The organism is Paenibacillus sp. LC231 (assembly GCF_001860525.1).
Lineage (GTDB): Bacteria > Bacillota > Bacilli > Paenibacillales > Paenibacillaceae > Paenibacillus_AQ.
In genome coordinates this window covers 1-57,671 of the sequence record NZ_JFOM01000011.1, presented here as the reverse complement: position 1 = coordinate 57,671, position 57,671 = coordinate 1, and the positions used below count along the sequence as shown (strand labels likewise).

Genomic DNA, 57,671 nt, shown 5'->3' with positions numbered 1-57,671 from the left:
GGAGGCGTCTTCTCTCTACAAATCTGCATGCATGATTCACAGCGATCATGGAAATGACAGTTGTCTCCAAGATCTACCGGATTGGGTACCTGACCCGGAATCGAATACAGACGTTCCTGGGTCTGATTAATGATGGGCTTAGCTTTCAAAAGCCCCTTGGTATATGGATGCTTTGGCTGCTTGAAGAGCTCAATGACCGGGGCTTCCTCAATAACTTTTCCTGCATACATAACAACAACATAGTCCGCCATCTCCGCTACGACACCCAGGTCATGCGTTATCAGCATAATGGATGTATTCAACTTCCCCTTGATGTCGCGCATCAGATCCAAAATCTGGGCCTGAATCGTAACATCAAGCGCTGTTGTTGGCTCGTCAGCAATCAGAAGCTTGGGATTACAGCTAAGTGCAATCGCGATCATAATCCGTTGGCGCATACCGCCGCTGAGCTCATGCGGATAGGAGTCGAAAATCTTCTCCGCACGCGGTATTCCTACCAGATTGATGAGGTCGATGGCACGTTGTTTAGCTTCTTTGCGGTTTACGAGCTGATGCAGCAGAATCGGTTCTACAATCTGTTCCCCGATCGTTAATACCGGATTCAGTGAGGTCATCGGTTCCTGGAAGATCATGGCGATATCATTGCCGCGAATCAGACTCATCTCGCGCTTGCTCATCTTCAGAAGATCCTTGCCTTCATATAGGATTTCTCCTCCTACTGGAGGTGTATCAATTAAACGCATAAGAGACATGGCTGTTACGCTTTTACCACAGCCCGACTCACCCACCACGCACAGTGTTTCACCCTCACGGATTTTGAAGCTTACATCGTCGACGGCTTTCACGGTGCCTGCGGAGGTTTGAAAATGCGTTTTTAAATTGCGGAATTCAACTAATTCTTTTGCCATATTCGCATCTCCTACTTCTTCATTTTCGGGTCAAGTGCGTCACGAAGCCCGTCACCGATCAAGTTGATTGCAACTACGGTAACCAGAATACACATACCTGGCGGAATCCATAGCCATGGTCTCTTCCGGAAATCAATCAAATTGTTTGCCGCAGAAATCATATTCCCCCATGATGGCGTCGGTGGAACAACACCAATCCCGAGAAAGCTTAGTGCGGATTCATAAATGATTGCTCCAGCTACACCGAGTGTTGCAGATACAATAATGATTGGAATCGTATTAGGAAGCAGATGGCGGAAGATTTTCCGGCGATCCTTAAGTCCCAAAGCATCGGTAGCTTGCATAAACTCCTGCTCGCGGAGCCCCAAGATTTGACCACGTACGAGACGGGAGATGCCGCTCCAGCCCAACACACCGATAATCAACATCAGGAAATAGATACGATCTGACGGTTCTACCTTCAAGTCTGACAAAATAGCACCCATGATGATGAGGATTGGGAGCGTAGGCATTGCCATAAAGATATCAGCCATACGCATAATCAGCGTGTCCACCCATTTACGATAAAAACCCGCTAAAGCTCCCAAGGTTGCTCCGATGATTACCGAAATGCCTGTCGCAACAAGCCCAACTAAAAGAGATATTCTGCCTGCAAGCATCATACGCAAGAGAATGTCGCGCCCCAGTTTATCGGTACCTAGCCAATACTTCGAGCTTGGAGGCAAATTCTTGTCAAGCACACTGTAATCATAAAGGGAATAAGGTGAAAATACAGGGCCAACAAAACACAACAAAAACATAAATACAATTATGAAAAGTCCGATGACAGCGAGACGGTTTCTGGAAAAACGACGAATAGCGATTCGCCATGGGGAATCCGGTCGCTTCTTCGGTACTGGTAGATTCGTTTTTAATGGTGCAGTCTCTGCGGACAAATGAATCTCCTCCTACTTTAAGCGAATTCTTGGATCTGCAGTTCCATACAGAACGTCAGACAACAGGTTGCCCAAAAGTGTCAGTACGGATATGAATACTGTGAACCCAAGCATGAACGGATAGTCCCGCATATTGATTGATTCCAGATAAACTTGACCGACCCCGGGCCAGATGAAAATTTTCTCCAAGATGATGGCTCCACCAAACAAGGATGGAAGCTCAAAACCCATGAGAGTAATGGCAGGAAGCATGGCATTACGCAGCGCATGCTTGAAAATTACCGTACGTTCCTTCAATCCCTTTGCACGGGCTGTGCGGATGTAATCCTGACGGATAACCTCCAGCATGCTTGTACGGAAATACCGCGTCAAACTACCTGTGCTCAGCATCGTAAGTACGGTAACCGGCATGAACATATGCCATGCAATATCGATCAGTTGATCCCATGTGCTTCCGTTCATTCCTGAAGTCTTCATTCCGCCAACAGGAAACCATCCTAAATCCAAGGCAAAAATCTTGATAAGTAGGAGTCCGATAAAGAAAGATGGCAGTGACATACACAAGAAGATTAATAAAGTTACGATCTTATCAAACAATGAGTATTGAAACTTCGCTGAGAAGACGCCAGCAAAAGTAGCTATAATCCAACTCAATATTAAACTGAAAATCGCAATAAAAAAGGAATTCCATACGTAATTATTCATTACGGTTGTGACAGGTTGTTTGTGCACAAGGGAATCTCCGAGATTACCCTTTAACATATTGCCGACCCATGTAAGATAACGCTCTACAGGCGGCTTATCCAAACCATAAATTTCCCGAAGCTGAGCTGCTTTCTCAGCAGTCATCGTCGGGTTGTCCACTGCAGTGATATAATCACCAGGTACCAAAGATGATATTGCAAATATGAGAATCGAGATCCCGATCAATGTCGGGATGATCTGCAGCAGCCTCCGGATAATGTACTGCTTCATAATATTCCTCCCGGCTTATAAGTGCATATGCCCAGCTCTTGCGAGCTGAGCATATGTTTCTTGATGCTATTGTTGGATTTCTGCTTTGTAAAGATCTACAATGAAATCTTTGTAAGGTGTGATCTCAACGCCGTTCAATCTGGAGTTGATTGCCCATGCATCACGTCTTTGGTAAATCGGAAGATCCGGAACGTCTTTATTCAGGATTTGATATGCTTCTGCATAAGCCGCTTTACGCTCTTCCAGATCAAAGGCGTTCAGACCTTTTTTCATCGCTGCATCATATGCAGGATTGGAATATCCGATATCATTTTGCTGTCCATCCGTAATATACACCGTGGAGTCTGGATCTGGAGTCAAGCTCCAAGCAGCAAAGAACATTTCGAAATCGCCTTTATCCTTCTTATCCATGATGGCATTGAAGTCCAACGTTTCAGCAGTAAGTTTGATGCCAAGTTCTTGGTAGTTCTGTGTCATTACCGGAATTAAAGCTTCAATTACAGGGTTGTCGGCTGTTGCAGAGAAATGAACTTCGAACTTCTTGCCGTCTTTCTCACGGATGCCGTCAGCACCTGGAGCCCAACCTGCTTCATCAAGAAGCTGCTTCGCTTTCTCGATATCAAACTCGTGAGGCTCAATGCCTTCATCCGTGTAAGCCCATGATTGGCTAGATTGTGGAATGTTGATTACGTTAGCATATTGGCCATAGATAATTTCTACAACCTCAGCGCGGTTCAAACCATAAATTAATGCTTGACGAACTTTAGGATCTTGGAACTTAGGATCTTTATGGTTCATCGCAACATAACCATAACCATTGGTCGGGAAAATGTTAATATCCAAGAAGCCCATCTCTTTCAACGCTTCTACGTTATCTTCGCTAACGGTAACCATATCCATATCGATTTCACCGGATTGGAACATAGCCAATCTAGTTTCTTCGGTAGTTGTCTTGTAAATTACGTTCTTAATTTTTGGTGCGCCCAGGAAGTAGTTCGGGTTAGCTTCCAATACAACCTCTTGTCCAGGAGAGAAGCTTTTCAGTACATATTGACCGCTACCAATTGGTTTAGCATGCAGATCTTTCATGTACTCCAGGTTGCCTTGCTTGTAACCTTTACCATAGTAGGATTCTGGTGCGAAATATACAGTACCCAGATTATCCTTGGTCATGGCATTTGCTTCGGTAACTTCGATTTCAATGGTATGGTCATCAATGACTTTAATACCGGAAATATCAGTTGCTTTGCCTTCGTTATACTCTTTTCCGCCTTTAATGTTAACGGACAGAATGTCAGATTGGCCGTCATAGCTGGAATCGTGAAGAACTTTCATTGCGAAAGCATAGTCTTTAACAGTAACCGGAGTGCCATCAGAGTATGTTACGCCTGGCTTCAATTTGAAGGTGTACTTCAATTTGTCTTCGGACACTTCAACACTCTCGGCCAAGCGGTTATTATAAGTACCGTCGCCATTCAGAGCAAAGAAAGCATCAAACACAGCATCTACAACATAACGATCATAACTAGTTTGATAGTAAAATGGGTTAAATACCCCTTTAGGTGCTGTCATACCAACAACGAGCGTGTCTTTACGTGCCAACGCATTCGCCGGATTAGCAGATGGATCTGCTGCCTCGAAGTAACCTTGGCTTTCGTCTCCAGTTTCAGCAGGCGGTTCTGTAGTATCTTTGTCGCCTTCAGCTGGTGGTGTTTGCTCCGTTTGCTCCCCTTGACTTGGCTGTTCTGCTGTTCCTCCGCTCGCACATGCAGCCAGTACCGTGATGGCCAAAAGCATGATTGCAAGCAGAAGTGACATTCTTTTCTTCATGCGAATCCTCCTCTTAAAAAATGTTGTTGCATTATAAATTATCAGGACGAATATTGAAATCATCCTTAAATAATTTCGAACAGAATTCTTGTTCTCCAGGATGTCATGGCATGATGTGAAATAAATTGAAAGTTTTACAGAAAATATACCATTGGTCAATTAGTGCCAAAGTCTCTAGCAAAATCTTCTTGCCTATAAAATTAATGTTATGATACGTGTAAATTTAGGTAACGTCAATTACTTTTTTTCATATTTCTCAAAAATCATGTTTTTAACGTCGTTTTTGAGGTTAATAATTAAGTTTATCTCCGTTGTATATCCTTAGTTTACTGAAAATGTATGTAATATCAAGATTTATTTACAATTTATAACTAAAATCACTTGTGGTTTAATAGCATATGTGTAACATTTTATTACACGAGATCTAAAATTCCATCTACTTATTCATTCGTTGGGTTCTGTAAGTTATGTATATGTTATATTATTTTACGTATAATGACGTTGTCTTCCTTGATTACAACTAGAAACTATTTTTATGTTATATATTGTCCTTACGATATGCTTCAATACGGTATTAAATGACGTGTATTTATGCTTCTGCTTTCTCATAGTTTAGCCTCCTACAGCGTTAACGCTTAAAAAAAGCAATCCAGGACTGTGGTCCGGATTGCTTTTATGTTGAATTCCATGTCAGATAAATCAACCTTGCTCTTTCATACTTGCGAACTACAGATTCTTCACCCAAGCGAGCTTTAAATCCATCTCTTCAATGCACTGCTGGTGATCATGCGTATCGTCAGCCACTAAAGGCGTCACCGGATACATTCGCATCTGCCCGCGATACGTATGAAGCAGCGGATGCACCGCATGTTTTCCTTGGATCTCCGGATCCAGCCACTTTTCCATGTTTTCCTCTGACAGAATCGCCGGCATTCGTGTTTCGAACTCTCGAATCGCTTCATTGGCCTCTGTCATTAGAACCGTGCATGTTCTCATTTCATTTCCCCTGGCATCCCGCCATGTCTCGTATAAACCAGCCATACCGAATATTTCATGATCCCCGATTACGGTCCGTACCGCATAACTCCGTTTACCAACCGTTCGCCAGTAATATAAACCGTTACAAGGGATTACACAGCGTCTTGTGTCAATCGCTTTACGGTAAGTGGGATTTTGATCAACCGTTGTAATATCAGCATTGACTGCGTCTTTACCCCAATAGGGCACTAACCCCCATCGATACTCATCAAGCACTCGTTCTCCCTGTTCTTGTATAATGACCGGCATGGTTTGGGTAGGGCTAATGTTGTACCGGCTCTTGTAGTAATACATTACCCGATTAATGCCAAAGCGTTGATTCACTTCATCGATCCCTGCGGACAGCGAGAATCGTCTACACATATAACTACCTCCTTTTTCCTTTATCGTTTGGATAATGGAGGCGGAATATGCATAATAAGACTAACAACATGGAGCTTCCACTGCTTGTACGCTTGTATCCCTGGAGTGGACATCATAAAATTGAAAGGTTTCTGCAAGTTTTATGTAATCACAATATTAAATTTTCTGTGCCACTCTGTCGTGGCAATGTTCTTCTATCATGTTTGTATACGATAGACATCATTCTCGATTGTGTAAGTATGGGAGATCTGTTTAAATCGTTCTCTTTGTTGAGGCATCTTTGGAGGGTATATTACTTTTAAAGTAAAGATCGTCCAGTGCTCATTTGATGAGCTGATACATACCTATATATAATAGAAGGAATTTTTTCAGATTGCTTCTTTTTCCGCCTTCATAACCGGTTTTTTATTTCTTACAGGGAGTACTCCACTATGAATAGAATTGTATTGCTTACAATAGACACTGTCCGCTTGAAGCAGACATGATTTCAGGGCTTTAAAACTGGAAAGCTTTACACCAGGCTTGTATTTGTCGACGGCTATTTTTCTTCCTCAGTGTACACTGTGGGGAGACACGATTCTTCCGTGGAGACATTATGTGTCCCAATATTTGGATAATCCCGTTTAATGCCGAAATGAATATTGCTTCAAAGCCCTGAGCTTTCATACTTGTGAGGTACGCTTGGTTTTACTTATATGGCCCTCGTCTCTAACAATTCTCATCACATCTCTCATTAAGCCAACCCTGGGCTCTTTCATAATAAAAAAGCGGACCAGCCTATGATTAGGCTGGTCCGCTTTGACACAAATGATTACTCAGTTGTGTATGGAAGCAATGCGATTTGACGGGAGCGTTTGATCGCAATCGTCAGGGCACGCTGATATTTAGCGCTAGTACCTGTTACACGACGAGGCAAGATTTTTCCGCGCTCGCTGATGAATTTCTTGAGCAGGTCTGTATCTTTATAGTCAATGTGAGTAATTTTGTTCACAGTGAAGAAACATACTTTACGACGCTTGTTGCGGCCGCCGCGGCGTGCCGGTCTTTTGTCGTTGTCTCCGCCTTCTCTTTGTTTAAAAGCCATGTGTTGTCAGTCCTTTCCGTATTAAAATGGCAAATCATCATCCGAAATATCGATCGGTTTTCCTTCATCGGAAAAAGGATCCTGATTGTTGTTTCGCGAGTAGTTATTGTTCCCGCGGTTTCCGCCACTGCTATTGCTGTTGCTTCCTCCGCTAAACGATGATTCCTCACGATTTCCTCCGCCACCGCTTGTTTCACGGTTTGACTCCAAGAAGCGAACATTATCGGCAATGACTTCGGTGACGTATACACGCTTACCTTCGTTATTCTCGTAATTCCGCACTTGAATGCGCCCTTCTACAGCCGTCAGACGGCCTTTACGCAGATAGTTTGCACAAGTCTCCGCAAGCTGTCTCCAGGTCACGACCGGAATGAAATCCGCTTCGCGCTCCCCGCCTTGTCCGGTAAACGGACGATCGACAGCAAGTGTAAATTGCGTTACAGCAACACCTGAAGGAGTATATCGCAGCTCGGGATCCTTAGTCAGTCGGCCAATCAAAATGACACGGTTCAACAATCCAATCCCCTCCTTAGAACGAAATCAATTACAAAGTTTATTTACGTATTAAGCAACGTCGTTCGTGATGAGATAACGAATAACTTCGTCAGAAATCTTCATGAGACGCTCAAGCTCAGCTACAACTTCAGGTGTTGCGTTGAAGTTTACCAGAACGTAGACGCCATCACGGAATTTCTTGATCTCATACGCAAGACGGCGTTTACCCATTACGTCATGCTTTGTAATTTCTCCGCCGTTGGAGATGATGCCTTGGAATTTATCGACTGCAGCTTGAACAGCTTCTTGTTCAATGTCAGGACGAATAATGTACATCACTTCATATTTGCGCATATGTTTCACCTCCTTATGGACTTCGGCCCTCAATCTCTGTTGAGAGCAAGGAGCGAGTCTAACTCGCACCATAATACTATATCAGAACGGGTGATCGGATGCAAGTTTCTTTTCGGTGCTGAATCTGTGCTCTTCCCTTTATTCCCGCGCCTTTCTCACTTTCCCTGCAATGATTTAGGGTCCAATGGCGCATGATAATACATGCAGTCCATCCATCATAATGAGGAGGAATTCCACAATGGGAGAACAGTCCGAATTTCGTGCGGGTGACAAAGCCCCAAACAACGGTATTTATATGGAAGTGGGCGTCAGAGACCACATCATGGGGATCGAAAACCCGCGTCAAATTAAAATGAGCAAAGGCGATACCTTTCCCGAAACCCAAAATGATGATCGTGTATGGTTAAACAAGCGCCGAGTGCAGCCTAAGTAATCAAAATCGCCTGAATGGATCAACTGCCTAAAAGAGCTTTGCACATGTGCCTACGGCATCTTGTGCGGTGGGAGTTGTCAGTACATTGCTTGAAAACTGTCAGCTAATCCATGAAAACTAAACGTTCGAAGTTGGGATTTTCATCCAGTGAAATTCGCATGTATACAAACCGACCTTTATGCGCACATTATAATCAGGCGGTGCATGAGAGAGGTGTGGTTCCGTTGAACGTTGCAGCAGAACGACGCATGAGGTTTCTGATCGTCACACGGATTGCAAGCTGAGGAAATGAGCCGAATGCTTGACCGTTTGGACAAGTGAAGCTGTTGACAAGGTTCGCAGAAGTGCTGATAGAATGATTCCAATTCACAAGCACCGCCTACCCAGAAAGAAGGGCCCAATCGGGCCCTTCTTTTTTCGTTCAAAGCTCGGGGCTTAGCTCAAGCTGGTTAGCAACGAAAAACACCCCCGCAGAGATCGTCTGCATGAGGGTGTTTTATTCAAGGGAGCTTTACGGCTTAAACCCTAACTTATGTATCAAGCATTCGTTTATATCCATAACAGCGGAACTTTAAACGATTGGTGGCGGAAAGGGTGGGATTCGAACCCACGCACGCCTTGCGACGCCTAGCTGATTTCGAGTCACATTTTCGTTATCGTTTCCGGTATAACTGGCGTTGTATCAACGTTCAGCTTACGGCCACATAACGGATTGATTCGGTCTCATCTACGCTTATCAGATTAGTTTCTACTATTATATAGTGTATTCTTTCCGGAGACAAGCGCGGATATCCCGAGTTTAAAAACTTGGCGGAAATTTTTAGCGAATCGGACTCCGTAATTTTTACCATTTATTGGCTCCCTGAGTTATTTTCAATTTGCGGATTCTTCGGGCGCCTGATTTCGGGTTCGTTCGCTGCCTACCGCCCCCCCCTTCGCGGGATCGATCGTTATGCATCCGTTATTCATCGCGATACCTAGCTGATTGATAATCATAACGGTGTCATCTAACGCTGCAATCCGCACGGTTACGCCATTAGTCCGATTGTGTCCAATTATGCATCGTATTCAAGCCGTTTATACACCGATTTAGCGCATAAATATGCGGTTTGACCCCCTGAAATTTTCGAGGGCACGTCCGTCCCAGGCATGCGGCGGATAAAATTCGCTAATAGTCGTGCGCAGTCGGCTACGGAAAATTTCCGAAAAGTGTAGTTTTGTAACAGGTTAATCGCGATAAAATTACCGCCGAATCATCGACTATACCTTGTAATACAGCCGTTTTTAGCCCTTTCGCAAACATTTCGGATAATCCGACTAAATTGTCCGTTTTGTTACAACCATCCGGAAACCACAAAGAACCGTTCCACTTGCGCAGGCGTATCGAGATCCCAACGCATCTTTCTGCGAGGATATCTAGCGCGGACCTTTCGCATTATGGCCTTGCGCAACTCCTTGTCGAAGTCCTCACGTTGGCGCCAACGGTATAACGTCATGCGGCTAATCCCGAGAATATGCGCTATGTCTTCGTGATTGCGCGATGGTACATCCGATAATAACTCGATCGCGGCATAATGACGCTCATTCAACGGCAGCCTACGTGAACGGCGTTTCTTCTTCTTCGCCATACTAGCGTACCTCCTTCGTAAATAAAAAAGGCGGAACCACTAGCGCAGTGTTAACGCCAATGATTCCGCATGTAATTAAATCCGGTCTAAAACGAGATAGCCTTGATTTTCCGCATACATCGCTACAGCAACGCGGTCGCCTGACTTAATCGGAGACATAACGGCCATCTCTACGATTTCACCGCCATTAATCGTAACCTCGCGCTTATAGTCGCGTAGGTGCTCGCAAACAACAACGTCATCCGCGTCCAACTCTACCGGCATGTTATCGATCTTAATCCGGATGTCCGGCAATGGCGCCAGAACGGTCGCAAATTCGATATCGACATCTCGGTTATGGCCGATCGTTTTAATGACGTGTTTTAACTGACTAAACCCTCCGCCCTCTATCAGCTCTATCGTCACAATATTGGTCCTCCTTACATCGCCATCTCATATGCAATACGTTTCGCAATCCGTTCGATATCGGCTTCTTCGCGCACATTAAACGTATTGCCGGTTATAACGACGTTGCCTGAACCGCCGCCTGCGCCATAGTTAGCGCCGCTTTCTCCACGCCAGCGTTCCGCTTCTGAGCGTGTAAGAACGGCTTCGCCCGAATGCAACCGCGCCTGGTAATTGTTATACGGAACATTGCGCAGGCCACCGTTATGAGGTTTCGAATCGTCTTCACCGAATATGAAATCCGAGACAGAATCGAGCCACCCACCTTCGGAGGTCCATCCCCCAACGGCACCGCCGAGTTTATCTATGCCTTTTTCAACTACGGCGTTCGACGCGCCTACGGTACCGCCCACAACTAATCCCGGAACGCCTGCAACCATACCACCTGCGCCGCCGTAGAAGATTGCACTCGCAGCAGGGTCATTTTTGATTGCGGCCATCAAATTGGAAACTAAGGAGGAGCCGATCTTTGTTCCTATAGTTGATGCCGCATCGATTAATGATTCAGACGCCTCTAAGGCCCCAGCAATAGTATCTACAGCTTTTGCGGATAGCTTTTCAAGCTTGGCTTTACCAGATGACTCGTACCATGCGTTAAAGTCCTCCGCAAGAGAGTCAAATATCCACTTAATTTTACTCTGGAGGTCCGGCAAATTCTGAAACTCAGGATTGTTTATGAAATTTTCGCTTAAATATTTCTTCGCCTTCGCAACCATACCTTCTATGCCTTTAACGAGCTGTGGCCCGTACGCCTCAATAAAATCCGCCGCACCATTCGCTAGATCCTTAACGAGCGGCAATAACGGCATCATACCCGCAATCTGCAACGTTTCGAGCGCGCCTTTAAACTGCTCAACCGCACCGGCCGCGTTATCCATCTTCTTACGCGCGACATCGAGCGCCGTAACCTTCGACATCTCTTCCCGGAACTCGTCTACGCCTTCTGCGCCCTCTTTATAGAGAATCGTAGCCGCACGTACAGCATCCGTTCCGAACATGAGTTTAAGCGCGTGCTGCCGCTCTTGGTTCGTCAACTTCGATAACGATTTGCGCAATGTTCCCGCGATATCGTTCAGCGATTTAATGTTACCGGCCGCATCGAAGAATTGGTTCGAGCCGTCTTCCGTCATGAGTCCTAACTCACGGAACAATCCGATTTGCTCGTCCGTTACCGGCTGTAGCGTTTGTAGCATCGTTTTCAATGACGTACCTGCGTCCGATCCCTTAAGTCCGCGGTTAGCGAATAGACCGAGCGCAACGTTGACGTCTTCGAAGTTCATGCCGAGTCCTGCCGCAACCGCCGATGACATTGAAAGTGAGTAGCGCAATTCCTCGACGCTTGTTGCGGATGCGTTCGCCGTACCTGCGAGAATATTCGCCGCTTGTGCCGCCGACATTCCGTCTTCCTGGAACGCGTTAAGCGCGGTCGACATGATTTCCGCAGCCGATGCGAGATCCAATCCGCCAGCAGTCGCGAGGTTAAGTGCCGCCTCAAGTGCGCCCGCTTGTACGGTTGCCGGCTGTATGCCCGCCTTGAGCAACTCTTCGATGCCTTGCGCAGCTTCCAGCGCGTTGTATTTCGTGTTTGCGCCCATTCTAAGAGCCAGCGCATTCATCTGCGCCATTTCTTTTTCGGTAGCACCCGTTAACGCCTCGATCGAGGACATTTGCGCCTCGAAATCCATCGCCTTACTGAGCGACTTTCCTCCGACGTATGCAGCCGTGCCAAGCGCTGCGATTCCGCCGAATAGCGCGCCTTTACCGATACTTGCGCCCATGCTGCGAAATACGTTCTTAACTTTCGAGTTGAGTCCGTCCATCGCCTTACCTGCGTTCTTAGTTGCGCGCTCGACTCCGGAAAGTTCGCGCTTAACGTCCGCCGATGCTGAACTTGCGGATTGCTGTGCCCTGGCGAGCATCTTGTTTGTGTCCGTAAACTCCGAGCTTGCTTTCTTGGCGCGGTCTATTCGTTTTTCAATGTCCCTTAGGGTTTTACTAGCGCCGTCATCACGGATGGAAATGCGGCCCATTAAATCGAAGGCCATGTTACACCACCCTCTCGCTAATCCTGGCGTGAACCTTCAAACCGTGATCCACAATCCTCCCGAACTCTGCCATTTTGCGCCTGAACTTCCGCGAATCTTTCGGCAGCTCGTCCAACTCCGTAATTACATCGCTAAACTTGCGCATGTACTGGCCGAAGTCGCGGAAATCGCGGTCCTTAGACTTGCGCAGTATGTTTGCGGTGCGAACCCATTGTTTATATTCCGCCGGGAAATCCGCCTTAAAACGGTATTCACCAGGGCGCCGCCATTCACTTATCCGTGCGACTAGGCTCGCAGTAGGCTCCAGCGCTGAGAGCGCCTTAATCTCTGATTCGTACATTTAAATTCCTCCTTAAAATGAAAAAGAGACCCCGAAGGGCCTCGCTTACATTACATCCGCATAGAAAATCAGTGACGGCGTGTCAATCGCAGGAAATCCGGCCGCAACCGCACGCATAACGGACTGAATCGGCTCAATCTTGTCATACGCGTCGAGTACGATTCCTGGCTTATAGTCGTTTTCGACCGTTGGGCCGAATAAGAAGTTTCCGATGCCTTCGCCCAGCATGACAACGCGATTAATCGGCATAAACTCGATCGTTTCCTCTTCACCACTATAGATGTCCTTAACGGTCACGCTGCGGTTAGTTACGACGCGAATTGGCGGAATCCCGTAGGCGCCGAGGACTTTCGTAAGCTCTTCCGCGTTCACACGGCCTGCGCCGTTAACAGGTCGGCCAACTTCGGAAACAATGACCGCATTTTTCAATAACAACCGTTGAATGTCTCGCGACAACCAAATTTCTGCCGGCGATTGACCGCCATTAGCGTCTTGAAACTTCTTAATCCAATCGAGAAGGTCGCCAATGACATCGTGATCAGGAATAGTCCAATCGCTTGTAACCTTGTTTGCGGCCGGTACTCCGAAATCAATGTCTATTTTTACGGCGTTTTTGTTATAAGTGAACGTTCCCTTAGTCAATGCCTCGAGCTTCATCACATCTACGCGGAGCAAAATCGCATCAATGAGGTCAACACCTTTAGTAATGAGCTTATCGATAGCAGCCCTCTTTGAGTCGTTGCTGCGTGCGGAGGCGATTGCTAGCAGTTCCTCTTCTGTCGCAATATACTTCAAACCGAGTTTAGCAACTTCCCCGGCTACTTGCGCTACAGCATCACGGTCAACAACCGGTGGCTCCGCACCATAGCCGATCATGGCAGCGATATGAGTCGACTTCTTAACGATGTCGTAAGCGAACGTGCTGCTATCGATGTTGTCGTTCGGTAGGAACCTATCTGCGATCTTCGGTGCCTTTGCGCGATCCTTTAGTACCGCATTTACTAGACCTCTTAAAGCTGGTTTCTGCATTTCTTGATACTGTGAAATTTGAGCCATTAATTAAACACTCCTTGGTTTATATTTTTAAAATAAAAAAGACAGCCGATGGCCGCCCTTTAGCGATATCTTTTAACTTTTGGTTTTTCTGTGAACTCAGACGGATCTAGCGCACCTACGCCGGAAGCACTGGCGCCATTGTTTCGTGTTTTATCTTTGACACGCTCGAACATTTCTGTTCCAATCTCGTCGAAGTCAATTCGGCGTGGTCGCATACGCGGTCCGTTGTAACCGTATGTGTTCGGAATTGTCTTCTCTTTTTTCATCGCCACGCGCACAAGTACCGGCAACTCATCGCCTAGCGTCCGTATTGATTCGAGGATCTCTTGTTCGCTGGTCCCTTTGACGTACTCCAACGCCAGGTCGACGTCACGTCCTTCGTAACCGGCCTGCCGTAGTAGATCGCGTTTGACCAGCGCCGACAATTCGTCTATGCGTGCGGTTAGCGCCGCAATATCTGCCTGCGAATATTCCATACTCTATCCCTCCATCGCGGCCATAGCCCGTTTTAGCTCCTGCTCGGCCTGGTATTTTACCTTATCCTCGGCAGTCAGATACGACCGTTTAAATGTACGGTGCGAACTCTGCATGAAGTCGAATGCGGTGAATGGGTTACGCGCGCCATACGCCTTCAATTGATCGTATTTTATCTGCGTTGACTTGTCGTATAGTTTGGCCGCGAGCCTATCGAATGCCTTGGCGTCTTTGCCGGCCTCCGTCTTAATTTCTGGTAATCGCTGCAGCACCGCGGATTTATATTCCGGTGACAATGACGGCAGCGCGGTTTCGATGAGCGATACAACCGTCTCAGCGCTGTGGCCGGCGCGCATATGCGATAGAATGCCCTCAACGTATTGCGTAGCCTCTTCGGACGGCTTCGGCATTTTAAACATATCGGTGGCCGCGATCATAGACTCCGCTTTTACCTCAACTTCGTAGTCCTTGCGCAGTTTATCAATGCGGGCCGTCAGGTTGTCGCGCGCCTCTACGATCCGGAATTTCTTCTCCAAGTCGCCGAGCGTGCCGCTAGCTTCGATCTTATCAACCAGGTCGTCATACTGAACGGTTAACCTCTCAACGGATTGTGCAAATCCATCTAGCTTCGGAAAACTTGTCGGTACGGCGGCGCCTGCTTCGATTAACCTCGTCGCTTCCTGCTCGGATACATCGTAAATGCTTTCGGCAGCCATATGGTGGCCTTCGCTATTATCAATTTCGCGTAGCATATAAACACTTTTTGTAGTCATTAGCGTTTTCTCCCTTCGATTAGAACTATTTTTTCGGCTTGCTTGCGACCCTTTGTGTCCTCGCCGATAATGAACGAGATACGTTCATTTCGTGAAAGCCATATGAGTCCCGGCTCGACCGTTTCTTTGATATGGAAGAACAATTTCTCATCGGTGCCATCAACTTCGACAAACCCATACCCTTTAGGATCATTGAATTTGAGTACAGTGCCGGTCAATCGCTTTTCCGCTAACTGCGATGCCGCTTCCGTTATTCCACTTGTGATAGCCTTACCGATGCTCTTGCCTAAATCATGTGCCTCCTTCACTAATTTGCGTTTAGGCTTCGGCGGTGCGACCGGTGATTTATAGCCCGTAGGTTCAATCATCGCGTACACCTCCGCCATTGCTTCCGTGCTTAGACCGTTCCATACTCTAGTCATTTCGCTTATTCCCCCGTTTAAATTTAGTAGGCGCCAGCAGCAGCGCTCTGAATATCATGGATTTCGTACTTATCGAATCACCGAACAAAATTGCGAAACTTTCTCCGCGCTCATTGCGCAATATCACTCGCGTTTGATAGTTTCCGACAGGTTCGACTCGATCTACGACAATCCCATTAATCATTTCGTCTCTTCCCCTTTTCGTTTAACACGACCAATCGTAGATACCGACAATCTTCCGCGGGCAGTCGGTAACATTTACAAATCGGATTCGACTGCGACTGCAGCTCGTCCATAAGTACACAAGTCCGGTCCGGCTGGTAAAATTCGCACCACGTTTTTGCAGCGCTTTTATAATCGGTCATGTTCGCCCTCACTTTCTAATCATCTGAATAGGTTTCGGCTATCGTCGGGATTTGTCGGCAGCACTGCTCGTTCAAATTCCAGGCACCGCATATCACCGGACTCAATCAACGGTAGCGCCTGCGAGTCTTCGCGAAACCATTGGCAGCGTGTCTGGCCGTTGGGTTCGAATCGGCATCCGTCGGTACCGGTGAAGGCTGCGCAATGATTGCGGGCGAGTGTTTGGATTCTTTTTAAAATTTGGTCCCCCAAGTCTTGACCCCCGTTTGATTTCGTTGTAAAATTAAATTGGGATATTTTAAACTTTTTACCGATGAGTGCAAAAATAAAAGACGCCGTATCAAAGCGCCAGTTTATCTGAATCTTTCGCTCGCTCTATCGCCTGGATGATATCCGGACCGGTTCCGAATGTCTGAGCGATCCGTACACGAAGGTTACTCGTCACGCCGCGCCGACCGTTCTCAACATCAGATATTAGCGACTGACTGATGCGCAACTTATCGGCAAACTCCGCTTGTGTCATACCGAGCATAATCCGGATTCCTCGCACCGCTATGCCGTTCATAATAGCAAACCCCCTTTTAAATTTGATTTAACGCAATTAGGTCAAAATAAACATTCGGGAACGTGTGTTCCCTTCCCACCTTACGCCGAAATGTTGACAGCCTCAAGTATTTGACGACTCTCTACGAACCTCTCAGTTAGCGGTTGATCCGCGAGGTTATATGATACGACCGGCCCCCACCAGATAGGGCAATCCCTTCCTTTCCAATTATTGCGATCGCTGTGCCATCCGTACGTACCGTCGAGATATTTATTTCCTTCTGTTCCGCGTTTATCTATGAGCTGTACCACGTGGCGAGTCCCGTGCTTGTCCTTCCGTTTCTTTGCGGCCTCCATCTGGCTTACCTTATCCGAGTTACCGTGCGCGCTCTCCGATCTTTCCTGCAGGCTCTCCATCTCCTTCGGGCTATAGAACGGGTATTCCAGTTTCATCCGACGTCGTTCGCCCTCTAGATCCGTTGTTCCATATCGTTTAACGCGCTGCCACATCTTTTGATAGACGGATCGGCATTCATCGGAACAATCTACCTTAGTCTTGCCACGGCTTTTATCTTTGAACGCATATCGGCACGTCCGGCAAACCTTAATCCGGTCGCCGTCCGCCAATGCTTCTGCATCTGCCTCGCAATAGATACGGATACCACGCTCATTCATAAACGTAATGGCGCCTTCACCTGGCGGGATATGGACGTCCTCGTCACGCGGCATGTCGTAGGGATCGCGCAATATCGTTAGGCCGAGTAGGTGGTCATCCGCAAGAATATAATCGGCCAGGCGCTCGAGACGTGAACACTCCGTTAATGTCGGGAACTTGCCGTCGCCTCCGATGTGAGTACCGTTGTAATACGCCCGGGCGGCATCCTTCTGCTTATCCGCGACCTGGATCCGTAATGATATCGGGATTCTAACGTGTCGTTTATAGTCGGCTGTCTTTCCATTCGGGTACATTTCACACGTTTTTCTCAACTGAACCCCTCCTGTTATATTTCATACTTGCTCCATGCGATTAATAACGAACGCATACGGCTGGATGGTAGATACAAGTTGACTGGCTCACCTTTCCGGATACGCGACCGCCATATCCATTGAAGCAAGTCGGACACCGCGAGTAGGTCTTGATTAATCGGTATCCCCCTATCCTGAAAGAACACACTCTCGTACGGATGCATGTACCGGTTAAACACATATGCAAGCGCCCATCGATCCGCATACTCATTCGTTGCTCTCGCGTTACAATGAAGGAACGACTTCGTATACCCCTTTCCGCTTAGCCGCGACCGATAATCCTTTTTAGTCGTCCATAAAATCTCGTGACTTGCGGCACCGCATATATTACGAAAAAAGTTGTTGAGATTCCGTTTGACTTGCGCGAAAACATCTGCACTGTAAAAGCTGAATCGACTGCTACTAAACGCATTATGCATATCGCCAACTGAGTTCATCGGCCCCCTGTGTATATCGATCAAGCGGATAACGTCTTCTCGTCTTTCGTTTTTGCGGCAATAATCCGCCAACGCATAACGACCGCCCTCCGCATTTCTAACGGACTTGTACTCGTAACTAATACCGTGCAGATCGTAATAGTACCGCTGGAGTTGTCCGTCAAATAGATACGTCATGACGATGACGCGATCGAAGGCGTTAAAAATCGCGGGCGGGAACGTCCATATAAAGAAGTTGTCCCGATGACAAAAGAGATTGCCGGCCTTGGCGAGATACTTAATATCGTTGAAGCGCGTCTCGGTGATCCCTTCGTCGGCCCATATGACGCGGTTGTCCTCGACTTTTATTCGTTCAGATTTCAGAAGCGTCTGAATGTCAGCGCGGCTAATGTTCACCGCCTCGATCACGTCCATGACTTCGTCAAGTATAAGCGTGTAACCAGCCCCGGTAAGTAGTTCGGTCATCTCCTCGTCCGCCGTCTGAAATAGCGAGTGAGTAGCCGCAATATCGTCACCCGACGCAATGCAAGCCTTGAGACTATGCATCTTCTTCCGCGCATGATTCCGGTTGTTCGGTTCGATAAATCGTCGCGAGGTGACCGCCCCTTTAATCCGCGATATCTCGTCCAGGTACGGTGTAATATAGATGAAACGTTCCTGCGCCGGCGCTTCATTGATATGCTGGATCGCCCACGATGTTTTTCCGCTTCCCATTATCGAGTCAATTACCGTTACTTGTGTCATATGACCGCCTCCTTAAATTTGGTGCTACTACTCCAAGCGACTTCTTTTCGTGTGACTTCGTTAAAGACTAGCGCGCCTTCTATAATACTGCCTACATGAGATACGTCTTGGGATCGCTCCATGGCTTACCCGCAGTGATTCGTATATCCGATAACACATTTGTTCGCGATAGAATTTGATATGACCCGTGGACGCTTTAGCGGACTCGGAACGACGGGCGATCTTTCCCGGAGTTAAGGGCTTTCGTCACTTCGTTCCTCACCTTCCGCGATAAAGGGCAATCGCGTCGGAAACGGTTATCACAAAAAAGTGCTAAACGTGTCTGAAAAGCCGCGTCATTGCTGGGTTTTCTCGCGCTATCCTATAAGGAACGTAGTAAAAAGTGATAACGGAATGGAGTAGCAACACGCGCACCTTATGATGTTAAAACCTTTTCCTTTTCTAGCTGGATTGCTTCTTCAATTTTAGACATCACTCCGTATGCCTTTATGACACTGCGCGGGATTTTCTTATCGATTAACCTTGCCGCCTTTCGGTGATTAGCCTCCGTAACTTGGTCGTAGAGTCTTAGAACAGGCTCAACCCTCGTTTGAATAAGTCTCCCTAGCCCACATAGTAAACCCTCTGTAAGAAGATCGGCACAAGCCCGAATCCTACACATTTCGTCGTAAATCCCCATCTGACTTAGCGCGATTTCTGTTGTGTCTTTACTCTCATCCACGTTGTACGCATGTCCTGCTACTCTTAACAAAGATGTTTTAATAAGAACAAGTATCTGATAGGAAAGGGCCGCCACTGTTACTGCTCCCTCCCGCATCCGACTTCGCACAAGATTCGCGAAATTATTTCCGCCTACATACACCTAGACAATCTAAATTGCGATTCCGTACGTCCTGGCGATAAATTTTCCGTGCCTTCACTCGTTGCTAAATTTTCGCGTTATACCGTAATATAGAATGCTACGGAATCGTTTCGCACACCTTGGCGAAAATTAATGCGCTCACTCTATCACCGCGATCGGCAGGACCGTACACCACATCGTTAAATTTTTCCCCGTTCACATACCTACATTTTCCGGAAAACAACTTAAAACTTTTTGAAACCAAACATATGTTCGACCGTACTACATAACAAAAGCGGACGAAGGTTGCCGCCTCCATCCGCAATTGCCTTCCCGCTCAGCCTGTTAGCGAGAATCATGCGATATCTTCCGGTGAGAGTTTGGCGCCCCTCAAATATCGCGAATGTAACTGATCACCTGAATGTTTGGCGCCATCCAAGCGATTTAACCACGCATGGAGTTCCTAACCGGTTGCCGCCGGTAGGTGCGTAGCCTTACGTTTAACCTGTCCAGGTCACATATCCGATCTCCCCTCCGCATGTGAATCATCAGCCGTTCGAGCGACTGGCCTCATCGGGGAGCGAAATCATAACGAAAATTCAACGTCCACGCCGGTATCTAGAACATCGCGGCAAAGGAACGATAACGCGCTGGTACTCTCGAGCCTGGCGCGGATCTCCGGAATAGCCTCCGGACCAGACGTAGTGGTCGTGTTGAGGCGCGATTCTGGCGATCCACAACGCACCGTCAACGGTATACATAGCAGTCAATGGCGCGGTATGTACGATGGTTGCGTCAACGAACTCGGATTCTTGCGGCGTGTAGACGAGCAGTAACGGAACACGTTCGAGAATCACGCCAGCACCTCCCGAATTATCATTGCGATAAACCACGCCAGGCCGCGAATTAGGTAACGCTGAGTCTTGCGGCTTGTCCGGCGAGTTGCTGCGCGCTGTGTACGTGATAACCCGTTGTTAAGCGTTGCTTGCATTATGAGTCACCTCCACGTAAAAGCCAAGATCCCGTAACTCTGCTTCCGTCACCTCGACGCAACCGGCGGTAAATCCGTTGCAGATGCTTGCGAATGTTTCCGGCAATGTCAACGCGAGAACACGGATAGGAACGTCGATTTCTTGCTTACGCTTGTTCTCCGGCTTCCATACGAGGATAAAACGGTCGATACGACGGGAATAGCGGTAGCCTACCGGATATGTAGCGAGATTAATGTTTACGATATGGGATGGCGAACCGTCTGCGGGAATAACTTCGATTGAATAAGATGTTGTCATAGTTGAATCCTCCTAATTGAATATTCTGAAACGTTTTGATAACATGGACGTATTAGTATAAGAAGTCAACATTTCAATATGTCAACATGTTGTGCTGATTCCAATGATACCCTGTTTTCGTCTGTATGTCAACATGTTGTGCGTATTTTCTTTGGAGGAATCTTTGTGGCTATTCGTTGTAGGCTTGGTGATATTATGAAAGAACGTGGATTGAGCAATAAAGAGGTTGTGAATCTAACAGGAGTAAGTCGTAATACAATCACATCGTTGGCCGGTAATGCGACTAAAAGAATTGACTATGATACCTTAGAGGGCTTGTGTCGGGGATTACAGGTTAAGCCTGGCGACCTTATCGAATACATAGAGGATGATACGAATGATAACGCGTGATCTATCGATGGACGTCCATTTCTTCGCGGCTGCCTTATCGGAATCGCTGGTATCTGTTTGGGAAGAAGATCCGGCAGGCGTTTACGTCGAAGCTGAACGCGGATTTATCGATCGGTATACGGCCGATTATGTACGTGTACGGAACGTTGATACCGGCTGCAGGACACACTATAGCAGGGATACTGCGATGTTTAAACGAATATAACGAAGAAAAGACCGCTAACCCGGATGATGGGCGATCGGTCTTTTTTATTTTACATACTTATTTCTGATTCAACGCTAACTGCGTTACAGTCTTAAGTAAAGACTGCACCTGTCCCTTTAATTGTGCATTTTCTTTGCGTAGTTTATGTACTTCATTACTACCGGTACCTACGGACAATTCCTCCGCTATGTTTTCTGCGTCTCTCCTCCAGCCACGGACAGTTGATTTATCCCTGTTGTATTTCTTCGCGATTTCTTCTACTGTCACTTCTCCTGCAGCCAAACGTTGCCCTTCTCTTCTTCTAGTCTCTGCGTCAATCCTCATTTTAGTCCTCCGCGTCATGATCGTAATTATTGACGTCTATTTTCGCGTGCGAATCGACGTCGCAACCGATATTAACACGCTCTAATCGGCCTGTCTCGCGGAAAAATAAGGTAATCACATAACACCGCAGTACCCTCTTCCACTCGCGCAACGCAAACGAAGCGTAAACGCAACTGGACGCAGACTGACGCAGATAGACGCCGGATCACGCACGAGGATGGCCGGAGTACTATTCCGCTCACGATGCGACTTATGCACCGCCCGCACTTCGCTTATATTGGGCCGCTCTCCACTCCGCTAGCGCCTCCGAATAAGCATCGTGAAATACTCCCACCGGAGAATAAACGCTAGGATTCGGCAATCCCGTCCGCAGATCAACGGCCTTCGTGAAATACCGATCGGCAGCCAGCGCAATGACATCCGCCTCTAGTTGACCGCTAAATCTACGCGTCAGCATCGCGTAAGTATCCTCGAAATAGTGGTCGTATAGGCTTGCGGTATCGTTTAGCGGCAGCTTGCGTAATGCTTTAGCCAGCGCGTGTAAAATAGCATCGTTGTCGCTCTTATCTATTTCTCTTTTAGAGTCATTAATACTTAAATCATTAATAACTTGTGTCGGTTTCTCCGTCTTCGGTTTTTCCACGTCCGGAATATCCGTATGTGGTAAGTCCGGATCTGGATCGTCGATAATCGGCCGCTCATAGATTACCGTTTCCATTCCGGTTATTCGGTTCGCTTCATCGCGCGTTTGCCGGCGCTCGACATATCCGCAGATCTCTAGTTCCTTTATCGCGGAATATACGGCGTCACGTCCGTCCTTTGACCGCTTCACCAGGTCGCCGATATAAACTCGCCAGTTTGACGGCTTAGACAGGAGATACGCAAGCAGCCCCTTCGCCTTCCACGTTAGACGCTCGTCCGATAAGAAGAACGGGTCCAGTATCGTATAGCCGCTGTCCCGTTTAGATACGCGGACAATGCCGCCAGATGGCTTCGTCATATCAACGGCCTCCCTTACGGCTTGTCAGGCGCGTTAACGGACTGCACCGCTTATGCTCTTCCGCCAGGCTGCCCTCGCTAATTTGGACGTACTTACGCGTTGTCGCGATGTCAGCATGTCCCATGAGCTTCTGCAGGTGGAATATCGACATCCCGTTCTCTGCGGCCATTGTCGCGAAGTTATGACGCAACACATGCGGCGATACCGTCCGTCCTAGCTTCGCCCTTTCCGCGTAATTATCGAATGACTTCTGTATCGTCTTCTCGCTCAACTGTTCGCCGTAGTTAGTAGTAAATACATATGTAGTGTTGAAGTTGCGTTCCGTTTCTGCAATAAGCTGCTTTAATAGGCGCGCCGTCTCTGTCGATAGAGGTAACGTCCTCGATTTACGATTCTTATTCTTCGATGCCGGCAATGTAATCGACTTTTTAACGAAGTCAATCTCCGGCTTTTCTAGCGCACATATTTCACCGAGTCTGAGGCCGGTATCCAGGATAAGCGTCATGATGACGGAATCCCTCCATTGCGCCCATTGTCGTTGGTCTGGCGCCTTCATAAAGCGACGCAGCTCATCGTCACTAAGCGGCATAACAGTATCGACATCCTGGCGCATTAGGGAGACGTTAGCAGCCGGATTCCGATCGATAACCTCCTCTTCATGCAGTACCGCAAAGAATGTCTTTAACACGCGGATACGGACGTTTACCGATGCTGGCGATAACCCGAGCTTCCCTTTCTCGTACTCCGCTTTAAACGGATGGCCGGCGTAGTATTCCTTATCCGTCGCGCACCATAAAACATACTCGCGTAATAGATCGGCAGTTACCTCACGGATTGTTATTTCGCCATACCTCTCCGTAACCCATTCGATAAAGTAATTCATATTCTGTATGTAACCGCTAATCGTTCGCTCCTTTAGATTGTTGGCGCGCTTAATCTTAACGACGAAATCGACGGCTTCCTGTAGCGTATAAGACGGCAAGGCTACGTTAACGATTGGTTGCCGCGTGCCTACCGTTCTACGACCGGTTCTTTTATCCATAACGAAAAAATACCCCCTACGCGATATCACGTAGAGAGTATTCCGGAATCAGTTAGGCGCTTCGTAATCAGCTAGCGCTCTAACGTATGTATTTCGAACAGCTTGCGCATCACATATCGTATTGTAAACCGCGTAATGACGGGTAAAAACGATTGGTGGCGGAAAGGGTGGGATTCGAACCCACGCACGCCTTGCGACGCCTAGCTGATTTCGAGTCAGCCCCCTTGGGCCTCTTGGGTACCTTTCCACAGCAGAATTGATTATATCATGGAAACATTGTCTGGTCAATAGCTTGTCGATCTCACTGTTCCTTGGATTTCATTGACCGCTTGGAACGCTTAGGAGAGGAGATATTACGGTGTATCTCCCGCCCCTTCCGTCTCCTGAGCCGAACGCAAAACCTTCTTCATATTCTTCTCAAACTTTACACGGGGGATCAACACGCTATGCTGACACTTGGTACATTTGATCCGAATATCCATCCCCATGCGAATAATCTCCATCTCATTATTTCCACAGGGATGAGGCTTCTTCATCTGAACGATATCCCCTAACTGAAATACCTTGCGCTCCATGGCTATCGCTCCCTTTTACTTCTATTACTTCTATTACTTCTATCTATTATATATCATTGGATAACCGATTAGATCAAGCCTGAACGCGTTCTTGTCCCATATCCCGTTCTTCAATAGCCTGTTTAATATCCGTAAATATCTGGCGCTCCACATACTCTCTTGCATTGGGGTTGCATTCGGCAACAATACGAACAACATATTCAGAAGTATTTAATGACTGAATTCCTAACACATCCGGTGTCCGCTGCACCTCTGGGCGACGGTCCATGATTCCCGTAAGGGCCGACTGAATCAGCGTAATCGTATCCTTCACCTGCTGGTCGTTCTTTACGGGTAAATCTACAATGGCTAATGAATTGGAAAGGGAGTAATTCGTGACGCTGGTAATCATTCCGTTCGGAATAATATAGGTCTCCCCATTCAATCCCTTAACTCGCGATGTGCGAAGTCCGATCATTTCAACCGTTCCCCGGTACTCACCACTCTTGATTACGTCGCCTACTGCAAATTGATCCTCGAATATAATGAAGAATCCGGTAATAACATCCTTCACTAAACTCTGTGCACCAAAACCTATGGCAAGACCAAGTACCCCGGCACCGGCTAACAGTGGTCCTAGCTTGAAGTTGAACTCTGAGAGAATGATCAAAATCATAACAAAGTTACACACAACAGAGGTTACATTTTTTAGCAACTCCCCTACCGTGACAAACCGTCTTGAGTTCACTTGAATTCGGCTCTTCTCCTGCCTAAGGAGAAACTGATCAATCATCTTATACACAACTCGTATTACGAGACGCGTCAGAATAAAAATGATAATGACGCGAATGCCGGATGACAGGATATTCATCCACATCTCTTCATTCGTTAACCATCTCCATATCTGATCTTTCAAACCCTTAGCCTCCTTAGTCAAACTACCCAAGTCTACTCCATCTTTTTCCCCAGATAAGTAACTAAAGCCCCTCATCCCTGATGTCCTCCCCTTACTCTTCGATGTTGATATACTTCTCGTTGTTATCCAACGCAAAGATGCCCCGGATCTCCACACGCTCCTGTCGGATGATCGCTTGAACATCATTTAACGCATCAGGGGGGAATTGAATCGATAATGCACAGCCAGCCGTAATCTCTTTTGGTGTAGGAAAAAGATCAATTTCGATATCCGCGTACTCCAGCAGCATTTCTGCACGCAGCGCCTGCTGGGTGGAATCAAATGCGATCAACATCGCGCCTTCCACTGCCCCGTCCCCCTCCATCATGGCTATCATTTCCTCTTATTTCTTCTCACCATCATTCCCAATGATTAAGAGTTTTATATAAACCTTTTCATAGATCAAGTATATTCATATACCTCATTCTGCCCAAGCACATTCCTTATCCTGAGAACATTCTTCTGTCCGAGTTGAATTTAAATCACATTTTAAGCGAATCCCAAAGTATAAAAACAGTCTTTCATCCATATACTGATACTACCAAATGCAGACGAAAGGAAGATTCTATGAACCGTCTATCTAAAATCACGTCTCGCCCGGAGGCTTCCAGCTTAAAAATACCACACACGGACCCTAATATCCATTCTGCTATTATACATCGCTTGCTCTTCCATCTCTCTGACGCCCGTATTCAGCATCGTCCGCTTGTCATTGTCTGCATCGGTACCGACCGGTCTACCGGCGATTGTCTGGGACCCCTTGTCGGCACCTCACTTGCACGCTACAACAGTCCTCTGTTTCATCTCTACGGTACACTGGACGAGCCTGTCCACGCCATGAATCTGAAGGATACGCTAACGGCGATATATGAAAAATTCGACAACCCTTTTGTGATCGGCATTGATGCGTGTCTGGGGCAGTCATCAAGTGTAGGCTCTATTCAAATATCCGATGGACCTCTAAAGCCCGGAGCTGGCGTACATAAAGAATTACCGCCGGTCGGCGATATCCACATAACGGGCATCGTCAATGTCGGCGGCTTTATGGAATACTTCGTATTGCAGAACACTCGCTTAAGCTTGGTCATGCGGTTGTCTGATATTATTGCAACCTGCCTATTTGCAGGCATTAAAGAGTGGAACCGTTCTACCCTTCTTGCAGCGCAAGAGTGACGGCCTCCTTTTCTTCCGGAGATAATGGATATTTGGACTGCCCATCCTTCAGTGGTTTAGCGTACACATAGGAGCTCTCCCGGTTATGCAGACCGGTCAGCACAATCCCTTCCTCTTGTTCACTGAGAATAGCCAGGGAGAAGCTCATTTCGTTCCCCCGCTCCCCAAACGCATTGTATCGTACGATACCAACCTTGGACTTCATTCCTTTCAAACTGCCGCTGATTGTATCCAGCATTTCTTGATGATGGGCATGGCCCTCTTCAATCTCATCCATCTGGATTTTCAGTTGGACCAACAGCGATTCGATATCTTCTACCCCACTGCCTGCCATCATCGCATCATAACGACGCTTCATTTTACGCAGTTTTGTCCCTTGAACAATTAAAGTTACCCATAAGATCAAGATGATCATGACCATTCCGACGACAAACCAATGAAGCTGCTCCATGATCAATTCATTTAATTCAGACATGCTTTCTTCCTTCCTCTTCTCCATCTTGATCTATTTGATTATCTATGAATTTCTGCAATCGCCTTTCGTATGAGCTCTACTTCGTCACGGCTAGTAGATATCCCCACACTTGCTCTGACTGCACCTGTCTGTTCCGTGCCTGATGCCATATGAGCAAGCGGTGTGCAATGATAACCAGCACGCACGGCAATCCCATATTCCCGGTCCAGTCGAAAAGCTAACTCAGACGCGCTGTATCGCTCTGACACAAAAGCTACGATACCTGTCCTCGCTTGACCAAGTGCAGGACCTAATATACGAAGGCCTTCTACCTCTTGCAGACCCTCAATCATATATTGGGTTAGCTCCCATTCGTGCTGGTAAATATGCTGCGGTGTCCATTCAAGCACCTTCTTCACACCCGCTTGCAGTCCCGCATATCCAATCGTGTTAGGCGTCCCTGCCTCATATCGATCCGGACGTACCGTCGGCTGTTCAATAGCCTCTGATTGACTCCCTGTGCCTCCGTGCAGTAATGGTTCCAGATCAATATCAGGCGAGATATACAACCCGCCTGTTCCTTGCGGCCCCAGAAGCCCTTTATGCCCCGGAAAAGCCAACATGCCTACATGCATCGCCTCCACATGAATATCCAGCATACCGGCACTCTGGGCAGCATCTACGAGCAGTACAGCCCCTTTTCTCTTCACCAGTTCACCGATTTCAACGAGAGGAATGATTGAACCAAGAAGGTTGGAGCTGTGACTACACACAACAAGCCTAGTATTAGAACGAAAAGCTCCCTCTATTAGTTGCACATCAAGCTGACCTTCCTCATCGACAGGAATATAGTCTACTTGTACCCCTCGGGTGCGTTTCAAATACTCTAACGGTCTGCGCACTGAATTATGTTCAATCATGGTAGCAATCACATGATCGCCTTCACGCAAATACCCTTTGATCGCTAAGTTCAACGCTTCTGTTGTATTCGATGTCAGCGCAATATCATTAGGATTCTTTACCCCAAACAAGTCTGCGAGCGTCCTCCGTGTTCCATAGAGCACACGGGAAGCTTTCACCGCCATCCGGTGACTCCCACGTCCCGGATTTGCAGCCGCCTCTTCCATCGCCTTTCTCATCGCCTCAAATACTTCAGGCGGCTTTGGCCACGAAGTGGCTGCATGATCCAGATAAACGATCGGGTCCATGATACTTCACCTTCATCTTTGCCGTATTGGTGTCTCTTAACAGGATATATCCAAATATCTTCAAGTTCGGAGTATCAAGGCCGTGGCTTCATGTTTAGTTAAATAAAGACATATCTCATTCCCCTTACAGGAACGTCGACATGTCTTTGGTTTTTAATCGCACTCATTTGCTGTTCAACCATTTGTAATTCAACCCGTCACGCATGATAGTTTCTTCTTCAACAGAACCACAGCTCTTTTATTGAAGAAGTTCCAACAACCGCTCCAGGTCCTGTTTACTATAGTAATTAAGCTCAATTTTCCCTTTATCCTTATTGTGCTTAATTTTGACCGTCGTTTTAAAACGTTCTCTCAGACCCTCTTCCAGATGATCGATATAAGGATCTCTATTCTTAACCTTAGGTTTTGCTTTATCCGTTGGTTTGCGATCCAGATTCTTAACCGCTTCCTCTAATTCACGGACACTCCACTCTTGCTCCACACACTGTTTTGCCAACTGTTTAACAAGAATGGGATCCTTAATTCCAACGATCGCCCGGGCATGTCCCATGGATAATGTTCCACGTGAAACATTGTCCTTCACTTCTTCAGGCAGAGACAGCAACCGCAAAAAGTTAGCAATGTGTGAACGAGACTTACCCACCTTCAATGACAGTTCTTCTTGGGTTAAGGAAAATTGTTCCATCAAACCTTGGTAAGCTACAGCAATCTCCATGGCGTTCAGGTTCTCCCGCTGCAGGTTCTCGATCAGGGCAATCTCCATGACTTGTTGATCGCTGAAAGATCGAACCACTGCCGGTATCGTTGCTTTGCCGCAATATTGAGACGCCCGGAATCTGCGCTCCCCGGCAATAATCTCATACCCTTTCAGCACACTGCGGACGATAATCGGTTGGATAACTCCATGCTGGCGGATCGATTCCGCCAACTCCTGGATAGCCTCATCGTTAAATGTCTTGCGCGGCTGATACGGATTCGCTCGCAATTGACTAAGCGGAATTTCCACTACCTTGTCATCATCATGAATAGACAAAGATGGAATAAGCGCATCCAGCCCTTTTCCCAATCGTTTACTCATACGAGATCACTTCCTTTGCCAGCTCCAAGTATACTTCCGCTCCCTTAGATCGAGGATCATAAGTAATGATCGACTGTCCATGAGATGGTGCTTCACTCAAACGAATATTTCTAGGTATAATCGTTCTGTACACTTTTTCCTGAAAATACTTTTTCACTTCTTCAATTACCTGAATGCCCAAGTTCGTGCGCGCATCCAGCATCGTCAATAATACACCTTCAATCTTAAGCGATGTATTCAGATGTTTCTGAACAAGGCGAACCGTATTCAGCAGCTGACTCAGACCCTCGAGTGCGTAGTATTCACATTGAATCGGGATGATCACGGAATCGGCTGCGGTCAATGAATTAATCGTTAAAATGCCAAGCGATGGAGGACAATCAATCAAAATATAATCATACTGGGGTTTGACTAATTGAAGTGATTTCTTCAATCGTACTTCACGGGATATCGTAGGAACAAGCTCAATCTCAGCACCAGCCAATTGAATGGTTGCCGGAATGATGTCCAGGCCTTCGATGTTAGTCCCACAGATGGCGTCCTTCGGGTGTACTTCATTGATGATAATATCGTAAATGCAATTTGCAACATCGGCTTTATTAATGCCAACCCCACTCGTCGTGTTACCTTGGGGGTCAATATCCACCAAAAGCACCCGTTTGCCAAGCGAAGCCAATCCAGCTCCCAGATTGACGGAAGTCGTTGTTTTACCGACACCGCCCTTTTGATTTGCTATGGCAATTATCTTTGACACTCATTTCACCTCAATGTAGGAAGACTCTTCTAAGTAGTCGCAATAGATGATATACAGCAACAGGCTGTATATGTATTAAGCGAACGATCCCGGTGTTTTCGGGATGCCCAGGATATAGCGGCGATGAAAATGAGTAATACATGTTTCTCATCTGCAACATCAAACCAAAACTCTTCGTTAAGCAACATAGACCGCTGCAGAGCATTATCTCTTGATCAACAGAAAAAGCGGTACGATGCATACCGCTTCACACCATATCTTAACGTTTAGGTATTTTTATAACGATTTCATAGTGATCTTCATGATCATTCTCCGTTGTTTTAATAGCCATCCCCGAACCTGAGACCATATCGATCGATTGGCGGATCGTGTTCAGAGCCAGGCGAACATCCTTGCTGTACGATATACGCTTCGCCTTCTTCATTGTTGTTACTTCTTTATAAAAGGCGATTCGTGCCTCTGTCTGCTTCACATTCAGTTCCTTGGTAATGATCTCGTCCAGCACTTTAAGCTGGGTTTCTTCATTATCCAATGAAAGCAGCGCACGCGCATGGCGTTCCGTCACCTTGCGTTCCATCAATGCCACCTTGACTGCTTCCGGCAGCTGCAGCAAACGAATCTTGTTTGCAATCGTGGACTGGCTTTTGCCTAGCCGCTGTGCCAAGCTCTCTTGCGTCAATTGATGAAGATCAATCAACTTCTGATAAGCCACTGCCTCTTCAATCGAAGTAAGGCCTTCACGCTGCAGATTCTCGATTAACGCAATGGAGGCAGCTTGTGAATCGTTGAACTCCCGAACAATGGCCGGAATCGTGTCCAGACCCAGCTTCTTAACCGCACGCCAGCGGCGTTCCCCTGCAATGATCTCATACATGCCATTTCGGACACGAACGACAATAGGTTGAATGACTCCATGGGTTTTAATTGTCTGAAGTAATTCATCAATCTTCTCGTCATCAAAAATCGTCCGTGGCTGGTATGGGCTGCTGACAACCTCGTTTACCGGGATTTGTTTCACTTCATCCCCTTGGTTCCGCTCTGCCGCTAAGCCAAACAATCTCGAAAATTGTTCTTTCATTCCGTATATTACCACCTAATTTCATGATAGCACGGATAAGCCTCCGAATATCCCGGAATCGGTTATTCGATTGGAAAACCACAACATGGAGTCATACACGGATAGTCCAACCATCCATTGGCGATAGAATCCACTGTGGTGCCAGGCATTTCCCTGCAAAAACAAATTTCATGCTGATCGGAGAAAAACGCCTATGGTGATCATTGCCGTATTTCTCTGATCAAACCGCTGCATGAAGCGGTTGCTTCTTGAGAGATATAACAGGAGGTTTTATCATGATGCTTACGATCGATCGATATCTCACAAGTGGTATATATCTTTTTCTATTTCGCTTAAGGCCATGATCCCATGGGATGGCATGGTACCTTCCAAAAAACAGCAGCCACAACGATCAAAGTTGTTGACTGCACGAAGCAAGGATGGAAAAGTGACCAAACCAGGATTTATACTCTTTCATCCAATTAAAGAACGGGCAAACCGGCCCTTCTGTCCAAATGGATACTACGATTCTATTCTACCACTTTTTGTCCTATAACTCTATTCTCCAATATCACCTTTTTTCCTTCATTTCTCGTTTGCTTTATACATGATTTGTGCACAGTTCCAAAGTTTTGGCGTCGAAATCATGTTATTGAGCCACATCATCTACCCAGCAGCCTTTCTTGTGATTCTAGATTCAGAATAATTGTAGGATTTGCCAATAGATTAAATCTGTTGAACAACCATTTACATCAAAATCTAAGAAGCGCGAATCTAAATTGGCTGGTAGATTCACTCGATTGATGAACATCATGGCTCACTGCTCCCTGCAAGTTCCCCTGTCCAGTGCATGAATGTGATGGATAGTTGCACACTAACTTTATTCATGAGGTTTTCATCCTTCATTATTCAAATTAGATAACATGGTTGATATCATAATAATTTGTCAATGAATATAATGCTTCCATAAAAGATACCTAACTTATAACTCACAACATGCTTCAAATGTTTCACGTGAAACATTCAAAGTTTATCAGATACATTCACAACGTGGATGTCCATTCTTGTTTAAAAGCTCAGCTTTAATCAACCCACTCCCTTTAGAGGTAACCCTCGGTTCCATTTGATAAGAAAACGTAAAAAGTGAGCGTGCCATCGAGTCGTATAAAGCTTCTTACGAGAATCCTTAAGGGTTTCCTTTCAGTCGGTAATCTGAGATGTATATTTTCTTGTTTCACCTCTCTATTAAAATAATGACAGTCGATAAGAGGGGGCTTAATCAACGAAAATACAACAAATCAATTTCTATATATTTCATATGTAAATAAAACTAATATTAACGACCTCCCTTCCCTCTCAAGGCAAATCTACAAAGTCAATAAAAAAGAGAAGGACTCCATAGAGTCCTTCTCTTGAATGGTTTGCATGTCTTCTAGCAAAGCTTGTCTCTGCAAGGGAGACCGGCGTGATTGACAGTATCTAGATCGATGGCAAAATGATTACACGATCGGCGTTTTACTGGCCGTACCCGCCTTACGGGGGTACTTGGAAGGCGTAGCTCCCTTTTTATCGATCACCACGATATGCCGGCCTGATTCCTCCACGGGTAAGGAGAATGAATGAACCTTGTTCAAAGCCCCTCTCAGCTCTTTCAAGCTGCGAGTTGCCTCCTTCACCTCTTCCGTAGGGTCACTACCCTTCATCGCGGCGAATCGTCCCCCTACCTTCGTGAAAGGTAGGCAGAACTCGTTCAACACAGCCATGCGAGCAACTGCTCTCGCTGTGACTAGATCGAACCCGTCACGGTACCCCTGCTTGCGAGCAACCTCTTCCGCACGTCCGTGAATCAGTTCAACCCCCGTCAGGCCAATCGTATCCACGACATGCTTCAGAAAGTTAATTCGTTTGTTAAGCGAATCCACAATCGTCAGGTTCACATGCGGGAAACATATTTTCAGAGGAATACCAGGAAAGCCAGCGCCTGATCCGATATCCGCCAGATTGCCGATTTGGGTCATATCCACATAAAAGGCGAGCGTGATCGAGTCGTAAAAATGCTTCGTATAGACTTGCTCCCGTTCCGTAATTCCAGTTAAATTCATTTTCTCGTTCCACTCCACCAGTATTTCGTAATACATTTCGAACTGCTGGAGCTGTTTCTCATCAATCGTGATCCCGTGCTCTCCGAGCCGGTCAACAAAAGCCTTCTGAATGTCGTCCATTCCTTATCCTTTCGCTGCGGTTACCCGGTTATAATGCTCCAGGTAAACGAGAAGTATCGAAATATCCGCCGGTGTTACGCCGGCAATACGCGATGCCTGACCGATGGAGATCGGACGGATCTTGTTCAGCTTCTGCCGGGCTTCCATGGCCAGTCCGTTGATCTCGTCATAAACGATATCCTCCGGAATCCGTTTTTTCTCCATCTTCTGCAGCTTTTCCACATGTCCCAGCTGTTTCTCAATATAACCCGCATATTTGATTTGAATTTCGACTTGCTCTTTCATTTCCTCATCCAGCTCGTATGGAGACGGGGAGAGCGACTCAATCATCGCAAACGTAATCTCCGGACGGCGCAGAATCGTCAGCATATTGCTTCCGTCCACAATGGGTGCTGATCCAGCTGCTTCCAACATCGCATTTACTTCAACCGGCTTCACCTTCGTTTGGCGAAGACGCTCGATCTCCTGCTCAACGAGCTGCTTCTTCAGCACGAATTTGGCATAACGCTCTTCCGAAATCAGTCCGATATTATGGCCGATTTCGGTAAGACGCAAATCGGCATTATCATGGCGAAGCAGCAAACGGTATTCTGCACGGGAGGTGAGCAAACGATAAGGCTCATTTGTCCCTTTGGTCACCAGGTCATCAATCAGCACTCCAATATAACCCTGGGAGCGATCCAATATAACAGGCTCTTTGCCCTGCACTTTACGTGCCGCATTGATACCCGCCATAATGCCTTGACCTGCTGCCTCTTCATATCCCGAGGTTCCATTGATCTGTCCAGCCGTGAACAGACCCGGCAGCTTTTTCGTTTCCAGAGACGGCCACAGCTGCGTTGGCACCATCGCATCATACTCGATAGCATACCCGTTACGCATCATTTCTACCTTCTCCATTCCGGGAATGGAACGAAGAACCGCAAGCTGAACATCCTCAGGCATGCTGGTGGATAGCCCTTGCACGTAGTATTCTTTCGTATTTTTACCTTCAGGCTCAAGAAAAATCTGATGCTTCGGCTTGTCGGCAAAACGAACGATTTTGTCTTCGATAGACGGGCAGTAACGTGGTCCAGTACCTTCAATAACACCAGAGAACATCGGTGCGCGGTGAAGGTTGTCATTGATAATCTGATGTGTATCCACCGACGTATACGTCAACCAGCAAGGAAGCTGCTCATTGTCGGAGGATTTTGTTTCATAAGAGAAGAACTTAGGCTTCTCATCCCCAGGCTGAATTTCGGTCTTGGAGAAATCAATCGTATCCTTATGCACCCGCGGTGGTGTACCTGTCTTGAATCGAACAAGGTCGAATCCAAGCTCGCGCAAGTTGTGCGCCAGTTTTACCGACGGCTGTTGATTATTCGGACCGCTCTCGTACATCAATTCACCCATAATGACTTTACCGCGCAAATACGTACCGGTTGTCAGCACAACGGCTTTCGCACGATATTCCGTACCCGTCTGCGTCACGATCCCCACGCATACGCCATCTTCTACGATCAGCTGATCCACCATACCCTGACGAAGGGTAAGCTTCTCTTCCTTCTCCATCGTCTCTTTCATGGTATGCTGATAAGAAAACTTATCCGCTTGAGCACGCAGCGCGTGGACAGCCGGACCTTTACCTGTATTCAACATTCTCATTTGAATGAAGGTTTTATCGATATTGCGTCCCATTTCTCCGCCCAGTGCGTCGATTTCGCGAACGACATGGCCTTTTGCAGGCCCTCCAATGGACGGGTTACATGGCATAAAAGCAACCATATCCAGGTTGATCGTAACCATCAACGTTTCAGCACCCATTCGTGCAGATGCGAGTGCAGCCTCACAGCCGGCATGTCCTGCACCGACTACAATCACATCATAAGTGCCACCCATATAACTCATAGCTCACCCTCCTGTTCTAATTGTGTTTATATACGTAATCAAAGGGATTCCACCTCGGATATCCCTGAAATTGTTGAGCTGTTCCTACTATATATAGTAAGGCTTGAAGCTTATTTACCCAAGCAAAACTGTGAAAAAATCTGATCAATGAGCGAATCGCCAACCGCTTCACCCAATATCTCACTTAACTGCTCCCAGGCCATTCTCACATCGATTTGGATCATATCGATCGGAATGAGCTGTTCAGCCGCATCATATGCATCCTGCAGCGACTGCTTGGATTTCTTCAGCAAAGCGATATGTCGCACATTGCTCACATACGTCAGATCTCCGCCTTCAATCTGGCCGCTGAAGAACAAGTTGGATATAGCCTCTTCCAGCCGGTCAATACCCTCTTGCGCCTTCACCGACATCGGAACAATCAACTCATCGGGATAGTATCGATGGAGAATGTCCAGATCGAGATTAGACGGTAAGTCCATTTTATTCATAATGACAATACATTGTCTACCGCGTATTTGTTCCATCAATTCCAATTCGTCCTGATGCAGCGGTTCATTGGCATTCAGCACGAGCAGAATGAGATCCGCTTCGTTAACCGCATGCTTGGATCGTTCAACGCCGATCTGCTCGACCACATCCATCGTTTCCCGGATACCCGCGGTATCAAGCAGCTTCAACGGAATGTTGTTAATGGTGACAAATTCCTCAATCACATCGCGAGTCGTACCAGGTATATCCGTGACAATCGCGCGATTATCCTGGGCCAGCGTGTTCAGAAGCGAAGATTTGCCCACATTGGGGCGACCGATAATAGCTGTCGTAATCCCTTCACGCAGGATTTTCCCTTCTTGCGCGGTCTTCAGCAGCTTATCAATTTCACCCATGACCAGCTGGCTTTTCTCTTTAATGAACTCTGAAGTAAGCGACTCCACATCATGCTCAGGGTAATCGATATTCACTTCGATATGGGCCAGCGTTTCGACCAGGGTATGCCGCAGCTCGTTGATCTTACGGGATAACGTTCCTTCGACCTGCTTGAGCGCAACGGAGAAGGCGCGATCGGATTTCGAACGAATCAGGTCCATAACGGCTTCTGCCTGGGACAGATCGATCCGGCCGTTTAAGAAAGCCCGCTTCGTAAATTCACCGGGTTCCGCCAAACGGATGTTTAATTGAAGCAACAGATCCATGACGCGTTTTACGGAGATGACCCCGCCATGCGCGCTGATCTCGACGACATCTTCGGTCGTGAATGATCGTGGAGCACGCATCACAGTTACAAGGACCTCTTCGAGGTTTTCTCCCGTTTTTGGATCCACAATATGACCGTAATGAACGGTATGGGAATCCACTTGTGTTAACTTGTTTTTACTTTTGAATATACGCTCCACTTCCGGAACGGAGTCCGGACCGCTGACGCGAATAATCGCAATGCCGCCTTCACCGACAGCTGTTGAAATAGCTGCAATCGTATCACTAAACATCGCTTCCTTCACCTCTTTCTTTGTAAAAAACATCGGAATTACAGCCATACCATGTACAATCCGGCTTCTTCATCTATCAACTTGAAAGGAAAACCTCCAACGGGGTCTTTCCCTATAGGTCTCTTTAAAAAACAATGACTCCCTCTTGAAGCTTAAGGAGTCATTGTTTATATATACTCTTCAACTCATTTAGGACGACTTGGGTGTAATGACAACCCGCCGGTTCGGTTCTTCGCCCTTGCTGTACGTCTTCACGGCTCCATGTGACTGGAGTTTAGCGTGAATCACCTTCCGCTCAGCAGCAGGCATAGGCTCAAGCACAATCTCTTTACGTGTCTTCAGTACCCGTCCCGCTAACCGATCCGCCAAATCCTCCAGCGTCTTCTTGCGACGGTCTCGGAAGTTCTCCGCATCCAGTACGATGCGAAGATAGCTGTTGGAATAACGGTTAGCTACGATATTCGCCAGATACTGAAGGGCATCCAGAGTCTGACCTCTACGCCCGATCATAAGTCCGAGTCCGGCGCCAGAAATTTGAAGCGTGGTAAAGTCTCTCCCCTTCTCAACCTCAACCGAAATATCTAGCCCCATGGCTTGTCCGGTATCAACAAGAAAGGTGATGGCTTCCTGGTAAGGATCCTTGCCTTCAAACGAAGCTGTGGCAGGGTTCTCTATATCACTGCTGACAGCAGGAACTTCCTGCGTCATGACAGAGGTATTGGAGACCTGAACCACTTTGGCCGGAACAGCTTGCGCGTTTGTAGGAAGTACTTCCTTCACAGATGAATCGCCGCCGGCACCGTCAGGCAGGAGCGTTAGTTCGACTTTCGCTTCCTTGACCCCAAACAGGCCCAGGAATCCTCTTGATGGCTGACTCAATACTTGAACCGATACACGGTCTTGACTTACACCCCATCGGGCCAGCCCTTGTGCGACAGCATCTTCAATGGTTTTTCCTGTTGCGACGATTTTACTCATCTCGACTTCTTGGCTCCCTTCGAACCTTTTTTCCCGCCTTTGCTGCCACTCTTTTTCCCGCCCTTGTTACCGCTCTTACTCTTCTGACCGTCGGTTGCGCTGGCAACACTTGCCACGACAGCAGCCTTGTCATTGTTGCGGTACAAGAAGTAGTTCTGCACGATGGTGTAGAGGTTACTGTAGAACCAGTACAACGGAAGTGCTGAAGGGAACTGGAAGGACATTACAAAGATCAGAATCGGATAAACGAACAGCATGAACTGCATCATCCCCATTTGTGGAGACGGGTTCATCTTCATCATCATTTTCGTTTGGAAATAAGTCGTTGCAGCGGCAAGCACCGGCAAAATAAACAGCTTGTCCGGTTGACCTAATTGCAGCCACAGGAATTCGTGATCACGAAGGAGATTGTTATAGTAAATCGAATGATAGAGTGCGATAAATATCGGCATTTGTACGATCAGCGGCAAACATCCCGCCATCGGATTAACCTTATTCTCCTGGAAGAGCTTCATCGTTTCCATTTGAACTTTTTCAGGTTGATCTTTATATTTCTCGCGAATTTTCTGAATTTCAGGCTGAATGGCCTGCATTGCCTTCGAGCTTCTGACCTGTTTCAGAGTCAGCGGTAAAATCAAGGTACGGACGATAAGCACCATCACGAGTACGGACAATCCGTATTCACCGTTAAACCATGTAGCAAACGTATCAAGTGCCCATGTAAAGTAATAAACAACGTTGCTCTGCCAGAAGCCTCCATTTTTCAAGTCTTCAATGGTACGCGTTTGGTCAGCTCCAGGCGCACAACCTGATATAACGGCCACTGCAAGTATTACAGCGGTGAGGAGGAACCATTTTCCTCGTCTTGTCTTCATGAACGACACTTCAAAACCCCTCTCTTCGCCATTCCATTCCACGGTAAATCATAACATATTTATATGGACAAATAAACACATGGTTCAGCCCCTCTTCGCTTTCAGAAGGGACGATTTCCTCAATACATGAAGCACGCTTTTCTCCAGCTCCTGGTAAGACTTGTCGAGCGCTCCCTTTCGAACGATAAAGATCAGGTCGATATGCTCGATAATCTGGTGTTGATGGTGCCTGACAATCTCTTTAACCAGCCGTCTCATCCGGTTGCGGACAACCGCATTGCCGATCTTTTTGCTGCATGAAACGCCAACGCGAAACTGCTCTACCTCTTTTTTGCGTGACCAATATACAACAAATTGATGATTGGCGAAGGACTTTCCGTGTCGATATACCCGGCTGAAATCAGCGCGGTTCCGTAAACGAAGTTTTCTATGCACAAGTTTCTCCCGCCCTGCCGTTAATCAAGTTCAATAATCATAAGCCTCATCGTAAGCCTCTTTGGCATCTCTTCTATTATAAGAGTATAGTCATGCCAAAACCGCGATAAACATTCCAATTGGAATACTTTAAGCCTACTTTAGCTTATATTCCGCCGTTTTCATAAGGAAACTCCTCACACTGCAGGAGATATTACGAAAAAAAGACCACCTCGGTGGTCTTCGTGGCACAATATTACGCGCTCAGTACTTTTCTGCCTTTTTGACGGCGGTTAGCCAATACTTTGCGTCCGTTCTTCGTGCTCATTCTTTTACGGAAGCCATGTACCTTTTTACGTTTGCTTACATTCGGTTTGAAAGTCGGTCTCATGATTAATGCACCCCCTTACAGGAATATGTCTTACCCATATTTTAAGATCATAACGTCAATCGACGCACTTTCACGGAAGAATAGACCGCGATTTGTTGAACCGACGTCTATGGACGTATCTCTTGTAAACAGACCGCTAAATGGTAGCGGATAATGTTCTCATCTTCACAGAAAATGCCTTTATACATTTAATCACGTTCAGGCCCAAAAGTCAAACCTTACTTGACCTCGGCAAGCACTTAAGTTTTCCACAAGTAGTCATTATTGCTAGTTTTGAATTATCCACATGGGGATAACCTATTTGAACACGTTGTGGATGCATTTTCGATCCATGTAACGCCTTTCATCCCTAGCATGCCCCTTATTTACACAAGAGCTATAAAGGAGTAGTATAAATAATTGAATTTAAGTTGTATACAAGTATACACCTAAGAAGGAGCTGCATTGTTTTATGAAAATAGGCATGATCGGTCTGGGGAAAATGGGCCTCAATCTGGTTCAGAATCTGATTCATCATCAGCATCAGGTCGTAGCTTACGACTTAAATACGCAATTGGTCGATCAGGCTGCCCAGTGCGGTGCCGAAGCCGCAGCATCAACTGAATTGCTCGTTGCGAAACTGGATAAACCCCGCATCGTATGGATGATGGTGCCTGCTGGAAATATCGTGGATTCCGTCATTGATTCTCTCACTCCGCTCCTCGAGTCCGGTGATATTCTGATTGACGGCGGCAACTCGCATTATAAGGATTCCAAAACCCGTGCAGCACGTCTGGCGGACCAAGGCATTCATTATTTTGATGCCGGCACTTCCGGAGGCATGGAAGGCGCCCATCATGGTGGCTGCTTTATGATTGGGGGCAATCGCGACATATTCACCAGCATTGAGCCCCTGTTTAAGGATATGGCTGTCGAGAACGGTTACTTGTATGCCGGTGAAAGCGGCAGCGGCCATTTTCTGAAGATGGTCCATAACGGAATCGAATACGGCATGATGCAATCCATTGCGGAAGGCTTTGAAGTATTGGAAAAAAGCGCATTCGACTTCAACTATGAGGATGTCGCCCGGGTATGGTCCAATGGATCCGTCATTCGCAGCTGGCTCATGGAGCTGACGCAAAACGCATTTTCCAAGGATCCGAAGCTGGATGGCATCAAAGGCGTAATGAAATCGTCCGGCGAAGGAAAGTGGACCGTAGAAACGGCACTTGAGGTACAAGCCAGCGCACCGGTTATCGCCATGTCGCTGTTTATGCGCTATCGTTCCCTTGACCAAGATACGTTCCACGGCAAAGTCGTTGCAGCGCTGCGTAATGAATTCGGCGGCCATGCGGTTGAGAAGTCGGAATAACGTTGATTCTCTTCTATAACCTGCTGCTTCTTAAGGGCATCATGTCATAGCCTCATCATGGTCCCTTCTCCTTTCGATGTGGTATCATTACCACTAGAGAAAATTAGAATCAGTACGGATTGGAGAATTATGCTATGAAATTTCCCTCAACATGGCTTCAGGGAGCCTCTCTAGGAGAGGCCATCGCCAGTGAACTGAGATTGCAGATTATTAGTGGCACCATCAAGCGCGGAGAAATCCTGTCCGAGAATCGGATTGCAGGTGAATTCGGCACCAGCCGATCTCCTGTGCGGGAAGCAATGAAAACGCTGTCCAGCGAAGGATTGATCCAATTGGAGCGCATGGGCGCCGTTGTCATGGGCTTATCGCTTAAAGAAGTAGAGGAATTATACGATGTTCGTTTCCTTATCGAGAGCTTTGTTCAAGGCCAGGTGTTTGCGAATCCCCAGCCGGAATTAATCCAGCATTTAAAACAAATCGTCGATCGGATGGAGCTTGCAGCCAAACATCAGGACCCGGTTGAATTCTCCTATCAGGATTTGGCTTTTCATGAACGGATCATTACGGAGGCGAACCATAAACGGATTCTTCATTTGTGGAAGAGCATTCGCCCTATCGTTATCACAGTCATGTTAATTACGACCCGTCAGGTGTTTGGTGGCGGAGGCACCAAGATTCGGTATGTCACGGACAAGCATCTTCAGCTAATTGCAGAGATGGAATCCCTGGATCCGGCACGGATCCAAACGGCGGTTCAACATTACTTCGATGATTCCCGTCAGACGCTTCATCTTAGTTTTCCGGAGGGTTAGCTTAATCCTCCCTTCCTCCGTCTTACGAAACACTGTGCATGCTCTAAGTTGTCGACAAGTATACAATAGAATTCGCCTTTGTTTTGGGTATACTACCGCAGAACAGCTCGATATTAACCATTTCCCAATTCAAAATGGGTAATCTATAGGAGGAAGCAAGATATGAATTCACTATTCGGTCTCAGTCATAATGCTACCTTAATGATCTGGACACTGCTGACGATCGTCTTCCTGATCGTGCTGATTTCCAAATATAAATGGAATCCATTCGTAACTTTATTGATCTCCGCACTGATCCTTGGTCTATTGACAGGTATGCAGCCTGCGGATGTGATTACTTCGATAACCGGCGGTCTTGGCGGAACGCTTGGAACGATTGCAATCGTTATCGCCCTAGGTACCATGCTCGGAAAAATGATGGCCGAATCCGGCGGCGCTGAACAAATCGCCACCACCCTCGTGGACCGCTTCGGCGAGAAGCGCGTCCACTGGGCCATGATGATTGTCGGCTTTATTGTCGGTATTCCCGTATTTTTCGAGGTTGGGGTCATCCTGTTGATTCCCATTGTCTTCACAGTTGCACGCAAAACGAAAATGTCCCTGCTGCACATCGGCATTCCGATTTTGGCCGGATTGTCCACCGTTCACGGTTTGGTACCACCGCATCCTGCTCCAATGATTGCTATTGAAGCTTATGATGCCGACCTTGGCATGACGATTCTCTACTCGTTCCTGGTCGGGATCCCCGCAGCGATACTAGCCGGCCCGGTGTTCGGCAAATTCATCGGCAAACGAATCCGAACCGAACCGCCCGAGGAACTTGCCGAGCAGTTTTCAAGCAAAGCAGAGCGCGGTTTGCCAGGTTTCGGCATCACGTTGTTTACCATTTTGCTGCCGGTCATACTGATGCTTATCGGTTCCGCAGCCGATATTATCGATCCGGAATCTACCAGCTTCATTTCCGTGTTCTGCAAATTTATCGGCCATGAAATCATTGCCCTGCTCATTGCTGCGGTCTTCTCCTTCTTCTCGCTTGGATTCGCCCGCGGCTTTAACAAACATGATCTGTCCCGCTTCACCAGCGAATGTCTCGCTCCAATCGCTACGATCATTCTGATCATCGGCGCAGGCGGCGCTTTCAAGCAGGTTCTGATCAACAGCGGCGTCGGCAATGCCATCGCCGAAATTGCAACCGGTGCAAATATCAACGTGATCCTGTTTGCGTGGCTTGTCGCGGCACTCATTCGGATCGCAACAGGTTCTGCAACCGTAGCCATGACAACCGCCGCAGGAATCGTTGCTCCTGTGCTCGCGATGACGCCCGGCGCCAACGTTGAGCTAGTGGTGCTCGCTACCGGAGCAGGCTCCATCGTACTGTCCCACGTGAACGATGCCGGCTTCTGGATGGTAAAAGAATTCTTTAACATGACGGTAGCCCAGACACTGAAGTCCTGGACCGTAATGGAGACGATCCTGTCCCTGACCGGACTCGTGTTGGCTCTCGTTCTCAATGTAATTGTATAATGAAGCAATAAGACACATGGGGGCTCCTTGGAATGCTGATATTTTAAGTTGCGAACCGGGTGCCCTTACGTAGAAAGAAGGTATGTCTCATGAGTACTCAGAACTATATGATCGGTGTCGATATCGGAACAACCAGCACCAAGGCCGTCCTTTTCAAAGAGAATGGTGAGGTTGTAGCCAAGGCCGGCGGTGAATATCCGCTGCTCACCCCTACTCCCTCTACGGCGGAGCAAGATCCGGAGCAAATCTTTCAGACTGTCATTTCCTCTGTTCAAGGGGTCATGACGGAGAGCGGGATAGATCCTGCTCAAGTTCTATTCGTTTCTTTCAGCGCGGCCATGCACAGCGTCATCGCCGTTGATAGCCAAGGCAGCCCGTTGACTCGCTGCATTACATGGGCCGACAACCGCAGTGCTGCCTGGTCTGCGAAGCTCAAAAAAGAACTCGGCGGCATGGAGCTGTACCTTAGAACCGGAACTCCGATCCATCCGATGTCACCTGTGACAAAGCTGATGTGGATGCGCCATGAGCTTCCCTCCCTCTTTAATCAAGCAGCCAAATTCATTTCGATTAAAGAATATGTTTATTTCAAACTATTCGGCCAATATATTGTAGACCACTCCATTGCCTCCAGTACCGGGATGATGAACCTCGAGGAACTGGCTTGGGATCAGCAGGCGCTGGAGCTCGCTGGCATCACGGAGGACCATTTATCTAGGATAGTACCAACTACACATATCATGGAAGGCCTGAAAAGCGAGTATGCCGCAGCCATGGGGCTCTCCACTTCCACACCTTTCGTGCTTGGAGCTGCCGACGGCGTGCTGTCGAACCTCGGCGTGAATGCCATCAAGCCGGGAGTCGTTGCCGCTACCATCGGTACGAGCGGAGCGATCCGTACAGTTGTCGACAAGCCGATGACCGATCCGAAGGGTCGTATTTTCTGCTACGCATTAACGGAGAAGCACTGGGTAATCGGCGGCGCGGTTAACAACGGCGGCATGATTTTCCGCTGGGTTCGCGATGAATTTGCCGCCTCTGAGGTCGAAACCGCCAAGCGGCTCGGCATCAATTCCTATGATGTACTTACCAAAATCGCGGACCGTATTCCGCCAGGCTCGAACGGGCTGCTATTCCACCCGTACCTAACCGGAGAACGCGCGCCGTTATGGGATCCGAATGCCCGCGGATCGTTCTTTGGCTTAACCCTGAATCATAAAAAAGAGCATATGATCCGCTCCGTGCTGGAGGGTGTGATCTTTAATATGTATACCGTTCTGCTGGCGATGGAGGAACAAATCGGCCGGCCGGCCAAAATTCACGCCACCGGCGGTTTCGCCCGTTCACCGATCTGGCGGCAGATGATGGCGGATATTTTTGACCAGCAGGTGATCGTGCCGGAGAGCTACGAGAGCTCTTGCCTTGGCGCGGTAGTCCTCGGTCTGTACGCTACAGGAAAAGCGGATTCACTCGACATTGTAGAGACGATGGTCGGCGGTACGCATGAACACCAGCCTGTGAAGGCAAGTTCTGATGTTTATAAGGCTCTGCTGCCGATCTTTATCCGCATTTCGCGGAAGCTGGAAGAAGATTATGAAGCCATTACCGAATTCCAGCGCCGATTTGAGCAATCGTAAGATTACTATAGAAGGAAAAAACCTCGATTCGACGAATATTCTTAGAAGAAGACAGACCTCGTGAAGATATTGTTTTTCTTGCGATACCAGATAGGTCATGCTTCGAGGTTGATACTTTCTAAAATCTAATAAAAAAAGCCCGTTTTCGATGGATCCGATCCATGGCGAAAACGGGCTTTTTTTGTCATAATGCCTGAGAAAAAAATATCCACAGTGAGAATCCCATACCGAAAATTCCCGCTGCCTTACACATAAAAAAGTAGAAATCGCTGGGCTCCGGATTATCATACATCCATTTCGAGGCCTGATACCTTTCCATATGCCCGGATCTTATATATTTCGCGCGCAATCTCAACCCGCTTCTCATCTTCATAAGTATGAACATAAATCGGCTCGCCGCGGCCAAATGAAGCCCTATATTCGATGCTCCCGCTTCCCGAATCGGCATATTTGGCGTACTTTAGTCCCTCCATATGAAACACTTTCTTCGAATAATAGCCCTGGGCCCACACGGTAATAAGAACCAAAGTGGCGGCAAGAGTGAGTAGTCCCCCTATTCTTCTCCAATTCATGGACTTTCCTTCCGTCCGCATCGGTGGTTCCCCCCGTTCCGAAAAAAAGCCCTCAACTGCAAATCTATCAATTCCAATTGAAGACTATCCACAGTCATTTTTCACCTTTGGTCGATTTATTGACTGCTAGAACATTCAACCATAAGTTATGAACAGATGGTGAGAGAAGAAAATTCTGCTTGCGAATCGGACAACCTGTGAATAATTTTTTTCGCTTTGAGGCCAATGATGTCGAAGGCTAAACAAATTATAAACAATATATAGTGGTGTGAATAAAAATTATGCACAACGTATTGAATTTGTGGATAAATTAGCGACATACATTGAAAACAAGGCCTTCTTTTGCTATGATGATATTACTTTTGGTTGTGAATATGTGAATGAAGCTATAATATTATCAACAGGCTGTGGATAAAGTTGTGAACAATTTCAATTTATCCATATTTTTTTGTTTCCACAGGAGTTAGTTCTGGGGATAATTAGACATCATTCATTTTCTTTCGACAATTCCACACATGGCTCTAGCCACATTTGGAAGATTTAAAGGAGTGACAGTTTTGGAAAGCCATACTTCCGAATTATGGCAAGAAATTTTATCGATCATACAAACCAAGCTGAGTAAACCGAGTTTTGACACTTGGTTTAAAGCTACCAAGGCATTGACCATTACCGATCACTCCGTCGTCATTTCCGCACCGACAACGTTTGCTGTGGAATGGCTGGAGAGCCGATACACCAAGCTGGTTAGTGCAACCGTATTGGAGGTGGTGGGCAAGCAGGTGGATGTCCGCTTCGTCATTGAGGAGGCCAAAGGACACGAACCTGTGCCGCAGCAGATCTCGCCGCCGCTTGAAATATCCGGGGAAGAAATTCAGTCTCATATGCTGAATCCGAAGTATACGTTCGATACCTTTGTCATCGGTTCGGGCAACCGTTTCGCCCATGCTGCGTCGCTCGCTGTTGCCGAAGCTCCGGCTAAGGCGTATAATCCGTTATTCCTATATGGTGGAGTTGGGCTTGGAAAAACGCACTTGATGCATGCCATCGGCCACTATATTTTGGAGCACAATCCCAGCAGCAGAGTCGTGTATATTTCCTCCGAGAAATTCACCAACGAGTTCATCAACTCCATTCGGGACAACCGCGCTGAAAGCTTCCGCAACAAGTACCGTAGCGTCGATATTCTGCTCATTGACGATATTCAGTTTTTGGCAGGCAAGGAATCGACGCAGGAGGAATTTTTCCATACGTTTAACGCCCTGCACGAAGAGCGGAAGCAGATTATCATATCCAGTGACCGTCCGCCCAAGGAGATTCCGACGCTGGAAGAACGGCTCCGTTCCCGGTTCGAATGGGGATTGATCACCGATATTCAACCGCCGGATCTGGAGACGCGGATCGCCATTCTTCGCAAGAAAGCAAAGGCCGAGAATCTAGATATTCCGAACGAAGCCATGATGTATATCGCCAATCAGATCGATACGAACATTCGTGAACTCGAAGGTGCGCTGATCCGTGTCGTTGCTTATTCCTCCCTGACCAATCAGGACGTAACAACGCATCTGGCAGCCGAAGCCCTGAAGGATATCATCCCGTCCAGCCGGCCGCGAATGATTACGATTCAGGACATCCAGCAGAAGGTCGGCGAGTATTACAACCTCAGGCTGGAAGACTTCAAAGCCCGCAAGCGAACCAAAGCCGTCGCATTTCCGCGGCAAATTGCCATGTACCTGTCCCGCGAATTAACCGACTATTCCCTTCCCAAGATCGGAGAAGCATTCGGAGGCCGGGATCATACCACTGTCATCCATGCCCATGAGAAGATTACCCAATCTCTGAAAAACGACCAGGAGCTGTTTAAAGTGGTCAATAATATTACGGAGAAAATCAAAAATCCAACCTGAACAAGTTCAAAGCCTATGCACAATCTATACACATGTGGATAGGCTTAATTTTATGCCTTTTCTGGGGCTTATCCACATATTCAGTGCCCCTATTACTATTACTAATAATAATTAATAAATAATTTAACCATAAAGAGGGGGATCCTCTTGGCATTCGCCAAGGTGAAAAAACCCCTCTCATTTTTCCGTAAGGAGTGAAATTGATGAAAATCAGCATATTAAAAAATGTATTAAACGAATCCATTCAACACGTATCCAAGGCGATTTCCAGCCGAACTACGATTCCGATCCTCAGCGGCATTAAACTGGATGTCACGTATTCGGGTGTCACACTAACTGCTAGCGATACTGATATTTCCATTCAATCGTTTATTCCTGCGGAAGATGAGAAGCACACCATCGTCCAGGTAGAACAGCCTGGTAGCGTTGTGCTGCCGGCGAAATTTTTTGTTGAAATCATCAAGAAACTCCCTTCCCAAGAAATCCAGATGGAGGTAAAAGAGAACTTCCATACCTTTATTTCTTCGGGAGCTACGGAAATTCAGATGGTGGGCTTGGACCCCGAAGAATTCCCGGTACTGCCTAACATTGAAGACAGCCAAACCGTTTCTTTGCCTGGAGATCTGCTGAAAAACATGATCAAGCAAACGGTATTCTCCATTTCCACCCATGAAACAACGCCTATTTTGACCGGGGTATTGTGGAGTCTGAACGATAATGAATTGAAATTTACCGCCACAGACCGCCACAGATTGGCAACTCGCTCCGCACAGCTGGACAATGCACAGGACATTTCGTTCAACAATGTTGTCATTGCGGGTAAAACGCTGAATGAACTGAGCAAAATTATTCCGGACCAAAATACGCTGGTGGATATCGTTGTAGCCGATAATCAGGTATTATTTAAAATTGACCGTGTTCTGTTCTATTCCCGTATACTGGACGGCATTTATCCCGATACTTCTAGAATTATTCCAACATCGCATAAAACAGAACTCGTTTTGGACACAAAAAAATTAAGCGAGTCGATCGACCGCGCCTACCTGCTCTCCAAAGAGGAGAAAACGAACATTGTTCTCCTGCAAACGATGGAACAAGGCGGCATCGAGATCTCTTCCAGCTCCTCTGAGCTTGGTAAAGTGCGTGAAGAATTGGATCTGATCGATTTCAAAGGGGAGCCGCTGCGCATCTCGTTCAACTCCAAATACATGCTGGACGTGTTAAAGGTGGTTGAAAGCGAACAGCTGATGATCGCTTTCATGGGGGTTATGAGCCCGATCATTCTTAAACCGCTCGACGACAGCAAGAGCCAATATATTATTCTGCCGTACCGTACGGCCAATTAAAGTTATCCCCATGTTGATAGGGATGAAAGGACGAGGTCATGAAACAAATATTTATCCACAGTGAATATATCAAGCTGGATCAGTTCTTGAAGCTTTCAGATTGCGTATCCACAGGTGGGATGGCGAAGGCGCTGCTTGCGGAAGGAGCGGTTCTGGTCAACGACGAGAAGGAAGAGCGGCGCGGACGCAAACTGGTTCCCGGCGACATCGTCAAGGTAGAGGATTGCGGGACGTTTCAGGTGGCAGCACAATAGACAGCCTCCCGCAGCCGCTTTGGCGCTAAGCGCGGAAGACGAGGGAGAGGATAAGCTTGTTTGTCAAAAATGTCAGCCTGCAGCATTATCGAAATTACGAGAAGCTGCAGCTTGAGGCGTTTGGCGATGTAAATTTGATCATCGGACGCAATGCCCAAGGAAAGACGAATTTGATGGAGGCGCTCTTTGTGCTTGCTTTAACGAAGAGCCATCGTACCTCCAAGGATCGCGAATTGATTGGATTCGAGCAGTCCAGTGCACATATATCAGCCGAGATTGATCGCAAGTACGGCCCTTTGAGGCTGGAGCTGAGTTTGTCTCAGCAGGGGAAGAAGGCAAAAATCAACGGACTCGAGCAGCGGAAGCTTAGCGATTTCATCGGCTCGCTCAATGTCGTGATGTTTGCGCCCGAGGATCTGGAGATTGTCAAAGGCACGCCGGGGGTTCGCCGCCGGTTTCTTGACATGGAGATCGGGCAGGTCGCGCCAAGCTATCTGTTTCATCTGCAGCAATACCAGAAGGTGCTCGTGCAGCGCAACAATCTGCTGAAGCAATTATGGGGGAAGGGCAGCGCCGAACAAGCGATGCTGGAAATTTGGAACAGCCAATTGGCAGAACATGGTGTTAAAATCGTCAAGAAGAGGAAACAATTTATAAAAAAGCTGCAAAAGTGGGCTGAGAGCATTCATCAGGGGATCACCAACGGCCTTGAAGATCTCTCTTTGCACTACCTTCCGTCCTTTGCTGACGCGGAGGAAGAAGATGAAGCTGTCTTATTTGAGACATTTATGATAAAATTATCACAAATGAAAGAGCAAGAAATACGGCGTGGTATGACATTGGCAGGTCCTCATCGAGATGATCTGGCTTTTTATATTAATGGCAAAGAAGTCCAAACGTATGGATCTCAAGGTCAGCAGCGGACGACGGCGCTATCTTTGAAACTGGCTGAAATCGAGCTGATACAGGAAGAGATCGGTGAATATCCGGTGCTGCTTCTGGATGATGTGCTTTCTGAATTGGATCCGTACCGGCAGACACAATTGATCGAGACATTCCAGAGCAAAGTGCAGACATTCATCACGGCGACGGGCATTGAGAGTTTGAATACCGACAAATTGAAGGGTGCCAGCATTTTTCATGTCCATGACGGACAGGTGGGCTCTTAAGGAGTGATTCCATATGTATATTCATTTGGGCGGAGAGAAGATCATCCGTTCGTCGGAGCTGGTTGGGATTTTTGATATCTCGATAGAGAAATCTTCAAAAATCTCCAAGCAGTTCGTCACGCATGCCCAGCAGCATAAAGTCGTGGAGATGATTGGCGAAGAGGATCCGAAATCCATTGTGGTGACGAAATCGATCGTCTATTACTCTCCGATCTCCTCTGCAACGCTTAAGAAACGAGCAAATCATTTTGTAGCTCAGGCATAACAGAATCTGTAGAAGTAGGTGAAGGCATGTCTATGAATCAACCGACATATGATGAGAATCAGATTCAGGTACTGGAAGGATTGGAAGCCGTTCGTAAACGTCCCGGGATGTATATCGGGTCTACCAGTGCCAAGGGTTTGCATCATTTGGTATGGGAAGTTGTGGACAATAGTATTGACGAAGCGATGGCGGGAATATGCGACCATATCGAAATCATTGTCCATGAGGATAACAGTGTTACCGTTGTCGATAACGGGCGCGGAATTCCGGTCGGCGAGAACGCCAAGCTGAAGAAGTCGACGCTGGAAGTCGTTATGACCGTCCTTCATGCCGGCGGTAAATTTGGCGGCGGCGGATATAAAGTATCCGGCGGTCTGCATGGTGTTGGTGTCTCGGTCGTGAATGCTCTGTCTTCGAAAGTCGTGGTTCAAGTCAAACGTGACGGGCACATCTACCAACAGGAGTATCATCGCGGCGTACCTCAATATGATATCAAGGTCATCGGGGATTCCGACGATACGGGTACAACCGTAACCTTCCTGCCGGATCCGGAGATTTTCACGGAAACAACGGAATATGATTACAACACGCTGCTTACGCGGATTCGTGAGCTGGCGTTCCTGAATAAGGGCATTGCGCTTACGCTGACGGATGAACGTACAGGTGCCTCCGACTATTTCAAATACGAGGGCGGAATCATTGAGTACGTCAAGTTCCTGAATGAGAAGAAGGAAGCACTGCACGAAGACCCTATCTATGTTGAGGGCTCACGGGATAATATTCAGGTCGAAGTATCGCTCCAGTATAACGACAGCTATACCGAGAATATTTATTCTTTTGCAAATAATATCAACACGCACGAAGGCGGAACGCATGAATCCGGCTTTAAGAGTGCGCTCACTCGGATTATCAATGACTATGCCCGCAAAACGGGATTGATCAAAGATAACACCAACAACCTGTCGGGTGACGATGTGCGTGAGGGATTGACGGCAATCATCTCGGTCAAGGTACCGGAGCCGCAGTTCGAAGGACAAACCAAAACCAAGCTCGGCAACAGTGAAGTGCGCGGTATTGTGGAATCCTTGTTCGCGGAGAAGCTGCAGGAGTTCCTGCAGGAGAATCCGTCGGTTTCCCGTCGGATCCTGGAGAAGGCGCTCCAGGCATCACGTGCTCGTGAAGCGGCGCGTAAAGCCCGCGAGATGACACGCCGGAAGAGTGCGCTTGAAGTCAGCGCATTGCCAGGTAAACTGGCAGACTGCTCTTCCAAGGATGCCTCCATCAGTGAGCTGTACATCGTCGAAGGCGACTCTGCCGGCGGATCCGCCAAGCAGGGACGCGACCGGCATTTCCAAGCCATTTTGCCGCTTCGGGGTAAAATTCTCAACGTGGAAAAGGCGCGACTTGACCGCATCCTCTCCAATGCGGAGATCCGGGCGATCATTACGGCGCTGGGCACGGGGATTGCGGAAGATTTCGATCTGTCCAAGGCCCGTTACCACAAAATCATTATTATGACCGATGCCGACGTTGACGGCGCGCATATTCGTACCTTGCTGCTGACGTTCTTCTACCGTTACATGCGTAAGCTGGTGGAAGCGGGTTATATCTATATCGCCCAACCGCCTCTCTTCAAGATCGAGCGCAATAAGGTGATTCGTTATGCCGGCAGCGAGAAAGAACGCGACGAGATCATTAAGGAATTCGGTGAGAACGTCAAAATTAACGTACAGCGTTACAAAGGTCTCGGCGAGATGAATGCCGGACAGCTGTGGGAGACGACGATGGATCCAGAGAGCCGTACCATGCTTCAGGTGACCATCGAAGATGCGATCATGGCTGATACGTTGTTTGATACCCTGATGGGCGATAACGTTGAACCGCGACGGGATTTCATTCAAGAGCATGCGAAGTCAGTCCGTAATCTGGACGTATAAAGTTAATAATCCAAAAAGGGGCATCCCAAGGTCTGTGAAGGCCTCAGGGACTGCCCCTTTATTTTTACGATTGATGCGATTTGGTGTGTTCGCCATATATCCTGAATTTAGGCATTAAATTATATATCGCATAGGCTAACCGGTCTTTTTGGCTTTTTTCTTGCCGGTTAAGTTACGCCCATAAGCGGTTGCATATTTTCTTACTTGATTGTAGATGCTGGGATCCTTGAAAAATTTCTTGAACGGGAACAGAGCAGGTTTGGTATTAACCTCCAAGATCCAGATGTTCCAGCGACCGTCGATGGCAATATCGAGGCCGATTTCTTTCAGCTTGGGATAGGATTTCTGCAGCTGCGATGCGACATTCACCCCAAGCACATTCAGCTCTTTACGGATGTTCTCTGCCTCTTCCGCCGTCATATGCTCGGTCATCAGCGGTTTATAGTGCTGGACTACCCCACCGCTATGGTGGTTGGTAATGATTTTATTCTTGGCCGCTACCCGCCCGATTATTCCTGTGCTCACCCACTGGCCAGAAGGACTCTTCTGAGTAAGTACACGTAGATCGAAGGGGCGGCCTTTATGGCGAAGCAGATGGATGCCTTGCTGAATGAGATACTCCTTCCCCTGAAACAAAGCGCTCAGTGTTTTATCGAGACTCTCCAGGGAGGTAAATATTTCGGTTTTCTGTTCATAACGAAGCTTGTAGGAAGTGGTCGTGGTTTCGTCGGCATCACCGATTTTGGATTGGAGCTGCTCGACTGACATGACGCCGACGCCGTAGGTCCCCCGGTCAGGCTTGATATACACAAGCGTATGTGTGCCCAGCATGTCACCGAGCGCCTCCAATGAATACTGGCGGGTAGAGGGAACATAAGAGGCGAGACCTTTATTCTTCAAGAGTATTTTCGTTTTCGCCCACTTGCTTGCAACACGTTGGATAGTCAACCATCTTCATCCTTTCCAGCTGTATGATGGGAGTGACAGGAATTGGCCTGTCTCGTAAACAAACTCATGTCCATCCGGTTGATTTGAAAGAATCGGGGCATCTCCAGCAAGAGAGCTTAAACCCGGAAAACATAGGACAAGTATGACAAACAGTGGTATAATATAAAGATGTGATGCTACGAAAAGTCCTGTGCAATGCATTGTATGTGAAAAGGGGCACGGAGGACAGGGCGTATATCCCGGTTTCCGGGCAAAAATCATTCTTTCACTTGATCCATCCCGTGTTTAATTGTGCACGGTTTGTGAAAGTAATATAATAAAGGTTAGTGCGTTTTTAGGTTTCTGATCACTATTCTGCTTTTTTCACATAGATCAAGGCATGGTTGATAGGAAAATGAAGGAGGTCCAGCATGGCGGAAGAAAATTTCTCCCAAATCAAAGATCGTGACATTGGTACCGAGATGCGCGAGTCCTTTATGGACTACGCGATGAGTATCATTGTCAGCCGGGCTTTGCCGGATGTACGGGACGGAATGAAGCCAGTACACCGTCGTATTTTATATGCGATGTCTGAACTTGGAATGGCCCCGGATAAACCGCATAAGAAATCGGCAAGAATTGTTGGCGAGGTTATCGGTAAGTACCATCCTCATGGTGATTCCGCAGTTTATGAATCCATGGTTCGGATGGCGCAGGACTTCTCCATGCGTTATATGCTTGTTGATGGACACGGAAACTTCGGTTCCATTGACGGCGATATGGCAGCGGCTATGCGTTATACCGAGGCTCGTTTATCAAAGATTGCTATGGAAATGCTGCGTGATATTAATAAAGAGACGATAGACTTTGCTCCTAACTATGATGGTGAGGAACAGGAGCCGGTCGTTCTTCCTGCGCGTTATCCTAACTTGCTGGTAAACGGCGTATCCGGGATCGCAGTAGGTATGGCCACCAATATTCCGCCTCATAATCTCGGTGAAGTTATCGATGGCGTTCAGGCGATGATTCGAAATCCTGATATCACGCCGATGGAGCTGATGGAATATATTCAAGGACCGGATTTCCCGACAGCGGGATATATTCTCGGACGTGAGGGGATTCGTCAAGCTTACCGTACGGGCCGTGGGTCCGTTACGATGCGGGCGAAAGCGACCATAGAAGAGAATAACAACAAGGCGCGCATTGTCGTTCACGAGATTCCGTATCAGGTGAACAAGGCTCGACTGGTTGAGAAGATCGCGGAATTGGTTCGCGATAAGCGGATTGACGGCATTACGGATCTCCGCGACGAGTCGGACCGTAACGGTATGCGGATTGTTATTGAGCTGCGCCGGGACGTCAACCCGAATGTCGTTTTGAATAACCTGTACAAGCATACGGCTATGCAGTCTAATTTCGGTATTAACATGCTGGCTATCGTAAACAATGAGCCGAAAATTTTGAACCTGCGCGACGTGCTGTTCTACTATTTGGAGCATCAGGTTATCGTTATCCGTCGCCGGACCGAGTTTGAACTGAAGAAGGCGGAAGCTCGCGCTCATATTCTCGAAGGTTTGCGGATTGCGCTGGATCATCTCGATGAGGTTATTGCCCTCATTCGCGCGTCGCAGACTACAGAGGCAGCTCGCGAAGGCTTGATGGAGCGTTTCGGTCTCAGTCATGAGCAGGCGCAGGCCATTCTGGATATGCGTTTGCAGCGCCTGACCGGACTCGAACGCGAGAAGATTGAGAACGAGTACCAAGAATTGCTTGCCAGAATCGCGGAATTGCGCGAGATCTTGGCTAATGAGCATCTTGTGCTTCAAATTATCAATGATGAGCTCCAAGAGATTAAAGAGCGCTTCTCGGATGAACGCCGTACCGAAATTACGGTCGGGGAAGACAGCATCCTGGATGAGGATCTGATTCCACGGGAAGAAGTGATCATCACCATTACGCATACTGGTTACATTAAGCGTCTGCCTGCGAACACCTATCGCAGCCAGAAGCGGGGCGGCCGCGGCGTTGTGGGGATGGATACGAAGAGCGAAGACTTTGTCGAGCATCTCTTCGTCACGAATTCCCACCACTACCTGATGTTCTTCACGGACAAAGGGAAAGCGTACCGGTTGAAAGCCTATGAGATTCCAGAGCTTAGCCGTACCGCCCGCGGAACGCCGATCATCAACCTGATTCAGATTGAACAGGGCGAGTCGATCAATGCCGTGATCCCGGTGGAGAACTTTGACAGCGATAATTTCTTGTTCTTTGCCACGCGCCAGGGTGTCGTTAAGAAAACTCCGCTTGAGGATTATGTCAATATCCGCAAGGGCGGTCTGATTGCGATCAACCTGCGCGATGATGATTCCCTGATCGAGGTTAAGCTGACAGATGGTCAGCAGGAGATCATCATGGGAACGGCACAAGGCATGTCCATCCGCTTCAAGGAGAGCGATGTTCGCTCGATGGGAAGAAGCGCGACGGGAGTTAAAGGGATTACGCTCGATGACGATGACGAAGTCATTGGCATGGACGTGGTGGACCAGGAGCTTGATATCCTTATTGTAACGACCAAAGGTTACGGCAAGCGGACGCCTGCAAGCGACTACCGCAGTCAGACCCGTGGCGGCAAAGGGATCAAGACCATCAATATTACGGAGAAAAATGGACCGGTTGTGGCACTTAAGGTCGTGAAATCGGAAGAGGATCTCATGATTATTACCGCTAGCGGCACCATCATCCGTACGAGCATGGAGGGCATCTCTACCATGGGCCGTTATGCTCAGGGCGTGAAGCTGATCAACATCCGTGAGGATGATTCCGTCGGTACTGTGTGCCGTGCGGACAAGAGCGATGAGCCTGAAGCGGGTGAAGAGGAAGAAGAAGGTCAAGACGGCACAGAGCCGGTTGAGCCGACAGAAGAATAAACGATAGTATCGAGCATGAATGCAGATTTGCATTCATGCTCTTTTTGTCTTACCGGATTACAAATTCAGGGAAATGGTATTGTACAGGCCGCAAAAGACGAACTATAATATGTATAATATAAGGTGAAGTTTGCTGCCGTGACGCAGCTTAATAGATGGAGAGGGTTGATCATGACGATCAAAGCCGTGAATGAAGTGGTGGCTGGTGTGAAGCTGGCCAAAGATGTGCATACGCCTCTGGGGGGCCTTTTGCTTCAAAAAGGAAAGGTTTTGCTTCCCCGGGATCTAGAGGTATTGAAAGCTTTCATGGTGGACCATGTAATTGTAGAATCCGTTGAAGCAGATAGCACAAGAATACCGACCGTAAAATCTGCCGGACAGAAGCCGTCGCTGATCTTTACGGGGAATCAACAGGGCAGTGGGAACGAAGAGGCACCTGTCCGAAAAGACTTGGCCTTGCATGAGGAATACGACAAGACCATGATCCTGGTCAAAAACTGTTACCAGTCCGCCATAACGGGCGAACTGCGAATGTATGAAGTTCGTAATCAAATGGACAACTTATTAAAACACCAACATGAGTATCATATCCTTAAATTCATTCCTCGCATGACCAATCGCCATGATTATCGGTATCACAGTGCCGTGCTATGTGCCCTTTCCTCCTATAAGCTGGCACAATGGGTGGGGCTCCCGCAGAAAGATTGGATGCAGGTTGCCTTTGCAGGACTGCTGCATGATATCGGAAATGCCAAGATTGATCCGATTGTGTTGAACAAACCTTCCAAACTTACCGAAGAAGAGAACGAAGAAGTACGTCAGCATACGACCTACGGTTATCAGATTCTCAAGAATGTTGCGGCGGTGAATGAAGGAGTTCGGCTCGCAGCTCTCCAGCATCATGAGAAAGTAGATGGCTCGGGGTATCCATTGCGGCTGGAAGGGAACAAGATTCATATCTACGCCAAGATCGTTGCTGTTACGGATATCTTTCATGCGATGACACTGGATAAGTTCTATCGGAATGCTCAATCTCCTTATGTTGTGCTGGAACAAATTCAACTAGAGGCCTTTGGCAAGCTGGATCCAAAGATCGTTCAGACTTTTATCCAAAAGGTAACGGCCTTGCATTCAGGTACTCGAGTCCGGTTGAGCAATGGCACTTCGGGAGAAATCGTATTTACGGACGCCCAGCATCCAACGAGACCGATGGTATCGGTTCAGGGAGAGATCATTAACCTGATGCAACAGCGCCAGCTCTATATAGAAGAAGTTATTTATTGATTTTCAAAAAAGGGTTGACCTACATAGGAATGCTGTGATATATTATTTCTTGCCGCTTCCGAGCGGGAATATATCGCAGCTTTCAATGAAATAAAAGTTTTCAAAAAAAAGATTGCTAAATAATTGAGAATGTGATATATTATAAGAGTTGCTAGTGCGAACGAGATTCGCCAGTAACAAAGAAGTTGATCTTTGAAAACTGAACAACGAGTGAGTAAAACGAACCACTTTGGTGGGGAGTTGAAATAGAGAATTGAACAAATTCTCGTCAGTTAAGAAATGAGCAAGTCAAACATTAGGATGGAACACCTCATCACCTTCGGGTATGAGATTCCTTCCGATCCTTATTGGAGAGTTTGATCCTGGCTCAGGACGAACGCTGGCGGCGTGCCTAATACATGCAAGTCGAGCGGACCTGATGGAGTGCTTGCACTCCTGATGGTTAGCGGCGGACGGGTGAGTAACACGTAG

At 47.4% G+C, this 57,671-nt stretch carries 57 protein-coding genes, 1 tRNA gene and 1 rRNA gene (1 of these 59 running past the window's edge); 17 read left to right on the top strand and 42 right to left on the bottom strand.

All coding sequences use genetic code 11. The annotated features are described in order from the left end of the window. The 8 genes from AK95_RS07430 to rpsF form a co-directional block, all read right to left on the bottom strand. Positions 1-908, bottom strand: partial view of an ABC transporter ATP-binding protein gene (locus AK95_RS07430; protein WP_071219342.1) — the 5' portion only. It extends 67 nt beyond the left edge of the window; only the first 908 of its 975 coding nucleotides appear in the window; it begins with the start codon at positions 906-908; its stop codon lies beyond the left edge, outside the window. Positions 909-919: 11 nt separating this feature from the next. After that, the gene (gene opp4C / locus AK95_RS07425) at positions 920-1,843 is read right to left on the bottom strand and encodes an oligopeptide ABC transporter permease (RefSeq protein ID WP_071219341.1); all 924 of its coding nucleotides are present in this window, start codon (positions 1,841-1,843) and stop codon (positions 920-922) included. Between the two features lie 12 nt (positions 1,844-1,855). Beyond that, positions 1,856-2,818 carry an ABC transporter permease gene (locus tag AK95_RS07420; RefSeq protein ID WP_071219340.1) on the bottom strand — a complete coding sequence of 321 codons (963 nt, stop codon included), beginning with the start codon at positions 2,816-2,818 and terminating at the stop codon, positions 1,856-1,858. Positions 2,819-2,884: 66 nt separating this feature from the next. After that, complete coding sequence (locus tag AK95_RS07415; protein WP_071219339.1) at positions 2,885-4,648, bottom strand: ABC transporter substrate-binding protein; 1,764 nt, start codon at positions 4,646-4,648, stop codon at positions 2,885-2,887. Between the two features lie 726 nt (positions 4,649-5,374). Beyond that, complete coding sequence (locus AK95_RS07410) at positions 5,375-6,049, bottom strand: SOS response-associated peptidase (RefSeq protein WP_071219338.1); 675 nt, start codon at positions 6,047-6,049, stop codon at positions 5,375-5,377. Between the two features lie 811 nt (positions 6,050-6,860). Next, complete coding sequence (gene rpsR / locus AK95_RS07405) at positions 6,861-7,133, bottom strand: 30S ribosomal protein S18 (protein ID WP_006207333.1); 273 nt, start codon at positions 7,131-7,133, stop codon at positions 6,861-6,863. 21 nt (positions 7,134-7,154) lie between these two features. Beyond that, positions 7,155-7,649, bottom strand: coding sequence for a single-stranded DNA-binding protein (gene ssb, locus AK95_RS07400; protein WP_071219337.1), 495 nt, complete (start codon positions 7,647-7,649; stop codon positions 7,155-7,157). Between the two features lie 48 nt (positions 7,650-7,697). Beyond that, positions 7,698-7,982: a 30S ribosomal protein S6 gene (rpsF, locus tag AK95_RS07395; RefSeq protein ID WP_009591503.1), complete on the bottom strand. Its 285-nt coding sequence runs from the start codon at positions 7,980-7,982 to the stop codon at positions 7,698-7,700. Positions 7,983-8,220: 238 nt separating this feature from the next. On the opposite strand from rpsF, the gene AK95_RS07390 reads away from it, so the two are divergent. Next, positions 8,221-8,415, top strand: coding sequence for a YjzC family protein (locus tag AK95_RS07390; RefSeq protein ID WP_071219336.1), 195 nt, complete (start codon positions 8,221-8,223; stop codon positions 8,413-8,415). Positions 8,416-9,749: 1,334 nt separating this feature from the next. On the opposite strand, the gene AK95_RS07385 is transcribed toward AK95_RS07390, so the two are convergent. The 12 genes from AK95_RS07385 to AK95_RS07320 form a co-directional block, all read right to left on the bottom strand. Beyond that, positions 9,750-10,043, bottom strand: a complete 294-nt coding sequence (locus AK95_RS07385; RefSeq protein WP_071219335.1) for a phBC6A51 family helix-turn-helix protein — start codon at positions 10,041-10,043, stop codon at positions 9,750-9,752. A 75-nt stretch (positions 10,044-10,118) separates the two neighbouring features. Then, positions 10,119-10,448 carry a DUF2577 family protein gene (locus tag AK95_RS07380; protein ID WP_235613044.1) on the bottom strand — a complete coding sequence of 110 codons (330 nt, stop codon included), beginning with the start codon at positions 10,446-10,448 and terminating at the stop codon, positions 10,119-10,121. Positions 10,449-10,462: 14 nt separating this feature from the next. Further along, positions 10,463-12,532 carry a phage tail tape measure protein gene (locus tag AK95_RS07375; RefSeq protein WP_071219334.1) on the bottom strand — a complete coding sequence of 690 codons (2,070 nt, stop codon included), beginning with the start codon at positions 12,530-12,532 and terminating at the stop codon, positions 10,463-10,465. A gap of 1 nt (position 12,533) precedes the next feature. Continuing rightward, positions 12,534-12,872 carry a hypothetical protein gene (locus tag AK95_RS07370; RefSeq protein WP_071219333.1) on the bottom strand — a complete coding sequence of 113 codons (339 nt, stop codon included), beginning with the start codon at positions 12,870-12,872 and terminating at the stop codon, positions 12,534-12,536. Positions 12,873-12,917: 45 nt separating this feature from the next. Beyond that, complete coding sequence (locus tag AK95_RS07365; protein WP_071219332.1) at positions 12,918-13,928, bottom strand: major capsid protein; 1,011 nt, start codon at positions 13,926-13,928, stop codon at positions 12,918-12,920. Positions 13,929-13,987: 59 nt separating this feature from the next. Next, positions 13,988-14,404, bottom strand: coding sequence for a hypothetical protein (locus AK95_RS07360; protein WP_071219331.1), 417 nt, complete (start codon positions 14,402-14,404; stop codon positions 13,988-13,990). 3 nt (positions 14,405-14,407) lie between these two features. After that, a complete protein-coding gene (locus tag AK95_RS07355; protein ID WP_071219330.1) occupies positions 14,408-15,175 on the bottom strand; it encodes a hypothetical protein in 768 nt (255 codons plus the stop codon). Next, positions 15,175-15,597, bottom strand: a complete 423-nt coding sequence (locus AK95_RS33810) for a cold-shock protein (RefSeq protein ID WP_083397553.1) — start codon at positions 15,595-15,597, stop codon at positions 15,175-15,177. Before AK95_RS33810 ends, AK95_RS07355 begins: the two co-directional genes overlap by 1 nt. Before the next feature lie 703 nt (positions 15,598-16,300). Further along, entirely contained in the window at positions 16,301-16,525 is a 225-nt protein-coding gene (locus tag AK95_RS07340) for a helix-turn-helix domain-containing protein (protein WP_071219328.1), read from the bottom strand. An 80-nt stretch (positions 16,526-16,605) separates the two neighbouring features. Continuing rightward, the gene (locus AK95_RS07335; RefSeq protein WP_071219327.1) at positions 16,606-17,490 is read right to left on the bottom strand and encodes a hypothetical protein; all 885 of its coding nucleotides are present in this window, start codon (positions 17,488-17,490) and stop codon (positions 16,606-16,608) included. A gap of 14 nt (positions 17,491-17,504) precedes the next feature. After that, positions 17,505-18,710 (bottom strand): hypothetical protein, encoded by a 1,206-nt coding sequence (locus AK95_RS07330; RefSeq protein ID WP_071219326.1) that lies wholly within the window; start codon positions 18,708-18,710, stop codon positions 17,505-17,507. 1,815 nt (positions 18,711-20,525) lie between these two features. Beyond that, complete coding sequence (locus AK95_RS07320; protein WP_071219324.1) at positions 20,526-20,840, bottom strand: hypothetical protein; 315 nt, start codon at positions 20,838-20,840, stop codon at positions 20,526-20,528. Positions 20,841-20,918: 78 nt separating this feature from the next. Between AK95_RS07320 and AK95_RS35125 the strand changes: the two genes are divergently transcribed. Beyond that, positions 20,919-21,230 carry a helix-turn-helix domain-containing protein gene (locus tag AK95_RS35125; protein ID WP_201259364.1) on the top strand — a complete coding sequence of 104 codons (312 nt, stop codon included), beginning with the start codon at positions 20,919-20,921 and terminating at the stop codon, positions 21,228-21,230. Beyond that, positions 21,217-21,435: a hypothetical protein gene (locus tag AK95_RS07310; protein WP_235613042.1), complete on the top strand. Its 219-nt coding sequence runs from the start codon at positions 21,217-21,219 to the stop codon at positions 21,433-21,435. The genes AK95_RS35125 and AK95_RS07310 overlap by 14 nt, the downstream gene beginning before the upstream one ends. A gap of 57 nt (positions 21,436-21,492) precedes the next feature. On the opposite strand, the gene AK95_RS07305 is transcribed toward AK95_RS07310, so the two are convergent. From AK95_RS07305 to AK95_RS07275, 7 genes are all read right to left on the bottom strand, one after another. Beyond that, entirely contained in the window at positions 21,493-21,759 is a 267-nt protein-coding gene (locus AK95_RS07305) for a helix-turn-helix domain-containing protein (RefSeq protein ID WP_071219322.1), read from the bottom strand. A gap of 250 nt (positions 21,760-22,009) precedes the next feature. After that, on the bottom strand, positions 22,010-22,759 hold the full coding sequence (locus AK95_RS07300; RefSeq protein ID WP_071219321.1) for a helix-turn-helix domain-containing protein: 750 nt from the start codon (positions 22,757-22,759) through the stop codon (positions 22,010-22,012). Position 22,760: 1 nt separating this feature from the next. Next, positions 22,761-23,801 carry a tyrosine-type recombinase/integrase gene (locus tag AK95_RS07295; protein WP_071219320.1) on the bottom strand — a complete coding sequence of 347 codons (1,041 nt, stop codon included), beginning with the start codon at positions 23,799-23,801 and terminating at the stop codon, positions 22,761-22,763. A gap of 156 nt (positions 23,802-23,957) precedes the next feature. Beyond that, positions 23,958-24,048, bottom strand: a tRNA-Ser gene (locus AK95_RS07290). A gap of 106 nt (positions 24,049-24,154) precedes the next feature. Beyond that, positions 24,155-24,376: a DUF951 domain-containing protein gene (locus AK95_RS07285; protein WP_071219319.1), complete on the bottom strand. Its 222-nt coding sequence runs from the start codon at positions 24,374-24,376 to the stop codon at positions 24,155-24,157. 73 nt (positions 24,377-24,449) lie between these two features. After that, positions 24,450-25,346, bottom strand: coding sequence for a mechanosensitive ion channel family protein (locus AK95_RS07280; RefSeq protein WP_071219318.1), 897 nt, complete (start codon positions 25,344-25,346; stop codon positions 24,450-24,452). Positions 25,347-25,362: 16 nt separating this feature from the next. Next, positions 25,363-25,647: a putative Se/S carrier protein gene (locus tag AK95_RS07275; protein WP_475485670.1), complete on the bottom strand. Its 285-nt coding sequence runs from the start codon at positions 25,645-25,647 to the stop codon at positions 25,363-25,365. 230 nt (positions 25,648-25,877) lie between these two features. Here AK95_RS07275 and yyaC point away from each other — a divergent pair, with 230 nt between their 5' ends. After that, positions 25,878-26,483: a spore protease YyaC gene (yyaC, locus tag AK95_RS07270; protein WP_071219317.1), complete on the top strand. Its 606-nt coding sequence runs from the start codon at positions 25,878-25,880 to the stop codon at positions 26,481-26,483. Here the strand turns inward: yyaC and AK95_RS07265 are convergent. From AK95_RS07265 to rpmH, 12 genes are all read right to left on the bottom strand, one after another. After that, a complete protein-coding gene (locus AK95_RS07265; protein WP_071219316.1) occupies positions 26,458-26,958 on the bottom strand; it encodes a DUF4446 family protein in 501 nt (166 codons plus the stop codon). The two genes, yyaC and AK95_RS07265, sit on opposite strands and share 26 nt — an antisense overlap. A gap of 38 nt (positions 26,959-26,996) precedes the next feature. Next, positions 26,997-28,145 (bottom strand): aminotransferase class V-fold PLP-dependent enzyme, encoded by a 1,149-nt coding sequence (locus tag AK95_RS07260; RefSeq protein ID WP_071219315.1) that lies wholly within the window; start codon positions 28,143-28,145, stop codon positions 26,997-26,999. A 238-nt stretch (positions 28,146-28,383) separates the two neighbouring features. Next, positions 28,384-29,223, bottom strand: a complete 840-nt coding sequence (locus AK95_RS07255) for a ParB/RepB/Spo0J family partition protein (RefSeq protein ID WP_071219314.1) — start codon at positions 29,221-29,223, stop codon at positions 28,384-28,386. Beyond that, the gene (locus AK95_RS07250) at positions 29,216-29,977 is read right to left on the bottom strand and encodes a ParA family protein (protein ID WP_071219313.1); all 762 of its coding nucleotides are present in this window, start codon (positions 29,975-29,977) and stop codon (positions 29,216-29,218) included. Before AK95_RS07250 ends, AK95_RS07255 begins: the two co-directional genes overlap by 8 nt. 259 nt (positions 29,978-30,236) lie before the next feature. Continuing rightward, complete coding sequence (gene noc / locus AK95_RS07245) at positions 30,237-31,055, bottom strand: nucleoid occlusion protein (protein WP_071219312.1); 819 nt, start codon at positions 31,053-31,055, stop codon at positions 30,237-30,239. A 1,478-nt stretch (positions 31,056-32,533) separates the two neighbouring features. Next, positions 32,534-33,256 (bottom strand): 16S rRNA (guanine(527)-N(7))-methyltransferase RsmG, encoded by a 723-nt coding sequence (gene rsmG, locus AK95_RS07240; RefSeq protein WP_071219311.1) that lies wholly within the window; start codon positions 33,254-33,256, stop codon positions 32,534-32,536. A 3-nt stretch (positions 33,257-33,259) separates the two neighbouring features. Then, positions 33,260-35,146, bottom strand: coding sequence for a tRNA uridine-5-carboxymethylaminomethyl(34) synthesis enzyme MnmG (mnmG, locus tag AK95_RS07235; protein WP_071219310.1), 1,887 nt, complete (start codon positions 35,144-35,146; stop codon positions 33,260-33,262). A gap of 110 nt (positions 35,147-35,256) precedes the next feature. Continuing rightward, a complete protein-coding gene (mnmE, locus tag AK95_RS07230) occupies positions 35,257-36,633 on the bottom strand; it encodes a tRNA uridine-5-carboxymethylaminomethyl(34) synthesis GTPase MnmE (RefSeq protein WP_071219424.1) in 1,377 nt (458 codons plus the stop codon). Between the two features lie 189 nt (positions 36,634-36,822). After that, positions 36,823-37,611, bottom strand: coding sequence for an RNA-binding cell elongation regulator Jag/EloR (jag, locus tag AK95_RS07225; RefSeq protein WP_071219309.1), 789 nt, complete (start codon positions 37,609-37,611; stop codon positions 36,823-36,825). Continuing rightward, positions 37,608-38,495, bottom strand: coding sequence for a YidC/Oxa1 family membrane protein insertase (locus AK95_RS07220; protein ID WP_071219308.1), 888 nt, complete (start codon positions 38,493-38,495; stop codon positions 37,608-37,610). Before AK95_RS07220 ends, jag begins: the two co-directional genes overlap by 4 nt. A 75-nt stretch (positions 38,496-38,570) precedes the next feature. Further along, positions 38,571-38,921 carry a ribonuclease P protein component gene (gene rnpA / locus AK95_RS07215; protein ID WP_009591465.1) on the bottom strand — a complete coding sequence of 117 codons (351 nt, stop codon included), beginning with the start codon at positions 38,919-38,921 and terminating at the stop codon, positions 38,571-38,573. A 235-nt stretch (positions 38,922-39,156) separates the two neighbouring features. Next, positions 39,157-39,291 (bottom strand): 50S ribosomal protein L34, encoded by a 135-nt coding sequence (gene rpmH, locus AK95_RS07210; protein WP_006207379.1) that lies wholly within the window; start codon positions 39,289-39,291, stop codon positions 39,157-39,159. A gap of 451 nt (positions 39,292-39,742) precedes the next feature. Here rpmH and gnd point away from each other — a divergent pair, with 451 nt between their 5' ends. The 4 genes from gnd to gntK all read left to right on the top strand — a co-directional run bounded on the left by gnd (position 39,743) and on the right by gntK (position 44,615). After that, positions 39,743-40,642 carry a phosphogluconate dehydrogenase (NAD(+)-dependent, decarboxylating) gene (gene gnd / locus AK95_RS07205; protein WP_071219307.1) on the top strand — a complete coding sequence of 300 codons (900 nt, stop codon included), beginning with the start codon at positions 39,743-39,745 and terminating at the stop codon, positions 40,640-40,642. 134 nt (positions 40,643-40,776) lie between these two features. Then, entirely contained in the window at positions 40,777-41,454 is a 678-nt protein-coding gene (locus AK95_RS07200; protein WP_071219306.1) for a GntR family transcriptional regulator, read from the top strand. A 162-nt stretch (positions 41,455-41,616) separates the two neighbouring features. Next, the gene (locus tag AK95_RS07195; protein WP_071219305.1) at positions 41,617-42,978 is read left to right on the top strand and encodes a GntP family permease; all 1,362 of its coding nucleotides are present in this window, start codon (positions 41,617-41,619) and stop codon (positions 42,976-42,978) included. Between the two features lie 89 nt (positions 42,979-43,067). Beyond that, positions 43,068-44,615 carry a gluconokinase gene (gene gntK, locus AK95_RS07190; RefSeq protein ID WP_071219304.1) on the top strand — a complete coding sequence of 516 codons (1,548 nt, stop codon included), beginning with the start codon at positions 43,068-43,070 and terminating at the stop codon, positions 44,613-44,615. A 184-nt stretch (positions 44,616-44,799) separates the two neighbouring features. Here the strand turns inward: gntK and AK95_RS35295 are convergent, their stop codons facing one another. Both AK95_RS35295 and AK95_RS07185 read right to left on the bottom strand, forming a co-directional pair. Then, the gene (locus tag AK95_RS35295; protein WP_481855820.1) at positions 44,800-44,907 is read right to left on the bottom strand and encodes a DUF6199 family natural product biosynthesis protein; all 108 of its coding nucleotides are present in this window, start codon (positions 44,905-44,907) and stop codon (positions 44,800-44,802) included. Next, entirely contained in the window at positions 44,900-45,208 is a 309-nt protein-coding gene (locus AK95_RS07185; RefSeq protein WP_071219303.1) for a hypothetical protein, read from the bottom strand. Before AK95_RS07185 ends, AK95_RS35295 begins: the two co-directional genes overlap by 8 nt. Positions 45,209-45,744: 536 nt before the next feature. Between AK95_RS07185 and dnaA the strand changes: the two genes are divergently transcribed. The 6 genes from dnaA (at position 45,745) to gyrB (ending at position 52,062) form a co-directional block, all read left to right on the top strand. After that, positions 45,745-47,091, top strand: coding sequence for a chromosomal replication initiator protein DnaA (gene dnaA, locus AK95_RS07180; RefSeq protein ID WP_071219302.1), 1,347 nt, complete (start codon positions 45,745-45,747; stop codon positions 47,089-47,091). Positions 47,092-47,294: 203 nt separating this feature from the next. Continuing rightward, complete coding sequence (dnaN, locus tag AK95_RS07175; RefSeq protein WP_071219301.1) at positions 47,295-48,437, top strand: DNA polymerase III subunit beta; 1,143 nt, start codon at positions 47,295-47,297, stop codon at positions 48,435-48,437. A gap of 38 nt (positions 48,438-48,475) precedes the next feature. Beyond that, a complete protein-coding gene (gene yaaA, locus AK95_RS07170) occupies positions 48,476-48,691 on the top strand; it encodes a S4 domain-containing protein YaaA (RefSeq protein ID WP_009591516.1) in 216 nt (71 codons plus the stop codon). A gap of 56 nt (positions 48,692-48,747) precedes the next feature. Beyond that, complete coding sequence (recF, locus tag AK95_RS07165) at positions 48,748-49,860, top strand: DNA replication/repair protein RecF (protein WP_071219300.1); 1,113 nt, start codon at positions 48,748-48,750, stop codon at positions 49,858-49,860. Between the two features lie 13 nt (positions 49,861-49,873). Beyond that, complete coding sequence (gene remB / locus AK95_RS07160) at positions 49,874-50,125, top strand: extracellular matrix regulator RemB (RefSeq protein WP_071219299.1); 252 nt, start codon at positions 49,874-49,876, stop codon at positions 50,123-50,125. A 26-nt stretch (positions 50,126-50,151) separates the two neighbouring features. Then, on the top strand, positions 50,152-52,062 hold the full coding sequence (gyrB, locus tag AK95_RS07155) for a DNA topoisomerase (ATP-hydrolyzing) subunit B (RefSeq protein ID WP_071219298.1): 1,911 nt from the start codon (positions 50,152-50,154) through the stop codon (positions 52,060-52,062). 135 nt (positions 52,063-52,197) lie between these two features. Here the strand turns inward: gyrB and AK95_RS07150 are convergent, their stop codons facing one another. Then, the gene (locus AK95_RS07150) at positions 52,198-53,010 is read right to left on the bottom strand and encodes a YheC/YheD family protein (RefSeq protein ID WP_071219297.1); all 813 of its coding nucleotides are present in this window, start codon (positions 53,008-53,010) and stop codon (positions 52,198-52,200) included. Positions 53,011-53,420: 410 nt separating this feature from the next. Here AK95_RS07150 and gyrA point away from each other — a divergent pair, with 410 nt between their 5' ends. The 3 genes from gyrA to AK95_RS07135 all read left to right on the top strand — a co-directional run. Further along, positions 53,421-55,916: a DNA gyrase subunit A gene (gene gyrA / locus AK95_RS07145; protein WP_071219296.1), complete on the top strand. Its 2,496-nt coding sequence runs from the start codon at positions 53,421-53,423 to the stop codon at positions 55,914-55,916. A 171-nt stretch (positions 55,917-56,087) separates the two neighbouring features. Further along, the gene (locus AK95_RS07140; RefSeq protein WP_071219295.1) at positions 56,088-57,200 is read left to right on the top strand and encodes an HD-GYP domain-containing protein; all 1,113 of its coding nucleotides are present in this window, start codon (positions 56,088-56,090) and stop codon (positions 57,198-57,200) included. A 344-nt stretch (positions 57,201-57,544) separates the two neighbouring features. Beyond that, a 16S ribosomal RNA gene (locus AK95_RS07135) occupies positions 57,545-57,671 on the top strand; the annotation flags it as partial.

Excerpts from the sequence above, each read along its gene's own strand:
- rpmH (WP_006207379.1), bottom strand. The coding sequence starts at position 39,291 with ATGAGACCGACTTTCAAACCGAATGTAAGCAAACGTAAAAAGGTACAT.
- yyaC (WP_071219317.1), top strand. The coding sequence starts at position 25,878 with ATGAACCGTCTATCTAAAATCACGTCTCGCCCGGAGGCTTCCAGCTTA.
- AK95_RS07330 (WP_071219326.1), bottom strand. The coding sequence starts at position 18,710 with ATGACACAAGTAACGGTAATTGACTCGATAATGGGAAGCGGAAAAACA.
- yaaA (WP_009591516.1), top strand. The coding sequence starts at position 48,476 with ATGAAACAAATATTTATCCACAGTGAATATATCAAGCTGGATCAGTTC.
- AK95_RS07420 (WP_071219340.1), bottom strand. The coding sequence starts at position 2,818 with ATGAAGCAGTACATTATCCGGAGGCTGCTGCAGATCATCCCGACATTG.
- mnmG (WP_071219310.1), bottom strand. The coding sequence starts at position 35,146 with ATGAGTTATATGGGTGGCACTTATGATGTGATTGTAGTCGGTGCAGGA.
- AK95_RS07385 (WP_071219335.1), bottom strand. The coding sequence starts at position 10,043 with ATGGCGAAGAAGAAGAAACGCCGTTCACGTAGGCTGCCGTTGAATGAG.
- AK95_RS07310 (WP_235613042.1), top strand. The coding sequence starts at position 21,217 with ATGATAACGCGTGATCTATCGATGGACGTCCATTTCTTCGCGGCTGCC.
- AK95_RS07280 (WP_071219318.1), bottom strand. The coding sequence starts at position 25,346 with ATGAGGGGCTTTAGTTACTTATCTGGGGAAAAAGATGGAGTAGACTTG.
- dnaN (WP_071219301.1), top strand. The coding sequence starts at position 47,295 with ATGAAAATCAGCATATTAAAAAATGTATTAAACGAATCCATTCAACAC.
- mnmE (WP_071219424.1), bottom strand. The coding sequence starts at position 36,633 with ATGTTTAGTGATACGATTGCAGCTATTTCAACAGCTGTCGGTGAAGGC.
- AK95_RS07375 (WP_071219334.1), bottom strand. The coding sequence starts at position 12,532 with ATGGCCTTCGATTTAATGGGCCGCATTTCCATCCGTGATGACGGCGCT.
- AK95_RS33810 (WP_083397553.1), bottom strand. The coding sequence starts at position 15,597 with ATGACTAGAGTATGGAACGGTCTAAGCACGGAAGCAATGGCGGAGGTG.
- AK95_RS07390 (WP_071219336.1), top strand. The coding sequence starts at position 8,221 with ATGGGAGAACAGTCCGAATTTCGTGCGGGTGACAAAGCCCCAAACAAC.
- AK95_RS07260 (WP_071219315.1), bottom strand. The coding sequence starts at position 28,145 with ATGGACCCGATCGTTTATCTGGATCATGCAGCCACTTCGTGGCCAAAG.
- AK95_RS07305 (WP_071219322.1), bottom strand. The coding sequence starts at position 21,759 with ATGAGGATTGACGCAGAGACTAGAAGAAGAGAAGGGCAACGTTTGGCT.
- rsmG (WP_071219311.1), bottom strand. The coding sequence starts at position 33,256 with ATGGACGACATTCAGAAGGCTTTTGTTGACCGGCTCGGAGAGCACGGG.
- gnd (WP_071219307.1), top strand. The coding sequence starts at position 39,743 with ATGAAAATAGGCATGATCGGTCTGGGGAAAATGGGCCTCAATCTGGTT.
- AK95_RS07320 (WP_071219324.1), bottom strand. The coding sequence starts at position 20,840 with ATGACAACATCTTATTCAATCGAAGTTATTCCCGCAGACGGTTCGCCA.
- AK95_RS07415 (WP_071219339.1), bottom strand. The coding sequence starts at position 4,648 with ATGAAGAAAAGAATGTCACTTCTGCTTGCAATCATGCTTTTGGCCATC.
- AK95_RS07200 (WP_071219306.1), top strand. The coding sequence starts at position 40,777 with ATGAAATTTCCCTCAACATGGCTTCAGGGAGCCTCTCTAGGAGAGGCC.
- AK95_RS07265 (WP_071219316.1), bottom strand. The coding sequence starts at position 26,958 with ATGTCTGAATTAAATGAATTGATCATGGAGCAGCTTCATTGGTTTGTC.
- rpsR (WP_006207333.1), bottom strand. The coding sequence starts at position 7,133 with ATGGCTTTTAAACAAAGAGAAGGCGGAGACAACGACAAAAGACCGGCA.
- AK95_RS07360 (WP_071219331.1), bottom strand. The coding sequence starts at position 14,404 with ATGGAATATTCGCAGGCAGATATTGCGGCGCTAACCGCACGCATAGAC.
- AK95_RS07195 (WP_071219305.1), top strand. The coding sequence starts at position 41,617 with ATGAATTCACTATTCGGTCTCAGTCATAATGCTACCTTAATGATCTGG.
- AK95_RS07140 (WP_071219295.1), top strand. The coding sequence starts at position 56,088 with ATGACGATCAAAGCCGTGAATGAAGTGGTGGCTGGTGTGAAGCTGGCC.
- AK95_RS35295 (WP_481855820.1), bottom strand. The coding sequence starts at position 44,907 with ATGTATGATAATCCGGAGCCCAGCGATTTCTACTTTTTTATGTGTAAG.
- AK95_RS07295 (WP_071219320.1), bottom strand. The coding sequence starts at position 23,801 with ATGGATAAAAGAACCGGTCGTAGAACGGTAGGCACGCGGCAACCAATC.
- AK95_RS07365 (WP_071219332.1), bottom strand. The coding sequence starts at position 13,928 with ATGGCTCAAATTTCACAGTATCAAGAAATGCAGAAACCAGCTTTAAGA.
- AK95_RS07285 (WP_071219319.1), bottom strand. The coding sequence starts at position 24,376 with ATGGAGCGCAAGGTATTTCAGTTAGGGGATATCGTTCAGATGAAGAAG.
- noc (WP_071219312.1), bottom strand. The coding sequence starts at position 31,055 with ATGAAAGAACAATTTTCGAGATTGTTTGGCTTAGCGGCAGAGCGGAAC.
- AK95_RS07370 (WP_071219333.1), bottom strand. The coding sequence starts at position 12,872 with ATGTACGAATCAGAGATTAAGGCGCTCTCAGCGCTGGAGCCTACTGCG.
- remB (WP_071219299.1), top strand. The coding sequence starts at position 49,874 with ATGTATATTCATTTGGGCGGAGAGAAGATCATCCGTTCGTCGGAGCTG.
- gntK (WP_071219304.1), top strand. The coding sequence starts at position 43,068 with ATGAGTACTCAGAACTATATGATCGGTGTCGATATCGGAACAACCAGC.
- AK95_RS07275 (WP_475485670.1), bottom strand. The coding sequence starts at position 25,647 with ATGATAGCCATGATGGAGGGGGACGGGGCAGTGGAAGGCGCGATGTTG.
- jag (WP_071219309.1), bottom strand. The coding sequence starts at position 37,611 with ATGAGTAAAATCGTCGCAACAGGAAAAACCATTGAAGATGCTGTCGCA.
- AK95_RS07255 (WP_071219314.1), bottom strand. The coding sequence starts at position 29,223 with ATGAGTAAACGATTGGGAAAAGGGCTGGATGCGCTTATTCCATCTTTG.
- gyrB (WP_071219298.1), top strand. The coding sequence starts at position 50,152 with ATGTCTATGAATCAACCGACATATGATGAGAATCAGATTCAGGTACTG.
- AK95_RS07410 (WP_071219338.1), bottom strand. The coding sequence starts at position 6,049 with ATGTGTAGACGATTCTCGCTGTCCGCAGGGATCGATGAAGTGAATCAA.
- AK95_RS07185 (WP_071219303.1), bottom strand. The coding sequence starts at position 45,208 with ATGCGGACGGAAGGAAAGTCCATGAATTGGAGAAGAATAGGGGGACTA.
- gyrA (WP_071219296.1), top strand. The coding sequence starts at position 53,421 with ATGGCGGAAGAAAATTTCTCCCAAATCAAAGATCGTGACATTGGTACC.
- rpsF (WP_009591503.1), bottom strand. The coding sequence starts at position 7,982 with ATGCGCAAATATGAAGTGATGTACATTATTCGTCCTGACATTGAACAA.
- AK95_RS07340 (WP_071219328.1), bottom strand. The coding sequence starts at position 16,525 with ATGAACGGCATAGCGGTGCGAGGAATCCGGATTATGCTCGGTATGACA.
- AK95_RS07300 (WP_071219321.1), bottom strand. The coding sequence starts at position 22,759 with ATGACGAAGCCATCTGGCGGCATTGTCCGCGTATCTAAACGGGACAGC.
- AK95_RS07355 (WP_071219330.1), bottom strand. The coding sequence starts at position 15,175 with ATGACTACAAAAAGTGTTTATATGCTACGCGAAATTGATAATAGCGAA.
- AK95_RS35125 (WP_201259364.1), top strand. The coding sequence starts at position 20,919 with ATGTCAACATGTTGTGCTGATTCCAATGATACCCTGTTTTCGTCTGTA.